Source organism: Nocardiopsis oceani (genome assembly GCF_054777395.1).
Window position 1 is genome coordinate 56066 of the sequence record NZ_BAAHAR010000028.1, and the last position, 54222, is coordinate 110287.

General features: G+C 69.9%; 55 protein-coding genes, 5 tRNA genes and 1 pseudogene. 31 read left to right on the forward strand and 30 right to left on the reverse strand.

Annotated elements, in window-relative coordinates; genetic code table 11:
- Nucleotides 1-100: 100 nt before the first annotated feature.
- Genes ACYVDG_RS17845 through ACYVDG_RS17855 form a run of 3 tightly spaced genes read left to right on the forward strand, consistent with a single transcriptional unit; the run spans nt 101 to nt 2074 of the window.
- Nucleotides 101-613: an ArsR family transcriptional regulator gene (locus tag ACYVDG_RS17845; protein ID WP_460753742.1), complete on the forward strand. Its 513-nt coding sequence runs from the start codon at nt 101-103 to the stop codon at nt 611-613.
- Between the two features lie 22 nt (nt 614-635).
- Nucleotides 636-1700 (forward strand): serine hydrolase domain-containing protein, encoded by a 1065-nt coding sequence (locus ACYVDG_RS17850; RefSeq protein ID WP_460753746.1) that lies wholly within the window; start codon nt 636-638, stop codon nt 1698-1700.
- Entirely contained in the window at nt 1697-2074 is a 378-nt protein-coding gene (locus tag ACYVDG_RS17855) for a hypothetical protein (protein ID WP_460753749.1), read from the forward strand. Before ACYVDG_RS17850 ends, ACYVDG_RS17855 begins: the two co-directional genes overlap by 4 nt.
- Before the next feature lie 18 nt (nt 2075-2092).
- On the opposite strand, the gene ACYVDG_RS17860 is transcribed toward ACYVDG_RS17855, so the two are convergent.
- The 4 genes from ACYVDG_RS17860 to ACYVDG_RS17875 all read right to left on the reverse strand — a co-directional run bounded on the left by ACYVDG_RS17860 (nt 2093) and on the right by ACYVDG_RS17875 (nt 7291).
- Nucleotides 2093-3004: a carbohydrate ABC transporter permease gene (locus tag ACYVDG_RS17860; protein ID WP_460753751.1), complete on the reverse strand. Its 912-nt coding sequence runs from the start codon at nt 3002-3004 to the stop codon at nt 2093-2095.
- A gap of 1 nt (nt 3005) precedes the next feature.
- The gene (locus ACYVDG_RS17865; RefSeq protein WP_460753753.1) at nt 3006-3953 is read right to left on the reverse strand and encodes a carbohydrate ABC transporter permease; all 948 of its coding nucleotides are present in this window, start codon (nt 3951-3953) and stop codon (nt 3006-3008) included.
- Nucleotides 3950-5302: an extracellular solute-binding protein gene (locus ACYVDG_RS17870; RefSeq protein ID WP_460753756.1), complete on the reverse strand. Its 1353-nt coding sequence runs from the start codon at nt 5300-5302 to the stop codon at nt 3950-3952. The genes ACYVDG_RS17865 and ACYVDG_RS17870 overlap by 4 nt, the downstream gene beginning before the upstream one ends.
- 135 nt (nt 5303-5437) lie before the next feature.
- Nucleotides 5438-7291, reverse strand: a complete 1854-nt coding sequence (locus ACYVDG_RS17875) for a glycoside hydrolase family 2 protein (RefSeq protein WP_460753759.1) — start codon at nt 7289-7291, stop codon at nt 5438-5440.
- A gap of 585 nt (nt 7292-7876) precedes the next feature.
- Between ACYVDG_RS17875 and ACYVDG_RS17880 the strand changes: the two genes are divergently transcribed.
- The 5 genes from ACYVDG_RS17880 to ACYVDG_RS17900 all read left to right on the forward strand — a co-directional run bounded on the left by ACYVDG_RS17880 (nt 7877) and on the right by ACYVDG_RS17900 (nt 12631).
- Entirely contained in the window at nt 7877-9757 is a 1881-nt protein-coding gene (locus tag ACYVDG_RS17880) for a sensor histidine kinase (RefSeq protein WP_460753762.1), read from the forward strand.
- Between the two features lie 100 nt (nt 9758-9857).
- Nucleotides 9858-10277, forward strand: a complete 420-nt coding sequence (locus ACYVDG_RS17885) for a roadblock/LC7 domain-containing protein (protein WP_460753767.1) — start codon at nt 9858-9860, stop codon at nt 10275-10277.
- Complete coding sequence (locus ACYVDG_RS17890) at nt 10274-10636, forward strand: DUF742 domain-containing protein (RefSeq protein WP_460753770.1); 363 nt, start codon at nt 10274-10276, stop codon at nt 10634-10636. Before ACYVDG_RS17885 ends, ACYVDG_RS17890 begins: the two co-directional genes overlap by 4 nt.
- A 13-nt stretch (nt 10637-10649) precedes the next feature.
- Nucleotides 10650-11336, forward strand: a complete 687-nt coding sequence (locus tag ACYVDG_RS17895; RefSeq protein WP_460753774.1) for a GTP-binding protein — start codon at nt 10650-10652, stop codon at nt 11334-11336.
- The gene (locus tag ACYVDG_RS17900) at nt 11333-12631 is read left to right on the forward strand and encodes a cytochrome P450 (protein ID WP_460753777.1); all 1299 of its coding nucleotides are present in this window, start codon (nt 11333-11335) and stop codon (nt 12629-12631) included. The genes ACYVDG_RS17895 and ACYVDG_RS17900 overlap by 4 nt, the downstream gene beginning before the upstream one ends.
- A gap of 54 nt (nt 12632-12685) precedes the next feature.
- On the opposite strand, the gene ACYVDG_RS17905 is transcribed toward ACYVDG_RS17900, so the two are convergent.
- Both ACYVDG_RS17905 and ACYVDG_RS17910 read right to left on the reverse strand, forming a co-directional pair.
- The gene (locus ACYVDG_RS17905; RefSeq protein ID WP_460753780.1) at nt 12686-13921 is read right to left on the reverse strand and encodes a cytochrome P450; all 1236 of its coding nucleotides are present in this window, start codon (nt 13919-13921) and stop codon (nt 12686-12688) included.
- 223 nt (nt 13922-14144) lie between these two features.
- Nucleotides 14145-14561, reverse strand: a complete 417-nt coding sequence (locus ACYVDG_RS17910) for a nuclear transport factor 2 family protein (protein WP_460753783.1) — start codon at nt 14559-14561, stop codon at nt 14145-14147.
- A gap of 381 nt (nt 14562-14942) precedes the next feature.
- Here ACYVDG_RS17910 and ACYVDG_RS17915 point away from each other — a divergent pair, with 381 nt between their 5' ends.
- Nucleotides 14943-15503, forward strand: coding sequence for a PadR family transcriptional regulator (locus tag ACYVDG_RS17915; protein WP_460753786.1), 561 nt, complete (start codon nt 14943-14945; stop codon nt 15501-15503).
- Here ACYVDG_RS17915 and ACYVDG_RS17920 read toward each other — a convergent pair.
- Both ACYVDG_RS17920 and ACYVDG_RS17925 read right to left on the reverse strand, forming a co-directional pair.
- Nucleotides 15492-16208: a cache domain-containing protein gene (locus ACYVDG_RS17920; protein ID WP_460753789.1), complete on the reverse strand. Its 717-nt coding sequence runs from the start codon at nt 16206-16208 to the stop codon at nt 15492-15494. The genes ACYVDG_RS17915 and ACYVDG_RS17920 overlap by 12 nt on opposite strands.
- A 76-nt stretch (nt 16209-16284) precedes the next feature.
- A complete protein-coding gene (locus tag ACYVDG_RS17925) occupies nt 16285-17037 on the reverse strand; it encodes a FadR/GntR family transcriptional regulator (RefSeq protein WP_460753792.1) in 753 nt (250 codons plus the stop codon).
- 125 nt (nt 17038-17162) lie between these two features.
- On the opposite strand from ACYVDG_RS17925, the gene ACYVDG_RS17930 reads away from it, so the two are divergent.
- From ACYVDG_RS17930 to ACYVDG_RS17955, 6 genes are all read left to right on the forward strand, one after another.
- Nucleotides 17163-18479: a (Fe-S)-binding protein gene (locus ACYVDG_RS17930; protein ID WP_460753795.1), complete on the forward strand. Its 1317-nt coding sequence runs from the start codon at nt 17163-17165 to the stop codon at nt 18477-18479.
- On the forward strand, nt 18476-19993 hold the full coding sequence (locus ACYVDG_RS17935) for an FAD-binding oxidoreductase (RefSeq protein ID WP_460753799.1): 1518 nt from the start codon (nt 18476-18478) through the stop codon (nt 19991-19993). The genes ACYVDG_RS17930 and ACYVDG_RS17935 overlap by 4 nt, the downstream gene beginning before the upstream one ends.
- Nucleotides 19990-20268 (forward strand): hypothetical protein, encoded by a 279-nt coding sequence (locus ACYVDG_RS17940; protein ID WP_460753803.1) that lies wholly within the window; start codon nt 19990-19992, stop codon nt 20266-20268. Before ACYVDG_RS17935 ends, ACYVDG_RS17940 begins: the two co-directional genes overlap by 4 nt.
- Before the next feature lie 36 nt (nt 20269-20304).
- Nucleotides 20305-21741: a gamma-aminobutyraldehyde dehydrogenase gene (locus ACYVDG_RS17945; protein WP_460753808.1), complete on the forward strand. Its 1437-nt coding sequence runs from the start codon at nt 20305-20307 to the stop codon at nt 21739-21741.
- 42 nt (nt 21742-21783) lie between these two features.
- Nucleotides 21784-22833 carry an LLM class flavin-dependent oxidoreductase gene (locus ACYVDG_RS17950; RefSeq protein WP_460753815.1) on the forward strand — a complete coding sequence of 350 codons (1050 nt, stop codon included), beginning with the start codon at nt 21784-21786 and terminating at the stop codon, nt 22831-22833.
- Between the two features lie 183 nt (nt 22834-23016).
- Nucleotides 23017-23784, forward strand: a complete 768-nt coding sequence (locus tag ACYVDG_RS17955; protein WP_460753818.1) for an enoyl-CoA hydratase/isomerase family protein — start codon at nt 23017-23019, stop codon at nt 23782-23784.
- Between the two features lie 99 nt (nt 23785-23883).
- On the opposite strand, the gene ACYVDG_RS17960 is transcribed toward ACYVDG_RS17955, so the two are convergent.
- A complete protein-coding gene (locus ACYVDG_RS17960; RefSeq protein ID WP_460753821.1) occupies nt 23884-24249 on the reverse strand; it encodes a hypothetical protein in 366 nt (121 codons plus the stop codon).
- Between the two features lie 195 nt (nt 24250-24444).
- On the opposite strand from ACYVDG_RS17960, the gene ACYVDG_RS17965 reads away from it, so the two are divergent.
- Genes ACYVDG_RS17965 through ACYVDG_RS17980 form a run of 4 tightly spaced genes read left to right on the forward strand, consistent with a single transcriptional unit; the run spans nt 24445 to nt 26362 of the window.
- Nucleotides 24445-24819: a hypothetical protein gene (locus ACYVDG_RS17965; protein ID WP_460753825.1), complete on the forward strand. Its 375-nt coding sequence runs from the start codon at nt 24445-24447 to the stop codon at nt 24817-24819.
- Nucleotides 24816-25712 carry a hypothetical protein gene (locus ACYVDG_RS17970; RefSeq protein ID WP_460753828.1) on the forward strand — a complete coding sequence of 299 codons (897 nt, stop codon included), beginning with the start codon at nt 24816-24818 and terminating at the stop codon, nt 25710-25712. The genes ACYVDG_RS17965 and ACYVDG_RS17970 overlap by 4 nt, the downstream gene beginning before the upstream one ends.
- On the forward strand, nt 25709-25966 hold the full coding sequence (locus ACYVDG_RS17975; RefSeq protein ID WP_460753831.1) for a hypothetical protein: 258 nt from the start codon (nt 25709-25711) through the stop codon (nt 25964-25966). The genes ACYVDG_RS17970 and ACYVDG_RS17975 overlap by 4 nt, the downstream gene beginning before the upstream one ends.
- 3 nt (nt 25967-25969) lie before the next feature.
- Entirely contained in the window at nt 25970-26362 is a 393-nt protein-coding gene (locus ACYVDG_RS17980) for a roadblock/LC7 domain-containing protein (RefSeq protein ID WP_460753834.1), read from the forward strand.
- Between the two features lie 17 nt (nt 26363-26379).
- On the opposite strand, the gene ACYVDG_RS17985 is transcribed toward ACYVDG_RS17980, so the two are convergent.
- The 4 genes from ACYVDG_RS17985 to ACYVDG_RS18000 form a co-directional block, all read right to left on the reverse strand.
- Entirely contained in the window at nt 26380-27168 is a 789-nt protein-coding gene (locus ACYVDG_RS17985; protein ID WP_460753837.1) for an SAM-dependent methyltransferase, read from the reverse strand.
- Nucleotides 27169-27249: 81 nt separating this feature from the next.
- Nucleotides 27250-27702, reverse strand: coding sequence for an SgcJ/EcaC family oxidoreductase (locus ACYVDG_RS17990; protein WP_460753842.1), 453 nt, complete (start codon nt 27700-27702; stop codon nt 27250-27252).
- 23 nt (nt 27703-27725) lie between these two features.
- Nucleotides 27726-28019, reverse strand: a complete 294-nt coding sequence (locus ACYVDG_RS17995) for an Rdx family protein (RefSeq protein WP_460753845.1) — start codon at nt 28017-28019, stop codon at nt 27726-27728.
- A gap of 50 nt (nt 28020-28069) precedes the next feature.
- The gene (locus tag ACYVDG_RS18000; protein ID WP_460753848.1) at nt 28070-28993 is read right to left on the reverse strand and encodes a universal stress protein; all 924 of its coding nucleotides are present in this window, start codon (nt 28991-28993) and stop codon (nt 28070-28072) included.
- A 122-nt stretch (nt 28994-29115) separates the two neighbouring features.
- On the opposite strand from ACYVDG_RS18000, the gene ACYVDG_RS18005 reads away from it, so the two are divergent.
- Both ACYVDG_RS18005 and ACYVDG_RS18010 read left to right on the forward strand, forming a co-directional pair.
- Nucleotides 29116-29253, forward strand: coding sequence for a hypothetical protein (locus ACYVDG_RS18005; RefSeq protein WP_460753851.1), 138 nt, complete (start codon nt 29116-29118; stop codon nt 29251-29253).
- A 102-nt stretch (nt 29254-29355) separates the two neighbouring features.
- Nucleotides 29356-30552 carry a cytochrome P450 family protein gene (locus tag ACYVDG_RS18010; RefSeq protein ID WP_460753854.1) on the forward strand — a complete coding sequence of 399 codons (1197 nt, stop codon included), beginning with the start codon at nt 29356-29358 and terminating at the stop codon, nt 30550-30552.
- A 56-nt stretch (nt 30553-30608) separates the two neighbouring features.
- On the opposite strand, the pseudogene ACYVDG_RS18015 reads toward ACYVDG_RS18010, so the two are convergent.
- From ACYVDG_RS18015 to ACYVDG_RS18025, 3 genes and pseudogenes are all read right to left on the reverse strand, one after another.
- Nucleotides 30609-30935, reverse strand: a pseudogene (locus tag ACYVDG_RS18015) (ATP-binding cassette domain-containing protein); the annotation flags it as partial.
- Nucleotides 30928-31920: a LacI family DNA-binding transcriptional regulator gene (locus tag ACYVDG_RS18020; RefSeq protein WP_460753930.1), complete on the reverse strand. Its 993-nt coding sequence runs from the start codon at nt 31918-31920 to the stop codon at nt 30928-30930. The pseudogene ACYVDG_RS18015 and the gene ACYVDG_RS18020, both read right to left, overlap by 8 nt.
- Before the next feature lie 51 nt (nt 31921-31971).
- Complete coding sequence (locus tag ACYVDG_RS18025; protein WP_460753858.1) at nt 31972-33531, reverse strand: BCCT family transporter; 1560 nt, start codon at nt 33529-33531, stop codon at nt 31972-31974.
- A 605-nt stretch (nt 33532-34136) separates the two neighbouring features.
- On the opposite strand from ACYVDG_RS18025, the gene ACYVDG_RS18030 reads away from it, so the two are divergent.
- On the forward strand, nt 34137-34892 hold the full coding sequence (locus ACYVDG_RS18030) for a class I SAM-dependent methyltransferase (RefSeq protein ID WP_460753863.1): 756 nt from the start codon (nt 34137-34139) through the stop codon (nt 34890-34892).
- On the opposite strand, the gene ACYVDG_RS18035 is transcribed toward ACYVDG_RS18030, so the two are convergent.
- The gene (locus ACYVDG_RS18035) at nt 34889-35809 is read right to left on the reverse strand and encodes an aminoglycoside phosphotransferase/kinase family protein (protein WP_460753867.1); all 921 of its coding nucleotides are present in this window, start codon (nt 35807-35809) and stop codon (nt 34889-34891) included. The two genes, ACYVDG_RS18030 and ACYVDG_RS18035, sit on opposite strands and share 4 nt — an antisense overlap.
- A gap of 49 nt (nt 35810-35858) precedes the next feature.
- On the opposite strand from ACYVDG_RS18035, the gene ACYVDG_RS18040 reads away from it, so the two are divergent.
- Nucleotides 35859-36617 carry a DUF4184 family protein gene (locus ACYVDG_RS18040; protein WP_460753870.1) on the forward strand — a complete coding sequence of 253 codons (759 nt, stop codon included), beginning with the start codon at nt 35859-35861 and terminating at the stop codon, nt 36615-36617.
- A gap of 20 nt (nt 36618-36637) precedes the next feature.
- Here the strand turns inward: ACYVDG_RS18040 and ACYVDG_RS18045 are convergent, their stop codons facing one another.
- The gene (locus ACYVDG_RS18045; protein ID WP_460753874.1) at nt 36638-37297 is read right to left on the reverse strand and encodes an AMP-binding enzyme; all 660 of its coding nucleotides are present in this window, start codon (nt 37295-37297) and stop codon (nt 36638-36640) included.
- A 157-nt stretch (nt 37298-37454) separates the two neighbouring features.
- On the opposite strand from ACYVDG_RS18045, the gene ACYVDG_RS18050 reads away from it, so the two are divergent.
- Nucleotides 37455-40151: a LuxR C-terminal-related transcriptional regulator gene (locus tag ACYVDG_RS18050; RefSeq protein ID WP_460753879.1), complete on the forward strand. Its 2697-nt coding sequence runs from the start codon at nt 37455-37457 to the stop codon at nt 40149-40151.
- Here the strand turns inward: ACYVDG_RS18050 and ACYVDG_RS18055 are convergent.
- Nucleotides 40137-40811: a hypothetical protein gene (locus ACYVDG_RS18055; protein WP_460753882.1), complete on the reverse strand. Its 675-nt coding sequence runs from the start codon at nt 40809-40811 to the stop codon at nt 40137-40139. The genes ACYVDG_RS18050 and ACYVDG_RS18055 overlap by 15 nt on opposite strands.
- Nucleotides 40812-41345: 534 nt before the next feature.
- On the opposite strand from ACYVDG_RS18055, the gene ACYVDG_RS18060 reads away from it, so the two are divergent.
- Complete coding sequence (locus ACYVDG_RS18060) at nt 41346-42629, forward strand: AI-2E family transporter (protein ID WP_460753886.1); 1284 nt, start codon at nt 41346-41348, stop codon at nt 42627-42629.
- Nucleotides 42630-42655: 26 nt separating this feature from the next.
- Here ACYVDG_RS18060 and ACYVDG_RS18065 read toward each other — a convergent pair whose 3' ends face one another.
- On the reverse strand, nt 42656-43264 hold the full coding sequence (locus ACYVDG_RS18065) for a TetR/AcrR family transcriptional regulator (protein WP_460753889.1): 609 nt from the start codon (nt 43262-43264) through the stop codon (nt 42656-42658).
- A gap of 86 nt (nt 43265-43350) precedes the next feature.
- On the opposite strand from ACYVDG_RS18065, the gene ACYVDG_RS18070 reads away from it, so the two are divergent.
- Together ACYVDG_RS18070 and ACYVDG_RS18075 are read left to right on the forward strand one after the other, a co-directional pair.
- Nucleotides 43351-43776 carry a nuclear transport factor 2 family protein gene (locus ACYVDG_RS18070; protein ID WP_460753892.1) on the forward strand — a complete coding sequence of 142 codons (426 nt, stop codon included), beginning with the start codon at nt 43351-43353 and terminating at the stop codon, nt 43774-43776.
- Nucleotides 43773-44612, forward strand: a complete 840-nt coding sequence (locus ACYVDG_RS18075) for an NmrA family NAD(P)-binding protein (protein WP_460753895.1) — start codon at nt 43773-43775, stop codon at nt 44610-44612. The genes ACYVDG_RS18070 and ACYVDG_RS18075 overlap by 4 nt, the downstream gene beginning before the upstream one ends.
- A 361-nt stretch (nt 44613-44973) precedes the next feature.
- Here ACYVDG_RS18075 and ACYVDG_RS18080 read toward each other — a convergent pair.
- From ACYVDG_RS18080 to ACYVDG_RS18100, 5 genes are all read right to left on the reverse strand, one after another.
- Nucleotides 44974-45047 (reverse strand) — tRNA-Val (locus ACYVDG_RS18080).
- Nucleotides 45048-45067: 20 nt separating this feature from the next.
- Nucleotides 45068-45142: transfer RNA gene (locus tag ACYVDG_RS18085), tRNA-Cys, on the reverse strand.
- Between the two features lie 44 nt (nt 45143-45186).
- Nucleotides 45187-45259 (reverse strand) — tRNA-Gly (locus ACYVDG_RS18090).
- Nucleotides 45260-45328: 69 nt separating this feature from the next.
- Nucleotides 45329-45401, reverse strand: a tRNA-Gly gene (locus ACYVDG_RS18095).
- A 153-nt stretch (nt 45402-45554) separates the two neighbouring features.
- Nucleotides 45555-45980 carry a roadblock/LC7 domain-containing protein gene (locus ACYVDG_RS18100; protein WP_460753898.1) on the reverse strand — a complete coding sequence of 142 codons (426 nt, stop codon included), beginning with the start codon at nt 45978-45980 and terminating at the stop codon, nt 45555-45557.
- Nucleotides 45981-46382: 402 nt separating this feature from the next.
- Between ACYVDG_RS18100 and ACYVDG_RS18105 the strand changes: the two genes are divergently transcribed.
- Nucleotides 46383-47225 carry an aminotransferase class IV gene (locus ACYVDG_RS18105; RefSeq protein ID WP_460753901.1) on the forward strand — a complete coding sequence of 281 codons (843 nt, stop codon included), beginning with the start codon at nt 46383-46385 and terminating at the stop codon, nt 47223-47225.
- A 178-nt stretch (nt 47226-47403) separates the two neighbouring features.
- On the opposite strand, the gene ACYVDG_RS18110 is transcribed toward ACYVDG_RS18105, so the two are convergent.
- Entirely contained in the window at nt 47404-47826 is a 423-nt protein-coding gene (locus ACYVDG_RS18110; protein WP_460753904.1) for an SsgA family sporulation/cell division regulator, read from the reverse strand.
- Nucleotides 47827-48304: 478 nt separating this feature from the next.
- Between ACYVDG_RS18110 and ACYVDG_RS18115 the strand changes: the two genes are divergently transcribed.
- Nucleotides 48305-48378: transfer RNA gene (locus ACYVDG_RS18115), tRNA-Val, on the forward strand.
- Nucleotides 48379-48537: 159 nt separating this feature from the next.
- Here the strand turns inward: ACYVDG_RS18115 and ACYVDG_RS18120 are convergent.
- On the reverse strand, nt 48538-48855 hold the full coding sequence (locus ACYVDG_RS18120; protein WP_460753907.1) for a PGPGW domain-containing protein: 318 nt from the start codon (nt 48853-48855) through the stop codon (nt 48538-48540).
- Between the two features lie 543 nt (nt 48856-49398).
- Between ACYVDG_RS18120 and thrS the strand changes: the two genes are divergently transcribed.
- A complete protein-coding gene (thrS, locus tag ACYVDG_RS18125; protein WP_460753910.1) occupies nt 49399-51372 on the forward strand; it encodes a threonine--tRNA ligase in 1974 nt (657 codons plus the stop codon).
- Nucleotides 51373-51462: 90 nt separating this feature from the next.
- Here thrS and ACYVDG_RS18130 read toward each other — a convergent pair whose 3' ends face one another.
- The 3 genes from ACYVDG_RS18130 to ACYVDG_RS18140 all read right to left on the reverse strand — a co-directional run bounded on the left by ACYVDG_RS18130 (nt 51463) and on the right by ACYVDG_RS18140 (nt 53722).
- A complete protein-coding gene (locus ACYVDG_RS18130; protein ID WP_460753913.1) occupies nt 51463-51621 on the reverse strand; it encodes a hypothetical protein in 159 nt (52 codons plus the stop codon).
- 110 nt (nt 51622-51731) lie between these two features.
- A complete protein-coding gene (locus ACYVDG_RS18135; protein ID WP_460753916.1) occupies nt 51732-52421 on the reverse strand; it encodes a hypothetical protein in 690 nt (229 codons plus the stop codon).
- 440 nt (nt 52422-52861) lie between these two features.
- Nucleotides 52862-53722 (reverse strand): serine/threonine-protein kinase, encoded by an 861-nt coding sequence (locus tag ACYVDG_RS18140; protein WP_460753920.1) that lies wholly within the window; start codon nt 53720-53722, stop codon nt 52862-52864.
- 238 nt (nt 53723-53960) lie between these two features.
- On the opposite strand from ACYVDG_RS18140, the gene ACYVDG_RS18145 reads away from it, so the two are divergent.
- On the forward strand, nt 53961-54222 hold a 262-nt coding region (locus ACYVDG_RS18145), incomplete at its 3' end, for a hypothetical protein (protein ID WP_460753923.1).

Here is a 54222-nt window from a genome sequence, read left to right on the forward strand (position 1 = left end):
CCTTGGGGTGCGGCAGCGAGCGCGGCCGCGACTTCCGTTGCGACGAAGAAGCCGGAAGAACGTATTTACGTAACAACGTATAGACCTGTACGCTGGTGCCGTGTCAGAACGAACCATGGAAGAACGCCTCGCCGCGCTGGAAGCCCGTGTCGCCGAGCTGGAGCAGCGTGCCGAGGAAGGTGGAACCGCGTCCGCCGAGGCGGCTTACACACAGCGCTTCTTCGCCCTGGAGGCGCTCAGGGAGCGAGCCCTCGAGGGCGGTGAGGTGGTCTACGCCGGGATCGCCCAGACCGGGGCCGGCCCGGTCGAGTGGCAGTACGGTGCGTCCGTCGCCGAGATGGGCGGCCAGGACTGGTCGCTGATGGCCGGAAACCTCGACGCGCTGGGCAACCCCGTCCGGCTCAGCATCCTCAGCGCGGTCTGGTCCGGGGTCGACACCGTCGCCCAGCTCAAGGAGCGCGCGGAGTTCGGCACCACCGGCCAGATCTACCACCACGTCAACCTGCTGGCCTCCGCGGGATGGCTCAACACCCGCAAGCGGGGGCACTACGTCATCCCCACGGAACGGGTGATCCCCCTGCTGGTGATCCTCACCGCCGCACGGGGTTCCTGACCACGGGAGAGAAGAGGACGCCGTGCGGACCAGAATCCGGTCCCGAATCATCGCCGCGACCACCGCCGCCGCAGTCCTGGCCACGGGGTTCGCGGTTCGACCGCAGCCCCCGACCCTGTCCGCGGAGACCACCGGCGACCCCGGACTGATCGAACGGGCCGCCCCGCTCCTCGAAGCGGACCCGCGGGCCACCGCCGCCGTCGTGGAGGTCGGCGGCGACCAGACCCGGGGCGCCTACTTCGGAGCGGACGGGGAGACCGCCTACGAGATCGGCTCGATCTCCAAGGCCATGACCGGTCTCCTCCTGGCTGACGCCGTTGAGCGCGGGGAGGTCACCGAGGACACCGAACTCGGTTCCCTCCTGGAGCTGGGGGACGCCCCCGCGGCCTCCGTCACCCTCGCCGAACTCTCCAGCCACCGCTCCGGCCTGCCCAACATGCCACCCGGCCTGCTGAGCACGGCCAGAACGCTCGTGGAGGGGATGCGCGGACACGACTACTTCACGGCCGACCTGGAAACCCTGCAGGAGCAGGCCGCGGAGGCCGACCTCACGGACCGGGGCGAGTACGAGTACTCGAACTTCGGTACCGCCCTGCTGGGGCAGGCCCTGGCCACCGCCGCCGGGACCGACTACGAGACCCTGCTCCGGGAACGGCTCCTCGAACCCCTGGGGTTGGCGGACACCGCGTTCGCCGCAACCGACGCCGACATCCCCGAGGCCGCCGCCACCGGGTACGGGCGGTTCGGGCGTCCGGTCCCCTCGGAAGCCGACCCCACCGAGGCCGGGATGAGCGGGGTGTACTCCACGGGCGGGGACATGGGCCGGTTCGCGCACGCGCTCCTGGACGGGGAGGCTCCCGGGACCGGTGCCATGGAACCGCGCTGGGAGACCGGGTCCGACGAGGTCGGGCTGGGATGGATGGTCACCGATCACGACGGGACCGAGGTGACCTGGCACAACGGCATGACCAACGGGTTCTCCGCCATGCTGGCCCTCGACCGGGAGGCCGACCGGGCGGTCATCGTCCTGGCGGACAGCCAGGTGTCGGTGGACCAGATCGCCTTGGACCTTCTGGAGGAAGCGTGATCGACATCTGGACCGGCCTGGCGATCTGGGCCGTCATGACCGTGATGCTCGTGGTCGCCGCCGGAGGCCTGGTGCGCGCCGCTCGGAGCGAGGGCGGAAAACACGCGCTCCTCGACCGCTGGGACGTCGTGGCCCGTTCCGCCAGCCTGCTCCTTGTCACGGCTGTCACTCTGTTGCTCATGGTGTGGACGGTCGTCCCGCCCGCCCTGTGGTTCGTCAACGCGGCCGCGAGCGCGGTGGGCCTGGCCGCCGTCGCCGCCCGCTGGCCGGACCTGCCCTGGCGGGCGGACGACGAAAAGGCACGCGCACGCGTCGGCTCCGCCCTGTTCAACTCGGCCCTGACCGTCGGCGCCGTCCTCTTCCTGACGGTCTGACCCGCGTGGCGGCGGCCTTCACTGGCCGGTGAGGCCTGTCGTGGCCACGCTGCGGACGATGTGCCGCTGGAACAGCAGGAACACGATGACCATCGGCGCCGCGGCGACCATCGACGAGGCCAGCTGTGCGGCGTAGAAGGTCCCGTAGGAGTCCAGGATGTTGGGGATGCCCACGGGCAGCGTCATCAGCGCCGGATCCGTCGTGACGATGAAGGGCCACAGGAAGTTGTTCCAGGCCGAGATGAACACGAAGATCGCCGAGGCCGCGAGGATGGGCCGGGACAGCGGCAGGATGACCGTCGTGAACAGCCGCCAGTACGAGGCCCCGTCGATCCGCGCCGCCTCGTCCAGTTCGCGCGGTACGGCGTCGAAGAAGCGCTTGAGGATGAACACGATGATCGGCATCACCAGCTGCGGCAGGATCACCGCAGCGTAGGTGTCGACCAGGTCCAGCGCCACCATCTGCTGGAACAGCGGCACGATGAGCAGCTGCGGCGGTACCACGATCGCGGCGACGGTGAAGAACATCAGCGCCGTGCGGCCGCGGAACGCCATGCGGGACATCGCGAAGGCCGCCGGTGCCGCCACCGCGAGGGTGAAGACCGTGACCAGCACGGCGATGAGCAGGCTGTTGAACATCCACACCTGGACGTTGCCCGCGGCGAAGAGGTCGCGGTACTGCTCGAGGGTGAACCCCGACTCGGGGAGCAGGGTCAGCGGGAGCGCGATCGCGTCCTGCTCGGACTGGAACGAGGTGATCAGCGACCACAGCATGGGCAGCAGCCACAGGGCCGCCAGGAGGACCAGCACGGTGATGGCGGCGATCCTCGGTCCGAGCCCGCCGCCCAGGACCAGGTCGCGCTGCCTGGCGCGTTCGCGGGAGCGCTCGGCCCGTCGGCCCGAACGGGTGGTGGGGGTTTCCACTGTCATGTCAGGCCTTTCTCCGCGTCGTGAGCCACAACTGGACGGCGGCGATGACGAGGACCAGCGCCAGGAAGAGGTAGGAGACGGCCGCGCTGTACCCGAACCGGTAGCCGGTGAACCCGACGTCGTAGATGTAGAGCAGCAGCGAACGGGTCGAGTCGCCCGGCCCGCCCATGGTCAGGAGGTAGATCTGGTCGAAGACCTTCAACGAGGCCAGGACCTGCAAGAGCAGTACGACCACGGTGATGTTGCGCAGCTGGGGGACGATGACGTACCGCAGCCGGGCCCACGCGCCGGCGCCGTCCAGCGCCGCGGCCTCGTACAGGTGGTCCGGGATCGACTGGAGCGCGGCCAGGTACAGCAGGAAGTTGAAGCCGACGGTCCACCACACCGTGGTGAGGGCCACCGACCACATGGCCACGCCGTCGTCGGTCAGCCAGCCCAGCCCCTCCGCCCCGAGGGCTCTGAGCGCCTCGTTGAACAGGCCGAAGTCCTCGATGAAAAGGAAGTCCCACACCAGGGCGACGGTGGCCACCGGCAGCAGGAACGGCATGAAGAACGACAGGCGCCACACCCACTGCCCGGGCAGCCCGGTGTGCACCAGGACCGCCATGGCCAAGGCGACCACGACCAAGGGGACCGTGGTGATCACGGTGAAGAAGACCGTGTTGCCCAGCGTCCGCCACACCATCGGATCGCCGAGCGCCTCGGCGTAGTTCTCCAGACCGACGAAGGCCCCTCCGGCACCGTTGAGCGCGATGTCGGTGAAGCTCATCCACAGGCCGCTGAGCAGCGGCCACACCAGGAAGGCCGCGTACACGGCGAGGAAGGGCAGCAGGAAGGTCAGACTTGAGTCCGAGGCGCGCTGCCAGACCCTGCGCAAGAGGCCGGGCGCGGGCTCCGGGGCGCTGCCGTCCGCACGGGGGCGGGTGGTGGTGTCGGCGGGCGCGCTCATGAGGGTCCCCCTTCCGAGGGATTGGTTCTCGCCACCCAGGAGTCCAGTGCATCGCCGAGCTGGTCGACGGCGGCTTCGGGCCCCGCACCGGTGAGCGCGGTGCGCAGCGCCTCGCTCGTGTCCGTCTGGAACTGGGAACCCGCACCCGCGAACCAGACCTCCGGGTCGAGGACCGGCGCTTCACCCGCGGCCGCGTAGTCGGACTGCGGGGTGAGCGCCTGGTACTCGGCAGACTCCGCGATCGGGGTGTAGGCGGGCACGTGTCCTGCCTCGCCCCAGGTCAGGCTGTTGCGCACCATGAGGGCCACGAACTCGTGGGCGGCGCGCACCCGCTCGGGGTCGGGGTCGCTCTGCCGGGGCAGCACGAAGGCGTGGGAGTCGGCGTAGCTGCCGGGCTGCTCGAAGAGGGTGGGGAACGGTGCGGCGCCCAAGTTCTCGACGCTGTCCATCAGGTAGGGCAGTTCCCACTCGCCCACGATGATCATGCCGGACCGTCCGGAGCTGAAGCCCGCGAGAGCGCTCTGGTACGACTGGGTCGCCTCCGAGGTCTCGCCGTCGAGGAGCTCGGCGAGGAAGGTGTACACCCGCAGCGCCGCGTCGCGGTCGAACTCCGCTGGCCCGCCCTCGGGCAGGCTCATCTCCGCCCCGGTCTGGTCGTACAGGCTCCAGAACAGCCGCCACCCCTGGGCGTCGTCGTTGACGTGGCCGAAGGAGACGCCGCTGCCGCCGCCCGCTTCGGCGAGCGCCCGCGAGGCCTCGATGAACTCCTCGGGGGAGGAGAGCTCGCGCAGTTTGCCCTCGGAGTCGAGTAGTCCCGCCTGGTCGGCCATCTCCGTGTCGTAGAAGAGGATCACGGGGTGGGTGTCCAGGGGGACCGCGTAGGCGGCGCCGTCGTGGATGCCGCGCTCCCACAGGTCGGGCACGAAGTCCTCGGGGGTGACGCCGAACTCGGCCAGCAGGTCCAGGTCGAAGGGGTCGAGCAGCCCGCCGGGGGCGTACCCGGGGAGCCGGGACAGGTGCATGATCGCGCTCTCGGGCGCGCGCCCGCCGACGGAGGCCACCGCCAGCTTGGTGTAGTAGGGCGGGCCCCAGGCCAGGGTGCTGGGGGTGACGCTCAAATGGGGTGCTTGTTCCCGCACGTCGGCGAGCATGCTCTCCAAACGGGCGCCGTCACCGCCTTGGAACAGGCTCCAGAAGCGCACTTCGGTGGAGTCGCCCGTGCTGCCGGGGGTACAGCCCAGGACCGAGCCGCTCAGGGCGGCCGCACCGGCCCCGAGGAGCACCTGGCGCCGGGTCAGGGGGGATACGGATCTGGTGGATTTCCTGGATCCTCCGGGTGAAGGGGACATCGACGACCTCCTCGGTCGACTCGGCGCGCTGGGGCGCCGTGGGGGGGTGACCGCTGGGGCGGCCGGGTGTTTCTCAGGGGCCCGCCGGGCCTCAGTAGCTTCAGGCGGGCCGGGGCCGACGGGGCGCCAACGGCCTCAGGCGGACCGGGGGCCGTCCTTCTCGAACGCGGCGGTCCGCCGCTGGGCAGCGGCGACACGAACCGTGTCGAGCTTCTCGCTCCGGTCGAACCGGTAGATGCCGTTGCGTTCCTGGAACACGTCGGTGAGCTGGGTGTAGCAGTAGCCGAACATGTTCGGGTCGTCGAGCAGCACGCCGGTCAGGCCTTCGAAACGGGTGTGGAACTCCTCCGGAGTGCCCGGGTCGCTGCCGTAGCCCCAGGAATCGGAGCCGGAGGCCGTGTCGGGGTCCCAGCGGATGCCGCCGAACTCGCTGCAGAAGTAGGGCTGCCCGCGGTAGGGCACCGACCAGGGGCCGCCGCCGTCGCCGAGGTTGACGTAGGGGGAGTCCTCGTCCAGGCCGCGCATCTGCTCCCGGAACGCCTCGGGGTCCTGCTCGTAGCTGTGCGAGTCGTAGACGTCGGTCTCGGGAACACGGTGGGAGTACCCGGAGGCGTCGACCACGGGGCGCGAGGGGTCGAGTGCCTTGGTGGCCAGGAACATCGCCCGGGTCACGTCGTCGAGCACGGTGACGCGGTCGTGCAGCTGCTGGAAGGTCTCGTTGAGGGGGCACCATCCGACGATGCTGGGGTGGGAGTAGTCGCGTTCCACGGCCTCCAGCCACTGCGTCACGTAGGAGGGACCGGGCCGCTGGTTGTCCTGTGCGGCCGGGCCCGCGTCACCGCAGCCCCAGTCGCCGAACTCGCCCCACACCAGGTAGCCGAGCCGGTCGGCGTGGTACAGGAAGCGCTCCTCGAAGACCTTCTGGTGCAGGCGTGCGCCGTTGAAACCGGCCCTCTGCCCCAGCTCGATGTCGCGCACGAGCGAAGCGTCGTCGGGCGCGGTCATCAGCCCGTCGGGGTAGTAGCCCTGGTCGAGGACGAGCCGCTGGAAGACGCGCTCACCGTTGATCAGTACGGCCTTGCCCTGGACGGATACCGAGCGCAGCCCCGCGTACGACTCCGCGCTGTCCACGATCGATCCGTCGGAGTCGAGAAGCTCCAGGCGCAGTGTGTACAGGTGGGGGTCCCGCGGCGACCACGCCCGGCGTCGGCTCTCCGGGACGGTGAGGATGGCGTGTGGTGCGGCGTCGAGGTCGGCTCGCGCTTCGGCCGCCGCGACCTCCCCGTCCCCGTCGCCGAGTACGGCGCGTACGCGCAGCCCTTCCCTCAGCCCGGACAGGGGCATCCGCACGTGGAAGACCCCGTTGGCCAGGTCGGGGGTGACGCGTGGGCGCCGCAGGTGCGTCTCGGGGACCGGTTCCATCCACACGGTCTGCCAGATCCCGGTGGTGCGCGTGTAGTGGCATCCGGAGTTGCCGTACCAGGTGGACTGCTTTCCCCGCGCCTGCGGGCCGTGGCGGGTGTCGCGTGCGCGCACCACCACGACGGCTTCCCCTCCGGGTTCGGCGACGCCGTGCAGGTCGGCGGTGAAGGGGGTGAATCCGCCGCGGTGGCGTGCGACCTCGACGCCGTTGACCCACACGGTGGTGTCGTGGTCGACGGCCTGGAAGTGCAGCAGGGTGCGTTGCCCGGCCCAGGAGCGGGGGATACGCACGGTGCGCCGGTACCAGACCGCTTCCATGAAGTCGGTGTCCCGCACGCCGGAGAGTTCCGATTCCGGGCAGAAGGGGACGGTGATGCTGCCGGACAGGTCCGCGTCGCGCAGCCCCCGTTCCAGACCGCTGTCGGCCCGGTCGATCTCGAACTGCCAGGTGCCGTTCAGGCACAGCCATTCGGTGCGGGTGAACTGCGGTCGGGGGTACTCGGGGCGCGGGGTCTCGGAGCGCTGGTTCGCGGTGGTCCCGTCGCCGGGCGTCATGGGCGTCTGCACGTGGTTTCCCCTCGTCGAAGGTGACAGCCGACGGTGTGAGCAGGGTCACTAGGGGCCCATATGAGCACATTCTTACATCGATGTAAATACCGTGGACCGCTGGCTGTGGTGCGAAGTGTGGGTGTCGCGGGGAGAGTGTTTTCCAACGTGAGTAACGACCCGGGTCAAGCTCGGGGGTGGGCCCGGGCAGGGCGGGGTGTGCTGCGCGCCGGGGTCAGGGTCCGGAAGCGGTCCGGGGGGTGTACGACGTGAAGTGCCGGGTCTTCGTGTACCACCGCGCCAGAAACTTCTCAAAAGACCGATTTCGTCCTTCAGGGTTCTGAGGTAATAAAACATGCCATGTCATTACATAGGATATTTTAAATAGTGCGCGAAAGCGGTTTTTGTGCTGGCGGGAGCGGGTGCGTGCCAAGAATGACCCCACTCTTCACGTGCGTGGGCTAACGTGAAATCCAACCGCCTTGGAAACCCCCTTCTCCGGGCTTCCGGGTTGATTTCCCCTGCCCGCGCCACGGGCCGGTGGGACGGCAACGGCTCCTCCAGCCGCACGCCTCCGTTCGCACGCACGCCGCGAGGAATCCAACCATGGCAGCACACCTGTCCGACCGGAAACGCAGCCGCCTGCGCCCCGGACAACAGGCTCTCGTCGCACTCCTGGTCGCCTCCGCGCTGACCGCCCCCGCCTGGTCCTGGACGGTGATCGAGAGCCCAGACGCGTCCCGCCCGGCCATCGCCGTGATCGGCGGCGTCTCCGGGATCCTGTTGTGCGCCGCACTGGCTCTGGCGGCCTACCACGCTGCCGCAGCACGCAACGCCCGAGACCACGGGACCCGGGTCAGCGGCGGCGCACGCACCCTGGAAGCTGAGGCGGGCTGGGTGGTGGACGTACTCCTGCCCGCCGTCGCCCACGCCACCCGGGAGGGGCGATCGGTCCAGGAGGTGCTCGACGAGCACCTCCGGCCCACCCACCCGACCGTCGACCGGCTCGCCCGCGCCGTCACCACCCAGGTCGCCAGCGCCGAACGCCGCGCCGCCGAAGACCGCGCCACCCGCGTGGAAATCGAGGAAGAGGTCACCGACCTGGCCGACGCGGGGCTGCCCCGGATCATCCACCGGATCCACGAGGACCGCCCCACCGCCGCCGAATCCCTGAACCGCGAGTTCCACGACATCCACGAACCCGTTGCCCACCTGCGCGGGCGCATCCTGGACGAGATCCTGGCCGCCGAACGCCGCACCGCCACCGCCCTGGTCTCGGCCGCCTCCTCAGGCGCACGGATCCAGGCACACCTGACCACCCTGCTCGCCCAACTACGCGAACTCCAGGACCGCTACGGCGACCGGTCCGACATCTTCAGCGATCTCCTGCTGGTCGACCACAACGTCTCCCGGACCGGCCGCCTCGCCGACGCGTTCGTCGTCTTGGCCCATGGCCGCTCCGGGCGGCGCTGGACCCGCCCCATCATCATGGAGAGCATCCTGCGCGGCGCGATGGGACGGATCACCGCCTACCGGCGTGTGCGCCTGCACTTCACCAGCCGGGTGGCGGTGGTCGGGTACGCGGCCGAGGGCGTCATGCAGGCACTGGCCGAGCTCATGGACAACGCCGCCAACTTCTCCGCGCACGGGACCGACGTCCACGTCTACGTCGAGGAGGAGGACACCGGGGTCGCCATCACCGTCGAGGACAGCGGTCTGGGCATGCGCCACCGTGAGCGCAGGGTCGCCGAGAGCGTGATCACCGAACCGCGCGACCTGTCCACCCTCCCCGGCAGTAAGACGGGCCTGGCCGTCGTGGGCTGTCTGGCCGACAAGTACGGCCTCACGGTGAGCTTCCGCCCCTCGGCCAGGGGAGGCATCGGTGTGGTCGTCCTCATCCCGCCCAACCTGCTCACCGAGCCCCGGATGCCCAAGCGCCGACCTCGAGCAGCCAGTGATTCCTCTGCCGTCGGGGTTTTTTCAGGGGCTGTCGCCGGGGTGCCCGCGTCGTCGGGGGAGGCTCTGGCCGTGACCGGTGAAACCGCGCCTCCTGCCGTGACCGGTGAGTCCGGGGTCCCGGCAGCGGCCGATGCGTCCGCGGCCGTGGCGCCGACCGACGATCACCGTCCGCCCCTGCCCCGGCGCGACGGAACCCGGACCGCCACGGGGCCCCATCAGAACCCCGGCCTTCCAGCTGACGCGGGCGTCCAAGTCACCTCAGGTGGCGGTACCCATGGCAACGACGGCGGTGACGAGACCGCCACCGGTGAGGGCAGCTCCAGCGGCACCGTCAAGAAGCCCGTCAACCTCCCCCGGCGCCGCCGCGGCCACACCCTGGCCGAGGCGGTCCGGGAGAACCCCGAACAGCTCTTCCCCACGAAGCGCACTCCCCTCGCATCCCGCGCGCGGGAGCAGGCCCCCACCCGGTTCGCCGCCTTCCGGGACCCCCGTGGGGAACCCGAGGAGAGCTCCGGGGAGAGCGATTGACGGATACGGCCTTGCCCGCGCACAGACGGACACCTGACCGAAGAGGAACGGAGGGAGGGGCACCAGGACGTTCCGAGTCCGGATTGCTGCCCCGAGATCGATGACCACAACGGACCCCAGCCTCGACTGGCTACTGGAGAACCTGCGACACAGGGCACCGGGTATCCGGCACGTCCTCGTGTTGTCCAGGGACGGACTCAAGATGTGCCACACCGCCGAACTGGGCGTGGACCGGGCCGACCAGCTCGCCGCGATCTGCGCCGGGGTCCAGAGCCTGTCGCTGAGCGCCTCCGCCGAGTTCGGCGACGGAACCGGCGCCGGACAGGCCATGCTCGAGTACGGCGGCGGACTCCTGCTCATCATCGGCGCCGGAGAAGGAGCCCACCTTGCCGTCGTCGCCGGATACGAGGCCGACGTCGGCCAGGTCGGCCACCGTATGAACGAGCTGGTCGACCAGATCGGGGGCCACCTGACGGCCGCTCCCCGACGCGGCGGCCCCGGGACGGACCAGTCTCGATGAGCGCGGATCCCCTGAACCGAGAGGAACCGGACCGGTTGTACACGGTCACCGGCGGCCGTGGCGGAACTGACGAGTCCTCCCTCGACTCGGTCGCCCTCGTCGTGGCCGAGTCCGATCCCGCGTCGAGCATGCAGTCCGAGCACGCCGACATCCTCCGGCAGTGCACCCGTCCGACGGCCGTGGTGGAGATCTCCGCCGAACTCGGGCTCCCGGTGAGCGTCGTGCGGATCCTCCTCGTCGACCTGCTGGACACCGGGGCGGTGAGCGCCCGGCATCCCGTGCCCTCCACCCCCGAGGAGGGGCCACGACACGACCCCGACACCCTGAAGCAGGTGCTCCTTGCCCTCCAACGCCTCTGAACAGACGACCCGGATGGCCGCGGCGACTGCGACGGCCGGGGCGGCCACGGGGCGGCCTCCCCTCGCCAGCACCGCGAGCAGCGCGCTCAAGATCGTCATCGTGGGCGGGTTCGGTGTGGGAAAGACGACCATGGTCGGTTCGGTCAGCGAAATGCGCCCGCTGAGCACCGAGGAGGTCATGACCCAAGCCAGCGCGGAGACCGACGACCTCACCGCGGTCCGGGACAAACGCACCACGACCGCCGCCTTCGACTTCGGTCGGATCACGGTGGACGCCACCCGTGTCCTCTACCTCTTCGGAGCACCCGGCCAGAAGCGCTTCTGGTTCCTGTGGGAGCAGCTCTTCACCGGAAGCCTCGGCGCGGTCGTCCTGGTCGACACCGACAGGGTGGAGGACTCCTGGTACGCCATCGACCGCCTTGAACACCACCGGACACCGTTCCTCGTGGCGGTCAACCGTTTCGGTCCCGGCCCCAGCCTGGAAGAGGTCCGGGGCGCCTTGGACCTGTCCAACGACGTCCCCCTGCTGGAGTGCGACGCGCGCCGCCGCGAGTCCAGCCGCGACATCCTCATCGCCCTCGTCCACCACTTGGCCAGGCGCCGTCCGCCGGGGTCTGCGGGTGGGGAACCGGCCGCGAGTGAGTCGGCCGCAGGCGAGTCGACGGCGGCCCAGCCCCTGCCCACGAAGGAGTCACCTTGAACAGCACCTCGGGAGCCCAGGGGCCGGTCGCGGCCGACGGGGCGCTCCGCCCGCACCGAGATTCGGGGCCCGCGCCCGCGCCCCTGTCGCCGGACCACCGGCAGGCCATGCGCTTCTACGGTCCCGACATCGCCAGGGACCCGGTGTCCCTGTACGAGGAGATGCGGCGCCTCTACGGCCCGGTCGCCCCCATCCTGCTCGACGGCGACATCCCCGCGTGGTTCGTGCTCGGCTACCGGGAACTGCACCACGTCACCGGCAGGCCGGAGTGGTTCGCCCGCGACTGCCGCCGCTGGAACATGTGGGACCACATCGACGACGCCTGGCCGCTGATGCCGTACGTCATGTGGACCCCTTCGGTGATGTTCGCCGAGGGTGCCGAGCACCAGAGGCGGGCCGGGGCGATCGGCGACGCCCTCGACGCCATCGACCGCGCAGACCTGCGGCTGCTGTGCCAGCAGGTCGCAGACGGGCTCATCGACCAGTTCGCCGGGGACGGACAGGCCGACCTGGTCAGCCAGTACGCCCACCAGATCCCGGCGGGCGTCATCGCCCGCCTCTACGGGTTGTCGGGGCAGGAGGTCCCCGGCATGGTCCGGGACAACCTCATATCGCTGGACGTCACGGCCGAAGCCGCCGCGGCCCACCAGCGGGTGCAGGCCACGATGCGGCGGATCGTCACCGAGCGCAGGGCCCACCCGCGCGACGACGTCCCCTCCCGGCTGCTCCTCCACCCGGCCGGGCTCACCGACGACGAGGTGGTCATCGACCTTCTCGTCATCATGTCGGCCGCCCAGGCACCGACCGGCAACTGGATCGGCAACACGCTCCGCCTCATGCTCCTCGACGACGGGTTCTCCCTCACCCTGCAGGGCGGGCGCAGCAGCTCCGGTGAAGCGCTCAACGAGGTCCTCTGGAAGAACACCCCCACCCAGAACTTCATCGGCCGGTGGGCGGTCCAGTCTTGTGAACTGGGTGGTCGGCTGATCCAGCAGGGCGACCTGTTGGTGCTGGGGCTGGCCGCGGCCAACTGCGACCCGAGGCTGAACACCGGGGACCTCGGTATCCACGCCACCAATCAGGCCCAGATGTCGTTCGGCCACGGCGAGCACGGATGCCCGTTCCCCGCCCCGGAGGTCGCGGAGCTGATCGCCCGCACGGCGGTGGAGTCGTTGTTGGACCGGTTGCCGGACGTACGGATGGGTGTGGAACCGGAGCAGTTGAGGTGGCGGCCGTCGGTCTGGATGCGCGGGTTGTTCGAGCTGCCCGCGCGGTTCAGCCCGATTGTCGTGTAGGGGTTGAGGTCCCAGGCGCCGGACCCCAAACCCCCAAGACCCCAGGCCTCCGAGTCAGGGTGCGCTGCGCGGTCGGGGGACCGGGGTGAACACCAATGGCAGCTCGCGCAGGCCCCGGGTGAACAGACCCTGCTCGATCAGCTCGGTGCCCTCGGCCAGTCGCATGTCCGGCATGGCGTCGAGCAGGTCGTCGACCGCCACCCGGACCTCGGCCTCGGCCAACAGAGCGCCGACGCAGAAGTGCCGGCCCAACGCGAAGGAGAGGTGTTCGGCCGCGGCGGAGAACGACGTGGTGCCGGAGAGCTCCTCGCGGAACAGGTCGAAGCTCTCGGGGTGCGAGAAGCGAGCGGGGTCCCGGTTGGCCGCCCCGATCAGGCAGGTGACCGTCGAACCGGCGGGAACCCGGCCGCCCGCGATCTCCACGTCGCGCACGGGCTGACGCATGATCATCTGCACGGGCGGAGTGAAGCGCAACGACTCGGCGAGGGCACGGGGCACGAGGGAGCGGTCGGCGCGCACCGCGTCGAGCTGCTCGGGGTGCGCGAGGAGGTTCGCGAACAGGCCGGCCAGGGCCTTGTCGGTGGTCTCCCCTCCGGCGGCCAGGAGGAGGCTGACGAACGCCTTGATCTCCTCGTCGGTCATCCGGGTACCGTCCACCTCCGCGAGGCAGAGGGTCGAGAGGAGGTCGTCGCCGGGGTTCTCGCGGCGCTCACGGATGATCGGGAGCATGTAGGCCGCGAGCTCCTCGCTCGTGCGCAGACCGGCGGCGTTGATCTCCGGGTCCTGCGTGAGGTTGCCGAGGAAGGCGATGATCGCGGTGTACCAGTCGTGGAAGCGGTCGTGGTCGGACTGGTCCAAACCGAGCATGTCCACGATGACGTTGATCGGGAACCGGGTCGCGTACTGGGAGACGAGGTCCACGCGGCCGTCGAGCCGGAAGGATTCCACCAACGCCCGGCTGTTCCGTTCGATCACGGGCTGGAAGCGTTCGCGCAGGTCCCGGCCTCGGAAGGCGGGAGCGACGAGGGCGCGGCGCACGGCGTGGTCGCGGCCGTCGAGTTGGAGGATGGTGCGCCCGTGGACCGGTTCCAGCTGCCAGCTGTAGTTGTCCGTGGAGAAGTCCCCGTCCTTGAAGGCGCGGCGTACGTCCGCGTACCTGGAGACGACGTAGCTTCCGGTGGGCTCGTGCCAGTGCAGCGGGTCGTGCTCGCGGAGGAGTTGGTAGGCGGGGTAGGGGTCGGCGAGGAACTCGGGTGAGAGCAGATCCGGGATGTCGTGGGCGGTGGTCACACGATCACGCTCCTGGTCGAGGGCCGCAGAGCGGGGGCCTTAACGCACGGTGCCCCCACTGAACGTCAGGAGGCCCACAGTAGGTAGGCGCCCCCTCACAATCCACCCCCAGGTCAAATATCCAGCAGAATCAAAGCGAAAAGGGTGATACGTCCGCTTTTTCTTGTCCGGAAGTCCGTGCCCGGGAAGGAATTCGGGCGTCCGTGGAGGTAGCCGCCGCGACTCAGGACCCTTGGCGGTTCCCGGCTTCCTCGGACTGGGCCTCCTCGGCGATGCGCTCGAACTGGGCTCCCATAGCCTCGGCGAGGGCGGTGGCGGCGGACAAAGGGCGGACCATGACCACGAAGTCATCGATCAGGCCCTCCTCGTTCGTGTGGAGGAAGTCGCAGCCGTTGATCTGTCTGTCGCCGACCCGGGCCTCGAAGACCAGGGCGTGGTCGCGGCCGTCGGCACTGGTGATTTCTCGGACGTAGCGGAAGTCGGTGAAGACCCGGCTGACCCCGCGGAGGATCGCTGCGGTGACGGCCCGGCCCGGGTAGGGCTTGAAGGCGACCGGGCTGGTGAACGCCACGTCCTCGGCGAGCAGGGCGTGGATGGCATTGTGATCGTCGGCCTCGACGGCCTTGCGGAAGGCGTGCACGGTGCCCCTTGTAGTCAATTTGTTGAATAGGTGTCTGGAAGAGTAGCACCGCTGCCGGGGCCCGTCCAGGCTTCGCCGAGCCCGGCTGTCGAGTGACTGTGACTGCCCGATGGCGGTGTGTTCCCTCGGCGCATGTGCCAGTGCTATCCGGAAACCAGTGCCAGAGCGCACAGGTTGAGGTTGTCGGGTTGCCTGGCACAATTCACAAACTCGATCGGAGCACTCACCTCAGCCACCAAGCATTGAAGTACAGCCCTGGGAACAGGACCACGGGACCTCACTGGACCGGGGCTCGTCCGCGCGTCCTTCGCCATTGCGGGAATAGTGGAATCCTTGACTAGTCGCGGCCGCGCTTAATCACCTGAGTGCTACGTTGGCTGGATGGCACTGAGAGAAGCGCTCCTGGCGGCACTTCTGGAGGGGGAAGCCTCCGGTTACGACCTGGCCAAACGGTTCGACGCCGGGGTGGCGAACTTCTGGTCCGCGACCCCGCAGCAGCTCTACCGGGAACTGGAGCGCTTGGAGGCCGAAGGGCTCCTCGACGCCCGGGTGGTGGAACAGCAGCGCAGGCCCAACAAGCGGCTGTTCCGGCTCACCGGTGCGGGGAAGGAGGCGCTGTGCGCTTTCGGCCGCGAACCTGCACGTCCCACGGCGATCCGTGACGATCTGCTGGTCAAGCTCCAGGCCGTTGACGAAACTGACGTGGGCGCGGTAATCAGCGCCATCGAGCAGCGCATGGAGTTGAGTCGGGTCAAGCTTGAACGTTATGACCGCATCGCTGCGCGCATGCTCGACGGCCTCGACGAGGAGCAGTACCTGCGGGAGGCTGAACGGGTCGGCCCCTACCTCACTCTCCAGCGCGGACGCTCCCACGAGCAGGAGAACCTGCGTTGGGGCGCCGCTACCCTCGCCATCTTGGAACGGCGCGTGCTACTGGACTGAGGTGGCCCCAGGAGCGGGGTGGCACAGCAGGCGCCAGGGTGAGTCGGGAAGGGTGTGCCCGGTGCCGGGCAGGGTGGTGCACAGGGTTCCGGAGGGGCGGTGCGGGGTGTTGGAGGTGATGACTCTGTGCTCGGCGTTCAGGAGGACGACTTCGTAGTCCAGGCTGATGAGTACGGGTAGCAGGCGGGATTCCAGGTGGGCGGCGAGTATGTCGGCTCCTACTACGCCGAGGAAGCTCTCTTGCGAGTACACGGGGAGGGTGAAGGTGAGGATGTAGCTGTCGGTGCCGCCGAAGTCCACGTGGGGGCCGGTGATGTGGCGGCGGCCCGTTGTGCGGGGTTCACGGAACCATTCGGCGCAGGCGTAGTCGTAGAAGTCGAGTCTCTCGGGGTTGAGGTCGACGTCGAGGAAGTCCGGGTCGGGTCGGCCGGACCACCATTCGAGCCTGCGGGGCTGGTCGGCGAGGAGGCCGGGGGCGATGATGGCGCCCGCGCCGATGACGAGATCTTGGCTGCTGAGCCAGCTGACCACTCTGGGGCGGATGCTGGCCAGGTCCTTGCAGGTCAGCTGTTGGTCGGCGGAGCGGTGGCACGTGACGAGGTCCTGCCGGAGGGACTCCAGCGGGGTGAAGACGTCCTCGATGATCTCGGCGATCCAGGTGACGATGTCAGCGGGATGGGAGTCGGCGGGCTGAGGCGCGGTCATCGGGCTCCCTCCCTCGGGCGTGGTCCACCTTCCTTTTTCATAGCTCCGGACCGGCGGAAACACCACCCCTTGTAGGTCAGCTTCTGGCTTTGACCAGGTTGAAGTGGATGGCGATGAGCCCTTGGGTGAGCGCTTCGACGTGTTGTTCGGTGAGTTCGCGGGCGCGTGTGCCGTCGTGGGCCTCGATGGCGTCGGTGACCGCTTGGTGGGTGTCCACAGTTTCCCGGTGGGTGCGGGCCGTGTGGTTCGGGACCCAGGCGAGCGCTCCGACTTCGGCTTGGACGTCGAATTCCTGGGTGGTCAGGCGCACGGACTGGGCTGTGGCGGCGACCTCGATGTGGAAGCGGCCGGCGAGCCGTTGCTGGGTGCCGGGGGCGCTGGCCTCGGCGAGGCGGCACGCGATGTCTCGGAGCCGTGAGACGTGGTCCGCGGAGGCACGTTCGGCTGCCAGGCGCGCGGCGGTCCCCGAGATGGCGGCGTGGTAGTCGCCGAGCTCGCGCAGGTCGGAGGTGGCCATCTCCAGGAGGCGGGCCAAGGCGCGGTCCGCGAGGATCTCGGCGGAGGCGCGGGCGAAGCTGCCGCCGCCGCGGCCCCTGCGGGTCTCGACGAGTCCTTGGCCGCGCAGGCTGGAGAGTGCGTCGCGCAGGGTCACGGTGGACACGTTGAGCGCGGTGGCCATGTCCGACTCTGAGGGCAGCTGCTCGCCGTCGGCGATCAAGCCCAGGGAGATCGCCTTGGCGAGCCTGCGGGCTACCGCCTCGCCGCGTCCCGTGCCGTCGTCGAGCGGGGCGAAGACTACTCGTCGGGCGGATGTGGAGAGTCGGCTCACCAGACCAGCTTTCTTCTCGTGGTGGAGATATCCAGTCTGCCTTGAAGGTCGTGTGATGCGGGACACACATGGGTAGTGAACCTGTGAAATATAAAGTCATAGGTTTTAACCAGCCGGGAGTCCCCATGGTTGACCCTCACTCTGGTCCGCACACACCCGGCGCCCAGCCGCTGCCGATGATCCCGGTTGAGGACGTCGTGGTGCCCGAGCCCCGTTCAGCCGAACGAGACGAGAGGACACGGGAGTTCGTCGAGGAGTGGCGCGACGCCTCCTACAACTGTTTCTCCTCCGGGCACAAATTCTGCCGGGAGGTCTGCCCGGTCATGCAGGTCACGCGCAACGAGTCGTGGACCCCGACCGCCTTCCACGCCAATGTCGTGGCGATGGAGAAGGGCGAGATGGACGTCGCCGACATCGCCTCGGACTACGTGAACTGCACCCAGTGCGGCGCTTGTGAGCTGCGCTGTCCCAACACCCTCTTCACCGGGGACTTCTACCGGTTCCGCACCCGGACCGTGGACGTGGTCAAGGCGGTGCGCGCTTTCGCGGTGGAGAGCGGTGTACACCAGCCCGCGTGGCGGACCTGGAACCAGCGCACCGACGAGCGCACACATGAACCCGTCCTCGGCGACAACGCCGTCAGCCAGGAGCGCGTACGCGACTGGGCCGACGGCCTCGACCTGCCGATCGGCGGCGAGACCATCCTCTTCGTCGACTGCGAGGCCGCTTTCTACCGGACCTCGGTGCCGCGGGCCGCCGCGCAGCTGCTGCAAGCGGCGGGCGTGGAGTTCGGGCTGATGGGGGAGCAGTGGTGCTGCGGCGGCCCCGCCGCTGAGATGGGTTACCGGGAGCAGGCCCAGCGCTTCGCCCGGCACAACCTGGACGACTGGCGCGCCCACGGGGTCAAGCGGGTGCTTGTCCTGGACCCGCACGACTACATCACCTTCACGGAGGACTACCCGGCCTACTTCGGCGAGGAGTACGACATCGAAGTCGTCCTGCTCGTGGAGCTGCTCGCCGAACTGCTCCGGAACGGCCGGTTGACGCCCACCGTGCCGATCGAGCGCAGCATCACGTACCACGACCCCTGCCGGCTCAACAAGCGCAAGGGCGTGTGGGCCGAGCCCCGCGAGATCCTTCGCTCCATCCCCGGTCTGGAGTTCAACGACGTCGACCGGGTGACCCAGTGGTCCTACTGCTCCGGAGGCGGGGGAGGACTCCCGGTGGAGAAACCCGAGCTGACCGCGGCGATCAGCGCCCGGAGGCTGGACCAGGCCGCCGAACTGGAGGTCGACACCCTCGTCAGCGCCTGCCCGTGGTCGGAGCGCCCGCTGGGCGAGGCCGGACGGGAGCGCGATATCGACGTGGTCGACATCCACGAGCTGCTCGCCGAATCCGTCGGTATCACCGTCGGCGGCAGCCGCGGGGGAGGCGACTCATGAGCATCATGACCGAGGAGACCCTCGCACCCGTCATCGAGGCCCTGCACCGGGTCCTACGCGACGACCAGGTCCTCACCGGCCGACCCGACCGGTTCAACCGGGCCAGGGTTCCGGCGCCCTTCCCGGTCCACCGCTGGGCCGAACGCCTGCCCGACCTCGCCGTCCTGCCGGAGAGCACCGAGGACGTCGCCGAGGTCGTCAAGATAGCCAACCACTTCCGCATCCCCGTCGTGCCGAGGGACGGCGGCACCGGGCTGACCGACGGCGCCGTGCCCGCGCGCGGGGGCATCGTCATCGACGTCAAGCGGATGAACGGCATCCACGAGATCGACCTGGAGAACCGCACCTGCACCGTGGGCACCGGCATCAGCATGCTCAAGCTCAACGAGGAGCTCGCCCAGTACGGACTGATCTACCCCGACGACCCCGCGTCCTACCCGTGCTCCCTGGTCGGCGGCCGGATCGGTACGAGCGGCTGGTCGCTGATCGGGTCGCGCTACGGACACACCCGCGACCTCGTGCTCAGCTTCGACCACGTGCTCCCCACGGGTGAGGTCATGCACGTGGGCGACGGGGTGGGCGGCAAGATCAGCAAGAGCTCCAGCGGCTACCACCTCAAACACCTGTTCATGGGCCACCAGGGCACACTCGGGGTCGCGACCAGGGCCACCTTGAAACTCCACCCGAAACCCGAGGCGGAGTTCTCGCCGTTCTTCGCCTTCAGCGACTACGACAGCGCCTACAAGTGTGTCGGCGCCCTGGCCCGTTCGGGGGTCGGCACCTTCGCTGGAGCGGTCCTGTTCGACGAGTGGAAGGTCGCCTACCTGCGCCGCGACGACGAGGCCTACATCCCGCAACCCGCCGACGTCCGTGCTTTGGCGTGCGGAGTGCTCTACGGGAACGAGGACGAGGTACGCGTCGGCGCACGCCGACTGATGCGCATCGCCCGCGACCACGGCGCCCGCTACCTCGGTGACGAGATCTCCGAGGGCGACTGGGCGGCCCGCCACGACCGCTACGCCACGCCCCTGCACGGGCGCACCCGCTCGGGCCAGGTCATCCCGATGAGCTGGCACTGCGAGGACGCCGCCGTCAACTACACGAATCTGCCCCAGGTCACGCGGGAGTGGCACGCCATCATCGCCGGGCTGCGTTCGCGCACCGACGTCTTCGACGACTGGGGCACCTTCTGCTACACCAGCGGCCCCACCGGCGTCGACTACCTCACCGAGATCGACGTGGGCATCTGGGAGCAGCAACTCAACGACCGGGCCTGGGAGATGTGGGTCAAGGCCAAGCGGGACATCGCCGCCGTCGCGCTCCGGTACGGCGGATCCATCAGCGCCTGCCACGGGTCCTGCCGCGAGGGCGAGGTCGACCTGGTCCCCGAAGAACTGGGGCGCGGGTTCGACGTGATGCTCGACGTCAAACGCTCCCTGGACCCCAACAACATCATGAACCCCGGCAAGTACCTGCTGGACCGGGCCTACACCGACCAGGGAGGTCACCGATGAGCGCGGAGAACGGGGCGGCCCGGCCGTTCCGGTACGCCGAACAGTTCACGCCGCCCGAGGCCGAGCGGGCCAGCGAGGTCGCCGTCACCCGGTTCGAGGACCTCTTCGAGGTCGCCCCGCGGCTGATGGACGAGTGGGTGGTGCAGCAGACCTTCCCCAACTGGGACACGCTGCGGATCATGCGGGCCCGCGGCGACCACTTGGAGTGGATGCACCGCCACTTCGCCGGAACCGTCGTGTCCGGCTCAGAGGTCCTGGCCGAGATCGACGAGTGACCGCGGGCCCAAAGAAGGGCAGACGAGGAGGAACCGATGCCGGGAGAACCCCAGATACTGGAGAACTTCGTCGGCGGGGCCCCGCGCCCCGCGGTGGGGGAGCGCACCTACGACCTGGTCGACCCGGTCACCGAGGAGGTCTTCGCACGCGCACCGCTGTCCGGGCCAGAGGATGTGGACGTGGCCGTGCGGATCGCGGCGGAGGCATTCGACCGGTGGCGGGACAGCACACCGGCCGAACGCCAGCTCGCCCTGTTCCGGATCGCGGAGGACATCGAGCGGCGCGCGGAGGAGTTCGTGCGCGCGGAGTCGCGCAACACCGGCAAACCCGTCGGCCTCACCCTTGAGGAAGAGATCCCGATGGTCCTGGACGCCGTCCGGTTCTTCGCCGGGGCCGCCCGCAACCTGGAGGGGCGCTCCGTCGGCGAGTACATGGCCGGATTCACGTCCTGGGTCCGCCGCGAGCCTGTGGGGGTATGCGCCCAGGTCACACCGTGGAACTACCCGATGCTGATGGCGGTGTGGAAGTGGGCCCCCGCGATCGCCGCGGGCAACACGGTGGTGCTCAAACCCTCCGACACCACACCCCTGTCCACCCTGCTCAGCGCCGAGGTCATGGCCGAGCACCTCCCGCCGGGCGTGTTCAACGTGGTCTGCGGAGACCGCGACACGGGCCGGGAGCTGGTGGCCCACCCCGTGCCGGAGATGGTGTCCATCACCGGCAGCGTCCGCGCGGGCCGGGAGGTCGCCCAGGCCGCGGGGGCCGACCTCAAACGCACCCACCTGGAACTGGGCGGCAAGGCGCCGGTGATCGTGTTCGACGACGCCGACCCGGCCGCGGCCGCGGAGGCGATCGCGGAGGCCGGTTTCTTCAACGCCGGGCAGGACTGCACCGCGGCCACCCGGATCCTGGCCGGGCCCGGTGTGCACGACGACTTCCTCGGTGAGCTCGCCGAACAGGCAAAGCAGACCCGGACCGGGCCGCCGGACCAGGACGTCGCGTACGGGCCGCTGAACAACGCCGCGCAGTTCCAGCGGGTCTCGGGGTTCGTGGACCGCCTGCCCGGTCACGCCGAGGTGCTGGCGGGCGGACGGCGGGCCCGCGACCCCGGCTACTTCTACGACCCCACCGTCGTGGGCGGACTGCTCCAGGACGACGAGATCATCCAGAACGAGGTGTTCGGGCCGGTCATCACGGTGCAGCGGTTCAGTGACGAGGACCAGGCGGTGGCCTGGGCCAACGGGGTCGACTACGGTCTCGCCTCCAGTGTCTGGACCCGGGACCACGGGCGCGCGCTGCGCGTCTCGCGCCGACTCGACTTCGGCTGTGTGTGGATCAACTGCCACATCCCGCTGATCGCCGAAATGCCGCACGGCGGCTTCAAGAACTCGGGGCACGGCAAGGACCTGTCCCAGTACGGATTCGAGGACTACACCCGCGTGAAGCACGTCATGAGCAGCCTGGACGGCTAGGAACGAGCTTCAGCGCCCGGATGCCCCGGGAGGGCGAACGCTATGAGATTCAGCTACGTGATGCTTCCCGACTACCCGCTGACCGACTCGTTGGAATCGATCCGGCTCGCCGACGAACTGGGCTTCTACGCCTGTTACGCGGCCGACGAGACCTGGCACAAGGACCTGTGGCTGCTGTTCGCCGCGGCCGCGGGCCAGACCGACAGCATCCGCTTCGGGCCGAGTGTGTCCTCGGTGGTGCTGCGCGAGCCCACCCTGATCGCGCAGGCCGTGGCGACGCTGGACGAACTCTCCGGCGGGCGCGCGGAGGCCGTGCTCTCCAGCGGAAACTTCGGGCTGCTCGCCCAGTACGGTATCGACTGGGCCCGCAACCGCCCGCTCTCCCGGGTCAAGGAAGGGCTGGGGGTGATGCGCACCTTCCTCGACGAAGGGACCATCACCTTCGACGGCGACTTCTTCACCTACAACGGGCTGTTCACCTTCGCGCGCCCGGTGCAGGACCGCGTGCCGCTCAAGCTGGGGGCCATGCGCGGGCCGAAGTCCTTCCAGGCCGCGGGGGAGCTGTCCGACGGCTGCCACCACGCCCTGAGCTACACCCGGGAAGCCTACGACTACGCGATCGAGAACATCAGGATCGGTGCCGAGCGCGCCGGAAAGGACTGGAAGGGCCTGGACATCGGCGCCTGGGTGGTCTTCGCGACCGGGCCGGACTCGGCGGCGGCCAAGGACGCGGCGCGCAGCATGGTGGGTATCTACGCCTCGTCGATGCCCGAGGAGCAACTGCGCCGCAACGGGGTCGAACCGGCCGAGGTCAAGCCCATCATCGACGCCATCGGTGCCGGAGACCTGGCCCGGGGGATCGAGCTGACCACACCCGACCTCGCAGAGCGCCTGTCGGTGGCCGGAACACCGGAGGAGTGCGCGGCCAAGCTCGCCGACGACATCGCCCCGAGCGGGGTCAACCACATGATCCTGGCCGTCACGGACCGGGCTCTGGTCAAGGCCTTCACCGGCCGCGACCTGGAGGGTGCTGCGGACGTCAACACCCAGCTGCGCCTGGTGCACGACCAGATCATGCCCCGGTTCGCCTGAGCCGGTCGCGTCGCGGCTTGACCGGTGCCCCGGCAGCCTTCCGCCGGGGCACCGCTGATGGGATGGGTGGTGCCCGCCGTTCCTCGGCGGCGGGCGCCCGGTAGCCTCGTCGCTGGTCAACCGTGGACTGAGCGGGAGTGATCTCGTGCGGCCGCGAGCCCCGAACAACTGGAAGGCAGCCCCATGAGCGAGGACCTGTCCGTGCACATCGACGGCCACGTCGGTGTCCTGGAGATCCGCCGCCCGCCACACAACCACTTCGACCTCGAGGTCCTCACGGAACTGGCCGACACGGCCGAGGAACTCGCGGGTTCGAAGGGTTGCCGGGCCTTGGTCCTGTGTTCGGAGGGCAAGAACTTCTGCGCCGGGGTGGACTTCGCCGCAGGCGGGGTCGGCGAGCAGCCGGTTCGGACCCTCAGCGCCATCTATGGGCAAGGGCTGCGCCTGTTCTCCCTGCCGGTACCCGTGGTCGCCGCGGTGCAGGGCGCGGCCGTGGGCGGAGGACTCGGACTGGCGTGCGCGGCGGACTTCCGGGTCGCTGCGCCCTCCTCGCGGTTCCACGCCAACTTCGGGCTCCTGGGCCTGCACCAGGGGTTCGGTCTGACCGCCTCCCTGCCCCGTATCGTCGGCCAGCAGAAGGCCGCCGACATGCTCTACACCGCTCGGAGGGTCACCGGAGCCGAAGCCCACGCGGCGGGCCTGGCCGACCTGCTGGTGGGGGAGGACCACATCCGCGCGGAAGCCGTGGGCTACGCACGCGAGATCGCCGCCTCCGCCCCGCTGGCGGTGCGTTCGATGAAGGGGACGATGCGCGCCGACCTGCTGGCGGCCCTCCCCGCGGCTCTGGAGCGGGAGGTCGTCGAACAGACCAAGCTGCTCGGCACCAAGGACAACGAGGCCGGGGTCACCTCCTCCCTCGACCGCACCAAGCCGACCTTCACGGGGGAGTGACCCGGGCGCGGGGGACGATGTCGGCCCCGACCTGGGCCTGGACGGGGGCCGACACGGCGACCACTGACCGCCGTGCTGGGGCGACCGCGGCGCGGCTGCTCAGACGTTGAGTTCGCCGTCGATCTTGCGGAGCTTGTGGCGGGCCAGCGCCAGGTTGCCGCGCTGGCGGTCCAGGGCCATGTACAGGAAGAGCGAACCGCTGCTCTGCTCCAGCAGGCGGATGATGTGGTACTGCTCGCCCAGGGTGATGAGGATGTCCTCGACCCGGTCGTCCAGGCCGATCATCCCCAGGGCTCGGACCTTGGCGCGGACCACTTCGGTGTTGGCGGCGGCCGCGACCTCGAGGTCGAACCCCTGCCCACCGCCGGAGGCATCCAGGCACATGCCGCTCTCGTAGTCGACGAGGGCGGCACCGATGGCCCCCTCGACGCTCAGGGCTTCCTTGACGGCGGTTTCGGTGTTCATGCAAGGCTTCCTATCGGTGCCGGGGGTTCGGGTGCTTTGATGACCTAAGTCCACAAAAAGTACCTAACGCAATAGATCAACCGTAAGTGCAAGCTTGATGCTCCCGGTGATTGTTATGCGGGGGTTTGCCGCTAGACGGCTTTTGCCCTATATATTGCGATCCGGGAATTTGCGGGCTGTGCCTCGGGGAGGACTGTGTCAAGGCTTGTGGAGGCGGTGGAGAACGTCCTGGAATGTGCGGGCTCACGTGAGGTGATGCTGGTGGACCGGGCCACGGGGCACGTATTCGCGGGGGCTGGGGAACGGTCGCTCCTGCTTCCCGCGGGGAGCGTTAGTGAGGCCTACCAAATGGCGCAGGAGGCACAACTGGCCGGAAGTGGCCACGGCCATGCGGAGGCCGAGAGCATCGTGGTGACCACCGCAGAACACCACTATGTCGTCCGTCCGGTACCCGTTCCCGGTGGCGGCACGGACGGGCCGCTGTTGAGCGTGGTCTTCGACCGGTCCCGCACCAACCTGGTCCTGGTCCGGCGCGAACTCGACCGGCGGGCGGGGGCCCTGCTGGTATGAATTCCCACCAAGCCGGACCGGCCCTGTTCGGGGGACTGGCTGCGGACATGCGCGGACTCCACCAAGAGTCCTTCACCGGTGCGCTGCTCGTGTTCGGCCCGCCCGACACCACGCTCCACTTCCGCGACGGCCTACTGGTCGCGGCCCAGACCCCGGGCGCCCCCGGTCCCGACACGCTCCTGATCCGCTCAGGGTCCGTGCCCGGCCGGACCTGGGCGCCGGTCCGCGAACACGCGCTCACCACGGGCGACCTCGGAGCCGAACTCCTCAACGCCGGACACGTCAGCGGTGCGCTGCTGGAACTCACCCTGGTCCGGGCCCTCCTCGACGGCGTCTTCGCGCTCGGCCTGAGCCCGTCCAACCGCGGCGGCGAGGTCCGGCCCGGCGCCCCACCGCCCCCACTGTTCCTCGCCGAGGGCAGGGAACCCGGCTGGGCCGTGCAGGAGGCCGCGCGGCGCCACGGCGCCATCGACCGGCTGTGGGGGCCACCCGCCGACCTGGCCCGGCTGCGCCCGGTGGCGGCCGCGCCCCCGGAGAAGGCGTCCTCCGCCGCCCACCGGGACCTCTTGGCCCGTGCCGACGGGCGCCGGACCCCGCGCGACCTCGCCTTCGTGCAGGGGCGCGATGTGAGCGGGGTGATGACCGACCTGGCCCGGCTGGCCGCCAGGGGCCTGGTGGACACCGGGACGCGCCGGTCCGAAGGGGTCCTCACCCGCCGCCTGCCCGAGAGGAAGCGGACCGCCCCGGAAACCGGGCCGCTCACCAAACGGCGGCCCGGTACCAGCGGTATGCGTCCCGCGCCCCGGGCGGACAGCGCTCTGTCCCCGAAGCTGGCCGCCCGCCTGAGCGCGTCACTGAGAAACCCCGGCGGCGGTGGAGGAGGGGAAGGATGACGCGCGAAGAGGAGCCCGAGGGCCGCGGGCAGGAGCGACCCGCCCTGCCCAAGCGCGCCCCAGCCCCGGTTCGGCGGGGGCCGCGCTCCCGGCCGGGGCGGCTCGGTCCGGACCCGGCCGAACCCGGGCCGATCGCCGCGGTGCGCCGGATGCGGCACCGCAAGGCCCCGTTGGAACGGGTGCGGCGCGCGCTCGAGGAACTGGACGAAGAGGGAGAGCCGCCGCCCCGGGGCGACGGCACAGGAGGGGATTGAGCGATGGTCCAGGACGAGATCGTCCGGGAACTGGCCGACCTGCGCGAGCGCGTGACCGGGGTGACCGGGGGCGTGGTCGCGGCCTCTGACGGCCTGGTCGTGGCCTCCGACAGCCCGGAGGTACGCGACCAGGCGCTGGCCGCGCTGGCCGCGACCACCCTGGGACTGGGCAAGCGCACCGCCGGTGAGGTCGACTTGGGGCCCCTGAACGAGGTGGAGATCCGCTGTCAGGGCGGGCACGCCGTGGTGTACACCGTGGGCGCCGAGGCCCTGCTGGCGGTCATGGGAGACGAGGGTATGGACGGGCAGAGCCTGGCCCGGGAGGCCCGGCGCACCATCGAACGCGTCGGGGAGCTCCTCGAGGTCACCGGGGCCTCCAACCCAGGTCCGCCGTAACCGGGGACGGCCAGGGCTCAGGGCTTGAGGGCGACCGCGCCGAACTCGTCCACGAACCCCGGTTCGCCGATCTCGGCGGGGTCGGGGCGCCACCTCGGGATCGACACCAGGCCGGGCTCCACGAGTTCCAGCCCGTCGAAGAACCGCTCGATCTGCGCGGGGGTGCGCAGGGTGATGGGGTTGGAGGAGGCCGCGTTCCACTGGCGCACCGCCTCCACCATGGCCTCGCCGGTGGCGGCGTCGGTGGCGTGCGTGATGACCACGTGGCTACCGGACGGGAGTGCCGCCACCAGGTCCTCGACGATGCCGTAGACGGAGTCGTCAGGGATGTGGAAGAGCAGGCCGAGCAGGGTGAGGGCCACCGGCTGGGCCAGGTCGAGGTGTTCGGCGGCCTCTCGCAGGATGGCGGCAGGGTCGCGCAGGTCCGCATCGACGTAGGCGGTGTGGCCCTCGGGGGAGCTGGTCAGCAGTGCCCGGGCGTGCGCCAGGACCAGGGGGTCGTGGTCGACGTAGACGATCCGGGAATCGGGCGCCACCGCCTGTGCCACTTCGTGGGTGTTGTTCGCGGTGGGCAGTCCGGTGCCGATGTCCAGGAACTGGCGGATGCCCCGGTCCGCGGCCAGGTACCGCACCGTGCGCCGCAGGAAGGCGCGGTTCTGCACCGCCATGTCGCCGATCATCGGGAGGACGGACAGGATCTGGTCGCCCATCGCCCGGTCCGCGGGATAGTGGTCCTTGCCGCCCAGCCAGTAGTTGTAGATCCGGGCGGAGTGCGGTTCCTCGGTGTTCAACGCGTCGTGGGGCACGTGGGGGGGGTGTGCGGCATGGGGGCCTCTCGTCGGTGTCCGAGCACAGCATAGAGCGCGGCCCATGCTCGGTCCCGCGGCTCAGATGCGGTAGTCGACGGGGGAGAGGTCGCCGCCCTGTCCGGCCAGGCTCTCCGCGCCCGACACGCGGTCGGTGTTGTGCGCGGCGACCGCCGTCCAGCCCTCGGGGGCCGCGCGCACGACGAAGGTGAACACCCCGCGCCTGCGGTCCGCGGACGAGCCGTCGGGCATCACCTGGCCGTCGACACTCCACCGGCAGTGCACGACCGCCGCGTCGTCGCCGAGCATGCGGACCCGGATCCCGGAGACCCGCATGGTCGTGCCGGGGAAGATGACCCGAAGACCGTGCTCGTGGGCCCGGCGGATCGCCTCGCGGTCGCGCCACCACAGCCCGACGACGTTGACGAAGTCGGCGTCCGGCGCGAACAGCGCGGCGATTCCGTCGGCGTCACCTTCGTTCCATGCCTGCGCGAACCGCTGTGGAACACTCTCCGGCCCCTCGTCCGGTGCCATGCCGCCTCCGTGAGCGCCGGTTCTCAGGACTGCTTCTCGGAGTGCCCGAGCGGCCGGTCCGGGGCGACGCGGTCGCGGACGAGGCGCTTGATGTCGGCGGCGTCGGTGAAGGCCGCGTCGGTCTTGCGGGACCACACGGGCTCCCCGTCCACGCGTACCTCGAACACGCCACCGGTCCCGGGTACGAGGGCCACCTCACCGAGTTCGTTCTCGAAGGTGGTGAGCAGCTCCTGCGCCATCCACGTCGCCCGCGGCAGCCATCGGCAGCGCGTGCAGTACTCGATCTCCAGCCTGGGGTTTCTCGTCTCGTCAGCCACGGTCCCCAGTATGCGCACAGCCCGCTGGGACCGCGCGACCGCCCCGGGGTTCAACGCGCGATGTTCGTCTTGCGGGGCAGCACCGTGACCGGAACGGTGGAGCCGTGCAGCACACCCTGGCTCACCGAACCCAGGAGGAGGCCCCGCACGCTGCCCCGGCCCCGCGAACCGACCACGACCATGTCCGCGGTGGCACCCGTCTCGATCAGGGCCTCGGCTGGATCCTGCGAGCTGCGCACGACGGCCACGCCCACCCCCTCGGTGTCGGCGTCCACGACCTTGCTGAGCATGTCGGACACCATCTCCTGCGACCGCTGGTCCAGCAGGTCGTCCGGGGGTGCCCAACCGCCTTCGGCCAGGGACTGGGCGTCGAAGGGCAGCGGCATCTGCCAGCTGTGCACCACGACCACCGAACCCCCGTCCACTCGCGCGGCCTCGCGCAGCGCGAAGTCGAGGGCGCTGCGGGAGTAGTCGGAACCGTCCACCCCCACCACGATCCGCCGCGGCGCCTCAGTCGCCGCGTCAGCGCCAAAGGGCACCACGACCACCGGGCAGACAGCACGCGCGGCCAGGCGGACACTGGCCGACGACTCCAGGGCAGAGCGCGCCGCTCCCAGGCCGCGCGACCCCGCGACCACCAAGTCATGCGGGTCGGCACGGAGTAGAAGGGCCTTCGCGGGCTCCTCCAAGGCCAGCACCGTCTCTACCGGGAGTTCGGGCTGGAGCTCGCGGGCCCGTTCGGAGGCCTGCCGGAGCAGCCGGTTGCCTTGGTCCCTGATCTCCTCCGAGGGCGGGAACCTATTGCTTCCCGCGTAGGCGGACATCACCAGCGGCATGGACAGTGCGTGGACCACGTGGAGTGCGCACCCGCGGCGCGCGGCCTCGGCCGCGGCCCAGCCCAGCGCCCGATCACCCGTAGCCGACCCGTCGATACCCACCATCACCCGGGGCGTTCCCGACTCGTTCTCCGCCATTTCCTACCTCCCTGCCCGAGGCCGCACTGCGCGCCTCTTGCGCACAGTATGGTCCCCACCGGAAAGGGTGCCCGAAGTACCCCCGTCTGTGCGGCGGGACTCTCCGGGAGGAAAGGAGAGCGATGCGGGACAACTGGGACCTGGCCCTCGCACACCGGCTGGCCGATCTGGCCGGGGACATCGCCATGCGGTACGCCGCGGAGGGGACGGCCGGGCCACAACCGGCCGGGGGCGTTGTCAGCGCCCGCGCGGCGACGTAGAACGAGTGGGAGCATCACCGGATCCGCCCCAGCCCCCTCGGCCTTCAGGAGGCTGCCATCTCCCCGCCCGCCAACTCCGAGACCTCAGGCTGCCCCTACCGCTTGCGCACGGACGGGACGGGTTTCCACGAAGAGACCACCCGGCTGCGTGCGGGAGGGCCCGCGCACCGCGTCGAACTCCCCGGGGGCGTGGTCGCCTGGGCCGTCACCCGGCACGAACTGGTCAAAGACTTACTGGCCGACCCACGGGTCTCCCGGGACTTCAGGGCGCACTGGCCCGATCACGACAAGGTCGGGGAGGACTGGTCGCTCGCCCGGCTCGTCCTCCTGGACGGCTTCATCAACCGTTACGGGGACGAGCAACGGCGCCTGCGCCGACTGGTCACCCCCGCGTTCACCCCGAGCCGGGTGCGCCGCATGGAGGACACCGTCCGTGAGCGGGCACGGGGGCTCGTCGCCGACCTAGCCCGCGTCGAACCGGGTCAGGAGGTCGACCTGCGGGCCGCGCTGTCCCGTCCGCTGACGATGGGGGTGATCAGCGAACTCTTCGGTGTCCCCGAGGACCTTCGGGAGCGTCTCGGCGCCGCCGTGGACACCGGTGTGGACACCACAGCCGGACCCGAGGAGGTCCTGGCCGGTCAGCGGGAACTGATGGCCTGCTTGGACATCCTGGTAGAGAACCGGCGAGCCCGTCCCGGCGCGGACCTCACCAGCGACCTGCTCGCCCCGGAGAGCGGCGAACCCCTGTCCTACGGCGAGCTGGTCGGCATGCTGACCCTCGTGATCGGGGCCGGTTTCGAGACCGCGGTCAACCTCATCACCAGCGCGGTGCACGCTCTGCTCACCCACCCCGAGTACCGGGAGCGCCTGGCCGCCGGGGAACTGGCGGTTGAGGAGGTGGTGGAGGAGTCCCTGCGCCGCGATCCGCCCACCAAGTACGTGCCGCTGCGGTACGCGGTGGAGGACATCGACCTCGGCGGGGGAGTGGTCATCGCCCAAGGCGAGCCCATCCTGGTCGCCTTCGGCTCCTCCGGCCGGGACCCGCGCCTGCACCCCGACTCCCCTGAGGCCTTCGACCCGGACCGCCCCTCCAAGGAGCATCTGGCCTTCGGCCACGGCGCGCACTTCTGCGTGGGGGCGCACCTGGCCCGGATGGAGGCCCGCGTCGCCTTGGAGGAGCTGTTCGCGGCTCTGCCCGCCATCACGCTCGCCCCGGCGGGCCGGGACCCGGCGAAGGTCCCCTCGCTACTGGTCAACGGATACGCGGAGCTCCCCGCCGTCCCGCACCCGATCTCCTGACCGGGCGGGAACCGGGCGAAGCCCGCCGTGGCCCGCGTCCGGAAAGAGGCGGAGCGGATGGTGGAGCGAAAACACGTGTGGTCGGCCACCGTCACGTCGGGGACGAGGTTGAACTCCTGGTAGATGGTGGCGATGCCCTGGCGTTCGGCGTCCTGGGCGTCCCGGATGACGGTCTCCCGTCCCTCGACGAGGACGCGCCCCCGGTCGGGCAGGTGCGCGCCGGAGAGGACCTTGATGAGCGTGCTCTTTCCGGCCCCGTTCTCACCCAGCAGGACGTGGACCTCGCCGCGGCGCAGGTCGAAGTCGACGTTGTCGAGCGCGACCACGCCCGGGAAGGCCTTGCGTACGCCCTCGATGCGCAGCAGTTCTTCCGGACTACTCACGTGTGGCTCCTCCGGTCGGGGCTGGCGGTTCGGGCTCGCCGCAGGATCGGCTTACGACGAGGCGGGCGGGCAGGACGGTCGACCGTGCTGGTTCGCCGCCGATGAGATCGACCAGGGCCTTGACCGCCACCCGGCCCAGCTCTGCCGTGGGCTGGGCGATCGCCGTGATCGGCGGGTCGGTGTGCGGGAACCAGGGGATGTCGTCGAACGCGGCCAGGCCGATGTCGTCGGGCACGCGCAGACCGCGGCCCCGGATCGCGTCGAGTGCCCCCCGGGCCATCAGGTTGTCGGTGGCGAAGACGGCATCCGGGGGCTCGGGCAGGTCGAGGAAGCGTTCGGTGGCCACGCGTCCGCTCTCGGCCTGGAAGTCGCCCCGGCCGATGTAGGAGTCCGGGAGCGGGATCCCGTGGGCGGACAGGGCTTCGCGGAAGGCGTCCACGCGTTCGCGTCCGGTGGTCGTGGCCGCGGGCCCGGCGATGATGGCGAGTTTGCGCTGGCCCAGGGAGTGCAGGTGGGCGACCAGGTCCAGGATCGCCTTGCGCCCGTCGGCGCGCACTACGGGGGCGTCGGTGTCGGAGATCCAGCGGTCCACGAAGACCACCGGTGTCGGTCCGGCGGCCGCGGCGACGGTGCTGGGGGAGTGGCCGTCGGCGGGGGAGACGAGGAGCCCGTCGATGCGCCGCTCCAGCAGGACGCGGACGTGGTCGTCCTCGAGTTCGGCCCGCTCGTCGGCGTTGCCGATGATGACGCTGTACCCGAGGGCCCGGGCCTCCTCCTCCACGGATCGGGCGAGTTCGGTGAAGTGCGGGTTGAGGACGTCGCTGATAACCAGGCCGATGGTCCTGGTCCGGTCGGTGCGCAGTGAGCGCGCCACGACGTTGGGCCGGTACCCGAGGGTTGCGGCGGCAGCGAGGACCTTCGCTCTGGCCGCGTCGCTGACCGAGGTCTGCCCGTTGAGTGCCCGGGAGACCGTCGCGACGGACAGGCCCGGAGGGTGCGGCCGGCGCTCCGACGGTGGGAGCGCCGACCGCCGTGGTCACACGGTGGCTTCCGATTCCGCCTGTGCCGGTTGCCGCGGTGGGGCGGCCGCTTCCACCGTCCCTTCGGTCCTCAGGTCGCGCAGGAAGCACACGACCACGCCCACGATGACGACGAGGAAGGGCGCTGAGGTGACGATGACCGTCTGCTGCAGGGCGTCGAGTCCTCCCGAGTACAGGAGGATGATCGCCAGGGCCCCCGTCATCGCGCCCCACAGCAGCAGGATCGGCGTCCGGGGCGCGAGGGAGCCGTGCGTGGTGAGCATGCTCAGCACGTAGGTGTTCGCGTCGGCGCCCGAGACGAAGAAGAGCACCGCCAGGATCACCACCAGCGCCGCCGTGACCGTGGGGAGGGGGAACTCGGCCAGGGTCGCGAAGAAGGCGCTGTTGATCTCCTGCGCGGTGGCGCCCGCGATGTCCGTGCCGTGGTTCATGTCCAGCTCGATCGCCGAACCGCCGAACACCGAGAACCAGGTGAAGAAGGCCAGGCTGGGCATGCCCAGGACGACCAGGATGAACTGCCGGATGGTGCGCCCGCGCGAGATGCGCGCCAGGAACACGCCGACGAAGGCGCCCCAGGACACCCACCAGGCCATCATGAAGTAGGTCCAGCCCTGCATCCACTCGGTGTCACCGAAAGCGGGGCCGCGCAGGCTCATCAGGAGGAACTCGTTGCCGTACTGGCCGAGGGACTCCAGGAACAGCGAGACCAGGAAGGCCGTCGGGCCGAGGAAGAGCACGAACACGAAGAGCAGGGAGGCGACGGAGAGGTTGATCTCGCTGGTGTAGCGGATGCCCCGCTTGACGCCCGACGCGGCCGAGAGGCTGAAAAGGACCGTGACCACGACCACGATGACGGCCTGGGTGGTGGTCCCGGTGGGGGTGCCCAGGAGGCGGTTCAGGCCGTTGTCGATCTGCAGGGCTCCCAGACCGAGCGAGGTCGTGGTCCCGAACAGGGTGGCGAAGACCGTGAAGACGTCGATGGCCTTGCCGACCGGGCCGTCGGCGTGCCGGCCCAGCAGTGGTCGGAACAGGGCACTGACCAACCCGGGGCGCTTCTTGCGGTACATCGAGTAGCCCAGTGCCAGGCCGAAGACCGCGAAGATCGCCCACGCGTGCAGCCCCCAGTCGTAGAAGGAGTACTGGAGTGCGAGGACCGCCGCCTGGGGTGTTCCCGGCTCGGCCAGGCCGTGGGGCGGCGTGGCGAAGTGCGAGATCGGTTCGGCAACGCCGTAGGAGACCAGGCCGATGCCCATCACGGCGCACAGGATCATGGCGATCCAAGTATGTGTGGCGAACTCGGGCCGGTCGTCGTCGGAGCCCAGCCGGACGCGTCCGTAGCGGCTGCAGGCCAGCCCGACCAGGAGCGCCAGGAGCAGGAGGGGGAGGAGCAGGTACGCCCAGCCGAACCTGCCGGTGACCCAGTTCAGGGCGGTGCTCATGGACGCCATCTGGTGGTCCGGGGCCGCGACTCCCCAGGCCACGAACAGTGCCGCGATGGAGAGGGAGGCCCAGAAGACCACCCCGACGGTTCTACGGGCGGTCGTGGCGTCATTCATGGGTCGACTCTTCTCTCGCGACGCGGAGTGCACGGAGTGGTGTCACATCGCGCGATGTCTTGTACGGCAGGGAACCGAGGTCTTCGGCTGTCCAAGCGCCGGGGACGGATTTCAAGGGCGCGAACTTCCTGTTCGAAAGGATGGGGCGCAAGGATTTCGGGAGGTCTCTCAGACGTGCGTGTCCGGTGACTCGCCTTTCGTGCCGTGTGCGGGCCGTGCAGCAGAACGCGACGGTCGTCACCGAGACGACCGTCGCCGGGCCCAGGGAAGTGTGGAAAGCACCGCGGAGTGACTCCGCGACGCGAACGTTGTCGGCGCTCAACCGGGAGCGGCCGCGTTAGACACCTTCGTGGCCCCTCGTGCGCTGCGAGACCGTCGAGAAGTCCCAGGTGAAGGAGGGTCCGGAGTCTCCGGGCGAGAATACTTGCAACCGGAGGGCAGATGCGCCCACCCGGGGTGTGGGAGAGGACACCCGTTCTGCCGGAGGGGAGAGGTCGCTGCGGTGAGGGGACGGGGCAGGTGAGGTGCTGGAAGCGAGGCTTCTCGCGGGGCGGCGGATGTGGTTGAGTCGCTGCAATTCAACCGCCTGAACGGGGGCACCCAGGATGAGTGCGCGGTACGACGCGATCGGTCACGGTTACGCTGAACACCGGCGTGAGGATCCGGACATCCGCGAACGGATCCACCGGGCTCTCGGAGATGCCCGCACCGTGATCAACGTCGGGGCGGGGACCGGATCCTATGAACCGGACGACCGCTACGTGGTTCCCGTCGAACCCAGCGATGTGATGGCCGAACAGCGGCCGACCGGCCGCGCACCGGCGGTGCGCTCCACTGCCGGATCCCTCCCGTTCCGGGACGATAGTTTCGACGCTGCGATGGCGGTTCTGACCCTGCACCACTGGGACGACGAGCTGGAGCGCGGCGTGCGCGAGATGCGCCGTGTCGCCAGGGGCCCGGTGGCCGTTCTGACGCTGGACGCGTCCGTCTCGACCGGTTGGTGGCTGTTCCGGGACTACTTCCCGGGCATCGCCGAACTGGACCGGACGAACTTCCCCGACCTCGGGCTCGTCGAACAGTGGCTGGGCGGCGACACCCGGGTGGAGACCGTCCCGCTGAGCAGGGATACGCCCGACGGCATGCTGGTCGCGTTCTGGGCGCACCCCGAACGCGTGCTCGACCCTGCTGCCCGTGCCGCCACGTCCGGCTTCGCGAGGATGCCCGACCACGTACTCCGTAACGGGCTCGACGCGCTTTCTCGAGACCTCACCGACGGAACCTGGGACGCTTCGCACGGCGAGCTCCGTGACCTCGCTGCCTACGATGTCGGCCTGCGGCTGGTCACCTCGACCGCGGATTAGGCGTTCGCCCGGCGGAGGCGTTCGGTCGCCTGTGCCCGGAGCGGGGCGCCGGACATCGGTGCGTCGCCGTGCAGCGCCTCCCACCGGGCGTTGTGCGCCGCCGCCCACAGGCTGGCCGCCCACGCGACCTCCTGCTCTGCGGCCGTGAACGGGCGACCCCGGACGTCCTGGTAGGCGGCCAGGAACGCCTCGGAACTCTCGACCGGCGCCAGCGTGGACGGCCCGGTGCTGGGGAACGCCCCGCTCGCCGCCCCCGCCAGCGCCGCCTCCGGTTGCCAGGCCAGGCTGTCCCAGTCGTGCACCGCCCACACATCGCTGCCGTGCCACCGCAGGTTCTGCGCCTCGAAATCGGCGTGGCCGAGAACGCACGGCAGGTCGGCGGCCAGGAGCCGCCCGCGGACCCGCTCGGCCGTGTCGACGACATACGCGGGTACGGTGCCCTGGTCCTGCCCGTCGAGGAACCCGACCGTCGGCCACACCCCGGGATCCGTGTGGTCCCAGCGCGCCCAGCGCGGGTTCGGTAGGGGCGGTGCGACGGCCACGTCGGCCAGTGCGGCCATCAGCTGACCGAACACCTCCGCGTAGCGCACGGCCGCGTCCGGCGAGTCCCCGCGCAGCACGTCGCCGCCGGGGCGGTACTCCTCGGCGTGCACGGCCAGCGAACCGACCCCGGTCACCGGTGTGCGCGGCCGGGCGCACGGAAGCCCGCGCGCGGCCAACCGCGCCTGGGCCGCGACGCACGACACGGCCCGACCGTCGACCTCGCGCGCCTTGACCACGGCCTCCGTGCCGTCGGCCAACCGGAGGCCGAACACCGTTGAGATGCTCCGCGTCCGGAACAGCGCATCGGTGGGTGCCGCACCCAGGTGCTCCAGGCACCACTCCGGCAACCACTCCGGCAGATCGTCCTCGGCCATGATGGGGACTATGCCATGCCCGCCGGGCCCGACGCCCTAGAATTCCTGCATGCCGGTGACAGTTCCCGCGCACCAAGCGGTGGCGGTAGTGAAGCTGCGCTGGCCGCGCGGTTTCGACGGGGTGGCCCTGGTGGTCGGCTCCGTCTCCCCCGACCTGGCCTACGCCTTCATCGCCTGGATCGAGATCCCCTCGCACACCCCGGCTGCGCTGCTGTACTGGTGCCTGCCGGTCACGCTGGCCGTGTCCTGGCTGCTGCGGCGCTTCGCCCTCCGTGGCGCCGCCTACCTGCCGGACCTGGGCGTACTGCGCATCCGCGACTACGCGGGCTGTGCCCAGGTCCGCCACCGCTGGTGGGTGACGCTCTCCTCGGCGCTGCTGGGCGCCGCCTCGCACATCCTGTGGGACTTCTTCACCCACGACACCGGGGCGCCGCGCCTGTGGCCCGGAATGGCGGAGGAGGCCGTGGCCGGCCTGCCCTGGTACCAGCTGGCCCAGTACGCCTCCGGGGTGGTGGGCACGCTCGCCGTCGCCGCGATGGCCGTGGCCGTCGGCTCCCGGCGCCTGCTGCCGCGCTGGCACGGTCGCCCGCCCACTGACCCGCCGACGCCGCCGCACGCGGGGCTGTGGTGGGCGGTGGTTCTCGGCGTGGCGACCGCCGCGCTGGTCCCGGCCCTCCTGCTTCCCTGGCTGGGTGGCCTGCACATCCTGGCGGCTCGACTGCTGTGGGCGGCCCTGATCGCCACGTCGATCGCGGGAGCGGTGGTGGCGGCCCGGTCGGAAGGCCGCTTGACCGCTCGGGTGCCCTGATCCGTTGCTCTCAGTCTCCGTTACAGCCGTTGCCTGACCTCGTCGCGCAGGCGGTACTTCTGGATCTTGCCGCTCGCGGTGCGGGGCAGGGCTGGGGCGATGTCCAGGTGTTCGGGCCAGTAGGGCTTGGCCACACCCTTCTGGGCGAGGAAGGCCTGCATGTCCTCGAAGTCGAGACCCGTGGCACCGGGCTTGAGCACGACCACCGCGCAGGCGCGTTCCTGCAGGCGCGGGTCGGGTACGCCCACGACGGCCACCGTGTCGATCCGGGGGTGTTCGGTCAGGACGTTCTCGACGTAGGAGACGGGGATGTTCTCACCGCCGCGGATGATGACGTCCTTGGTGCGGCCGGAGATGCTCAGGTACCCGTCGGCGTCGATGACGGCCAGGTCTCCGCTGTCGAACCAGCCGTCCTCGAAGGAAGCCTCGGTCATGCGGGGCCGATCCGCGTAGCCCACGAACAAGAACGGCCCCCGTACCTGGAGGCGGCCTTCGTGGCCGGCGGGCATCGGAGTTCCGGTCTCGTCCACGACGCGGATGTCCATCCCCGGCCAGGGGTAGCCGTCGCGTTCGACCAGCTTGTCCTCCGTGTCGCCGGGGATGCCCAGGGTGACCAGGGGCAGACCGCGCTGCTGCTGAACGCCGCCGCCACCCCCGAAACCCGCGACGCCCGCCCCCACCTGTTGGAAGTCTGGCGCCAACCGGCCCCGTGATTCCGGTCTGAGAGAGTGTCGACGCGGCCGCCAGAGGGTTGCGTGCCTGGTCCTGTGTCGGACGAGCGCCCTGACGGGGTAACCGCGGACAGCCACGGCCTGAAGGGCTCGATATCATGCCGCCATGCTGCACGGCCGCCACGAGGAAGCAGGGACCCTCGACGCAATCCTCGCCGCCGCCGTGCGCGGGGACGGTGCCGCACTGGTGATTCGGGGGCCGGCCGGGATCGGCAAGTCGGCGCTGCTCGACCACGCCGAGCGCAGCGCGTCCGGCATGCGGGTGCTGCGTACCGCGGGTATCGAGACGGAGAGCGAGCTTCCCCACGCCGGAGTGCACGCCCTGCTGGGCCGACAGGTCGAACGCGTCGCCGCGCTCCTCGCACCGCAGGCACGCGCGCTCGGAACGGCCATGGGGATGGGCGAGGTAGCGGGGACGCCGGAGACCGAGATGGCCGGGGGGCCGGAGATTTCGGAGCGGTCATTCCTCGTGGGTCTGGCCGTGCTCACGCTACTGTCGGAGGCTGCGGAGGAACAGCCGCTGCTGTGCCTGGTAGACGACGCCCAGTTCCTGGACAGTGCATCCGTCGACGCCCTGCTGTTCACGGCGCGTCGGCTCTCAGCGGAGCGAGTGGCGTTCCTCTTCGCGGTCCGCGAACCACACGCGCCGGTCTCCGCCACCCCCGGACTGCGGGAGATGCGATTGACGGGACTGAACCCCGTCGCCGCATCGGCGGTGCTCGACGGCGCCGCCCCCAACCTCTCGGGTGCCGACCGGGCCAGCGTCCTTGACGAAGCCGAGGGCAACCCGCTGGCACTGCACGTGCTGTCGAGGTATCGCAGCGGCACGGACCACGCCCCAGAACTGCTGGATCAGCGGTTGCAGAAGACCTTCACGCGGGCCGTCGCCTCGCTTCCGGAGCGGACACGGCGGCTGCTCACCGTGGCGGCGGCGGAGCAGACCGGCCGCCTGTACACGGTTCTGGGCGCGGCCGAAAGCCTGGGACTCGATGCCGCGGACCTGCGCCCCGCCGAGGAACAGGACCTGGTGCTCGCCAGTGACGGCCGGATCGCGTTCCGCCACCCGCTCATCCGTTCCGCCGCGCGGTGGGCGGCGCCCCTGGGCGACTGGGTGGCCGCGCACCGAGCCATCGCCGAAGCCCTCCCCGCATCGGAGCCTGACCGGCGCGCCTGGCACCTGGCCGCAGCCGCCAGCGGCCCGGACGAGGACGTGGCCCGACTGCTGGACCGTACGGCCGAGCGTGCACGCGGGAGCGGTGGGGTCTCGGCGGCCGCGCCCGCCTATCTCAGGGCCGCGGAACTCAGCGCGGACGGGGCGCGGCGCCTCCGGCGCACGGTCCTCGCCGCACGGGCTGAAGCGGACTCCGGCGGGCTTGGCCGGGCCGCGGGACTCGTCGACAGGCTCGGCCCGGTCGAGGACCCGAAGGTCGCCGTGGAGGTCGCCTGGATCCGGGCACTGATCAACAACGGGCTGGGGCGGCCGGAGGTGGCGGCCGACCTCCTCCTGGACGCCGCCGACACCGCACCCGTTTCCAGGGTCGCCGAGCTGCTGCGGTTCGCCCTGCGGATGGCCTGGTCCGACAGCGACTTCGCCCGCGTCCGACTCATCGGGGACAAGGCAATGGGACTCGCCGAAGCGGAACACATCCAGTGGCTGGCGCACGCCGTCCTAGCGGTGAGCCGAACCCGGGAAGGGGCGGTAGCGCGGATCCCTCCGGAGGTCGAGGCCGGGCTGGTCGGCGCTCAGGATCCCCGCGACCGCCTACTCCTCGCCCGGCTGAGGCTGGCCCTGGGTGACTTCCGCGCGGCGCGCCGCCTCGCCCTGCGTCTGGAACGGGAGTGCCGGGAGCACGGGGCCGTCTCGATCCTTCCCGAGGTCCTGATGGTCCTGGCTCGGTGCCTGCACGCCCGAGGGCGCTACGCCGACGCGGAATCGACGGCTCACGAAGGTATCACCGCTGCGGAGGGGACCGGCCAGTGGCAGCCGCGCTTGGAGTTGTCCGCCCTCCTCGCGGAGATCGCGGCCATGAAGGGGGACGCGGAACGGTGCGCGCGGCTCGCGAAGGAACCGCTCGAACACGCGGTTGTGCCCAGCCAGGGTCAGGCCGTTGGCGCCCTGGCCCTGCTGGACCTGGGACTCGGACATTATGAAGCGGCCCTGGGGCGGATGGAACGGCTGCTGTGGGTCCAGGGGACCGAAGGGGGAGCGCTGGGCAGCGTCCCCCTCATGGTCGAAGCCGCCGTCCGGCTGGGCGAACGGGAGCGCGGTGAGAGGGCCGCCGCGCTGCTGGAGCCCTGGCTGCGCTCCGAGGGGCATGGCCTGCGGGCGATGGCCCTGCAATGCCGTGCCCTCCTCCGGGACGACGAAGACCTGTACCGAGCCGCCCAGGCCGAGGGTCCGGCCGGTTTCCTCAACGCCCATGCCACCCTGCTTTACGGGGAGTGGCTCCGACGCTCGCGCAGGCACGCCGACGCCCGGACACAGCTACGCACCGCCCTGGAGGGCTTCGACCGGATCGGGGCCGCACCCTGGGTGGAACGGGCCCGGGGAGAACTGCGCGCCTCGGGGGAGACCCGCGGGGCCGACGTACACGCGCCGGCCCCCGCCGCGCGGCTCACTCCGCAAGAACTCCAGGTGGTGCGGCTCGCGGCGGCAGGCCTGACCAACCGGGAAATCGGCGCGCGCCTGTTCCTGAGCCCGCGCACCGTCGGCCACCACCTTTACGGGGCCTACCCGAAGCTCGGTGTGTCCTCGCGCCGCGAGCTCGCGGCACACGTCACTCCGGGGTCAACCCTTTGGTAGCAGTGTCGCGTGGAGACGGAACGTCCCCACCCCGGGCGGAAGCTGGTCTCCGCTGCCCAGCCCCATACCTTTCCGGTAGGCCACGTCATCGGTCCACTGGGCGTAGTTGAGGAGTCCGGTGCCGTCGAGGCTCACGTGGAAGTGGGCCGACACTAGGCCGTCGGAACCGGTGGGTTCGTCGTCCGGGGTGTCGGAGTCGAGCATGCCGTCGATGAAGGCCTTGATCTCCGTGCTGTTGGCGAAGGTGCCGGTCACGATGACGACGGTCCCGGGGCTCACGGTCGGTTCTGATACTTGGGTGCCGCGGTACGGCCGGTAGCGCTGGAGCCCTTGGCGGACGATGCCGGGGACGCTCTCGTCGACGGGGGCGACCCTTTCGTCCCGCTGTCGCGCCTGGAAGTCTGCGAACGCCCGTTCACCCTCCCACCGGGAGTAGTGGTGCAGCGTGGACCCGTCGGTCCCGATGAGGATGCTGTAGGAGTGCAGGCACGGCGGCCAGTCGCTGGAGCGCCAGGACTCCACCAAGGCGTCCGCGGCGGCGCGCTGACGCTCCGGAGTCCTCAGGACCCATGCGCTGGATACCACCAGGTCGGTGTTCGGAGCCTGGAAGTTCGGAGGCCGGTCCGTGGCGCGGGCGCCCGCGTGGGAGTTCTCGCTCATGCCCGTACGTTAGGCGGCGTCTCCGCACGCGGACATCGGTCAGGTGACTGGCGTTCACCGCTGCGCCGTGCCAACTCCCGGCGGCGGCCGCGGACCGGGACAGCATCCTTGCCGGCATCCGCACCGCAGGGGACCGCCGCGGATTCGACGGTGGCGGGGCAGGTCGCGGTGCCGTACGGCGACACGCCGGTCTCGGGCTTCGAGTCCGACCTCCCGGCCCGGACACACAGGTCCGGGCAGACTCTGTACCACCCGGCGTCGGCCGACGCTGTCGGCACGGTGGCCGACCCCGGGTGGCGTGTATTCGACCTGGCGGGCCTGAGGGCCGTGGAGGCCTCGGCGCTCCTGACAGGGCCACGGGGCCAGCGCGCTCGCGACCCATGGTCGGGGAGAGGGCCGTCGACCTCTTCAGCACGGGCCAGGGCCTCGAAGGAGGCACGCAATGACCACACACCGCGCGGATGACGACTGAGCGGCCCGAACCCCACGAGCCTCTCCCGGACGTTCCCGCACCGCTCAGAGAACGGAGCCCATGTGCGACCCCAGTTGCCGGGAGCAGGGAAACTGAAGAGCAAGTGGAACGCCGCCCGCCGGGCCCGTGCCGAGCAGGACGAGCCCGAGGCCGCCGACGGGGTCCCGGAGACCGAGGACGACGCGCGGGCCGGCGACCTCCTGCGGACCGTGAGCGATGCGGCCTGGCGGTTGCTGGTCATCGGCGTGGTGGCAGGCCTGCTGGTCTACGCGCTCACCTACCTGTCGGTGGTCACGCTCCCGGTGATCATTGCGGTATTCCTCACGGCGCTGCTGATGCCGCTGGCCAACTGGCTGCGCCGTCCCAACCTGATCAAGCCCCGCGGGTTCGGCCGGGGCCCGTCCACGGCGATCACCCTGCTGGTCGCTCTTGCGGTGTACACCCTTGCCGTCACCTTGATCGTGACCCCGGCCGTCGCGAGTTTCGAGGACCTGGTGGACAGCGTCAACCAGGCGGTCGCGCAACTCCAGGACCTGGACCTGCCCTTCGGGCTCGACCCCGCTCTGCTCACGGCCGCGATCGAGAACGCCTGGGACCAGATCCGGTCCCAGGTCACGGACAACACCGACCAGATCCTCACCGGTGCTTGGACCGCGACGACCGCAGTGACCCGAGTCGTGCTCGGCATCGTGCTGATCATCGTCCTGACCATCTACTTCGTGCATTCGGGCGACAAGCTCATGGACTGGGTCTCCGCACTCCTGCCGCCCCGCTCCCGACCGGCCTTCCGCCACACCTCGCGGGTCTCATACGGGGTGATGGGCCGCTACGTGCGGGGCGTGGCGCTGGTGGGCCTCTTCGACGCCCTCGGCATCGGCATCGTGCTTCTGATCTTCCTCGACACCGGCCTGGCGGTTCCGCTGATCGTGCTCACCTTCGTGGGCGCCTTCCTCCCGGTCATCGGCGCGTTCCTGAGCGGTCTCATCTCCGTTCTCGTCGCCTTGGTCACCGAGAACTGGATCGTGGCGCTGGTCGTGCTCGCAGCCGTGATCCTCGTGCAGCAGTTGGAAAGCAACGTCTTCGCCCCGCGGATCTACGGCCAGGCCCTGGAGTTGCCGTCGGCCGTAGTCCTGATCGCCCTCACCACGGGCGGGATCCTCGGCGGTGTCGCGGGCCTGTTCCTGGCCACCCCCGTCGCCGCGGTGCTCGCCGCGCTGCTGCGCAACAGGCCGACAGCACACTCGGAGACCGCACCCCAGGGATCGTCGGACGAGAGGAAGCCGGGGAAGGAGGGTTCCGCACATCGTTCCTCCCCGACAGACGCACCGGACGGAGGCAACACGTGATCGGTTGTCGGCTCCCCGGACCTTGATCAGCTCTCGTTCGCCAGGCCCCGCACCGGGTCGGAGTCCAGGACTCTGGCAGTGAAGTTCGCCAATTGCGCCCGCATCCTCTCGCGCGGCAGACCCTCATGCCCGGCCAGATGCTCGACAAGATCGGCTCGGGTGGCTGCGAGCAGGGCGTGAGCGGTGAAGCCGCTGTCGGTCAGGCCGGGGATCTGCCCCAGCATGGTGTCCAGCAGGCCGTGCCAACGCTCGTAGTGATCCGCCTGGTAGGGGCTGCTGCTCCCGCCTTCCTCCAAGACCAGCATGAGGGGGCGGTTGTCGAGTTTGAAGCACAGAAGGGTGTCGAGCAGGGCAGGTACGCGCTGCTGCGGCGGAGTCCCTGGCCCCAAGGGCGGAGGTCCGGTTTCAACGGCCTCCCTGACCGGTTCCAACCGCGCTCGGTAGAGCGCGCGCACCAGTCCGGTGCGGTCGCCGAAGGCCCGGAAGAGCGTGCCCTTACCGACGCCGGCCTCCGCTGCGATGGAGGCCAAGGTGACGCCTTCCGGGCTCTCGCAGCGGGAGAAGAGAGCGTCGGCGGCCGCGAGGACGGCCTGCCGGTTACGGGCGGCATCCTTGCGGGGTTTGCGCTCGGGCATGCTGCACCTCCGTTTGCAAAGCGGACCCATGGTCCGTATCGTTAAAGCGGACCCAAGGTCCGTATTCTATGAGATGGAGGATACCCATGTCTGCGTCGACTTCTCCGGCGGACCTCTACCGCCAAAGCCTGCGCCTATTGCTGGACAAGGACATTCCCGCGTGGGTCGCCCTGTGGGCCGAGGACGGCCTCATGGAGTTTCCCTTCGCCCCTGACGGCTGGCCGAAGCGCCTGGAGGGCAGGGAGGCCATCGCCGAGTACATGCGCCACTACCCGGACCACATCGACCTCCATGACTTCCCCGAACTGCGGATCCACCAGAACACCGATCCCGAGACCATCGTGGTCGAGATGCGCGGCGTCGGCCGCCTGGTGGAGTCCGACCGCCCCTTCGACATGACCTACATCGCCGTCGTCACAGTCCGGGACGGGCACTTCACCTCCTACCGCGACTACTGGAACCCCCTCGCCGTCCTCGAACCCGGTACCGATTTCACCAGGAGCAACCGATGACCACCACCGGAACCACTTTGGTCATCGGCGCCACCGGCACCACCGGCAGCCGCACCGCGGCGCAGCTGTCAGCCGCTGGCCACCGCGCCAAGGCCGCCAGCCGTCGCGCCACCAGCGTCCCCGGCGCGGAGCCGGTCGCCTTCGACTGGTACGAACCCGCCACCCACGCCGCCGCCCTCGACGGAGCCGACCGTGTCTACCTGATACCGCCCGTAGGCGACGCCGACCCGGCTGCGGTCATGTTGCCGTTTCTCCGGCAGGCCCACACCGCCGGCGTGCACCGTGCGGTACTCCTCAGTTCCTCGGCCATCCCCGAAGGCGGCCCGGCGGTGGGAACAGTGCACCAGGCCCTGCCCGATCTGTTCGAACAGTGGGCGGTGCTGCGGCCCTCGTGGTTCATGCAGAACTTCACCGGCACGCACGCGCATGCCGTGAGCATCCGTGAAGAAGGCGCCATCTGGACCGCGGCCGGGAGCGGCCGGGTCGGATTCGTCGACGGTGAGGACATCGCGGCCGTCGCTGTCCACGCTCTGACCGATGAACACGCCCCCAACACCGATCTCGTCCTCACCGGGCCGGAGGCGCTCAGCTACGACGACATTGCCACCACCATCACCCAGGTCACCGGCCGACCCGTGGACCACCACCGCCTGTCCTACGATCAGATGCGCGATCGCCTCACAGCGCAGGTGCCGCTGGAGTTCGCCTCGATGCTGGCTGGCATGGACCGTGCCATCGCCGAGGGGGCGGAGGACCGCATCACCGATACCGTTCAGCGCCTCACGGGTCGACCCGCGCGCAGTTTCCGCGTTCACCTCGAACGAGAGATGGACTGAAGCAGCTCGGCCCCGGCTCCATTGCCCGCTCGCCGCTCGTGATCAGGACGTACCCGGGCTCGGAAGGCACTGAGCCCACGGACGAATCCCGGTCAGCGCCTTGCTGAGGGGACGCCGTCGCCTTCGTCGTGCTCCTGCTCGCCCTGGCGGCGGTCGGCCGCCGCCAGCGCCCGGGCGTCGAACACGCTTCGACGTCGATCTTCCAGATATCTCCCAAGGCGGGATGGTCATCTTCGCCGCTACAGGCAGATCACTCTCCGGCCTGTGGTGCTGCCTGATCGGAGGTTTGGAGGTCGTCCCCCAGAAAGCAGTGCGGCCCGTGAGGTCGGTCGCTTTGCGACCGACCGCACGGGCCCGCTTGTGGGCGATACAGGACTCGAACCTGTGACCCCTACCGTGTCGAGGTAGTGCTCTAGCCAACTGAGCTAATCGCCCTTATGGAATTATGGTGCGCGTGGAGCCGGAGACGGGAATCGAACCCGTGTGCAGGGATTTGCAGTCCCTTGCCTCAACCACTCGGCCACTCCGGCAGGAGCACGGGGAGCCGAGCGGCACCCATGCGTGCCATTCTCCGAGCGGACGACGGGATTCGAACCCGCGACCCTCACCTTGGCAAGGTGATGCTCTACCAGCTGAGCTACGTCCGCGTGGTCTGGGAGGTGCTCCCAGGCCCGATCCGATTGTGCCACCTGAGGCGGCGCGATGCGAATCGTTCGAGCGGACGACGGGATTCGAACCCGCGACCCTCACCTTGGCAAGGTGATGCTCTACCAGCTGAGCTACGTCCGCGCGGCGAATGTGGGGCGGGCCCCGGTCTTCCCGGTGCCGCGTCCCTCGCTGCGTTAAGAACTCTAGCGGATGTTGGGGGAAGTGCGAAATCGGTCTTCCCAGCGGTCAGCGTGCTGCCTTGGCAGGCCTGGTGGCCCGCCGTGGCAGCGGCGCCTACTCCAGGTGGGGAGAGGAGGGCATGTCGGGCCGGGGCGGTGCGGAGAGGTACTGCCCGACCCTCTCGATCACCTTGTTCATCTCGTAGGCGATCAGCCCCACGTCGCTGTCGGCGTCCGACATGAGTGCCATGCAGGCACCCTCACCGGCGGCGGCCACGAAGAGGAAGGCGCGGTCCATCTCGATGATGCTCTGCCGGATGTTGCCGGCGGAGAACTGCTTGCTCGCGCCTCCCGCGAGGCTGTGGAGCCCTGAGGCGATCGCGGAGAGGTGCTCGGCGGCCGGGCGGTCGAGTTCGCTGGAGGTGGCCATGAGGAGGCCGTCGGTGGACAGGACGATGGCGTGCTGCGTGCCGGTGGCCCGCGTCAGGAGGTCGTCCAGCAGCCAGCTGAGTTCGCCGCGGGCGGTGCTCGATGGGGTCATGTCTCTCTTTGCTCTGTCTGAGGTGGGACGTGCGCGACTGGCACACGCGCGTTGCGGGACACGTCGCGTGCACCGGCCGGGGGAGGCGGCTCGGGGCGGCTATCACCGGCCCCGCGTAAGCGTTGCCCAGATGATAGCCATTCGTAACTTATCTGTCCGCTCGCCATCGTGTCTTCCGGGTGGGCCACTCTCGGAGGCCGCGCGCTGTGACCAGTGGTGACGCAAGGGTGACGGGAACGGACCGACCGGACCAGCGGCCGGTGCTGGACAGGGGACTTGCCAAGGCGGGGCGCTGCGGGTACGGCGGAGGTGGCGGATCACCGGGCGAGAAGGCGGCCGACAGTGGGAGGATTCGCGGAAGTACCGGCCCCACCAGGGGCCTTCGAGAATGTGGGGGTTGGAATGAGGGTGTGGATCGCCGGCGCCGGCTATGGCCGCGGAGCCGTGCTGGAACAGGAGGACGCGCGCATCCCGGTGGCCGACCACGGCATCACCGTTGGAGACGGGGTCTTCGAGACGGTGCGCGCGCAGAACGGGAGGCCGTTCGCGCTCACCCGGCACCTGAAGCGCCTGGCCCGCTCGGCGCGCGGCCTGGGCATGGACGAGCCCGACCTGGACCTGGTCGCGGACGGCGTCGCCCAGGCCGTGGCGGCCAACCCGGAGCTGACCGACGCCCGGGTGCGGATCACCGTCACGGACGGTACCGGACCGCTCGGTTCGGACCGCGCCGAGGGTGAACAGACCGTGATCGTGGCGCTGGGTCCCTTCCCCGCGATCGCGCCGGTCACGGACGTGGCCGTGGCCCCTTGGCCGCGCAACGAATTCGGTGCGCTGGCTGGGCTGAAGACCACTTCCTACGCCGACAACGTGCGCGCCCTGGCCTACGCGCGCGAGCGGGGCGGATCCGAGGCGATCTTCCGCAACATCAGCGGCAACCTGTGCGAGGGCACGGGCAGCAACATCTTCGTGGTGCTCGACGGCAGGCTCGTCACCCCCTCGCTGTCAGCGGGTCCGCTGGCGGGCATCACCCGGGAGCTCGTGCTGGAGTGGTTCGGCGGTGAGGAAGAGGACGTTCCGATGGAGCGGCTCCCGGACATCACCGAGGCGTTCCTGACCTCGACCGGCCGTGACGTGCAGCCGATCCTGCACATCGACGAGCTGCGGGTGTCGGCGGAGCCGGGGCCGGTGACGGCGAAGGCCATGGCGGTGTTCGCGGAACGCTCCGCGGCGGACCTGGATCCGTGACCGCTTTCGCTCCGTGAGCGGTGCCTCTCCTGCTCGGGAACGCGGAGGATCAGGGTGCCACGCGGAGAACCGGCGGCACTCGGAGAACAGGAAACGGGGGACGGCGCCCAGGCGCCGTCCCCCTATGGCGTCCATGCCGCCCCCTGGGTGTGAGCGCGGAATGCTCCAAGAGCAGGCCCTAGGAGTGGAGGTGCTGCTGGATCTCCTCGTCGAGGTCCACGAACTGGGCTTCCTGCCCGGCCGGGACGATCTCGTAGGTGCGGTGGAGGAACTCGGCCAGGGGCGAGACCTGGGTGTCGAACTCGGCCTGGCCGAAGGGCGAGGAGAGCGCGATGCTGACGGAGCGGTCTCCGCTCTCGTCCTTGGAGGGCCACACGCGGACGTCGCCTTCGCCGACCGGGCGCACGATGCCCACGGTGAGGAGCTCGCGCGCGAAGATCCACTCGACGGGGTTGTCCTCGCCGGTGTGGAAGGCGACGCGGATCGCGTAAGGGTCGTCAGAGCTGTAGTCGAGTTGTGCGACCAGGGGAACCGAGGTGCGCTCCGGGACCACGAGTCGCAGGCCCAGCTCGGCGGTGGCAGTGGTGTCGCTACTGTTCATGTTCGCCAAACCTTTTCTCGTCCGGCCCAGTAGTCCTGGGTCACGGGCCGGTTGCCGTCTCACTCGCTCCAACGCGGTTACCCGCGGACTATGACGTGAGTACGGAGACTTTCTTGGTCGGTGGGACCGGAGGTCTCGCTGCCCGCCCAGCGGGGCCAGCGCGCCGCGGGGCGGCACCACGATCCTTCGTCACTGTAATGACCAGGAGAAACCAAAGATTTCCCCATGATGGGTGTCCCGTGTCACGCGCAGGTCAATCCGCGGTCGTCTCGGGAGGGTTCACGAGGGCGGGAACTCCTACTCATTGCGGGGATCGCGGGCGGCAAAGAAATCCTGTGGGGCCCGACTGATCGCGTTGTGTGACCTCCGTCACGTGCCTGTGGTGCTGCTGGGCGGGTTCGGGTGCGTTGACCACTCCCGAACATGCGCTAGAGTTTTTCTTGTCCGGCCGAGAGGGCGGACAGGGCAGCAGCCCAAGGGGCGATTAGCTCAGTTGGCTAGAGCGCATCGTTCACACCGATGAGGTCACTGGTTCGAGTCCAGTATCGCCCACAGAAAGCAAGGGCCGTCTCCGTATCGTACGGAGACGGCCCCTCTTTTTTGGTTTTGGTCCGGTCAAGCCCGAGCAACGTGCGCCACTGCGCGGAGGAGCGGGTTTCGGAGGCTGGTCGGGAAGGGAAACGTCCGTGCCTTATCGGCGGTCTCCTCGGCCTACTCGGCGGCCGGGTCGGGGGGAGTGTTCCGTCCTCGGCGCTCGGCCTTGGCGGCCTTTTGCTCGCGGCGGCGCTCCAGGTACTCGTTCTTGGTGCGTAGGAACCACCTCTCGCCCTTGCGGGCCCACACCCGCACGGGACGCAGCAGCCGGTGGGCCCAGCGGAACTCGGTGCTGAGGATGACCAGCCCGAGCAGGATCGAGGCGATGCCGGGGCCGGGGATCACCAGCATGACGACGCCAGCGAGGGCGATGACGGTGCCCACGGTGCCGACCAGGATGCGCCACGGCAGGTGCAGAGCCGGATGGGTGTGCATGCGTCTGCGGAACAGGCGGAGCCGGGCGCGCAGCCGCCTCCACCGGCGTCTGCGGGCATGGTGAGAGGGGGATGTCTCCGGGGCCGGAGGGCCGTTCGGTGGGCTCGGTGACATGCGCTCACAGTATTCGGTCGATGCGACTGGCTGCATTCGGGTCGAACTCGGGGGCGTGGTCGGATGTCTGCTGATTGTCACCGATCGAGAGGGCTCGATCAATGGTTGGCACATCACCTGTGGAAAAACCCACGGATACGTGATGTTCCATGACAGAACCTTCTGTTCTTGGCCGGTGTGTCCGCTCTGCAGTGCTTCGGTGCCGACCCGTGGAGCACGGGGGACCCGCTGGCGCGTCAGGCCGAATTCCCTGGCCGAATCAGGCGGTCCCGTCCCACGTGGCCTTGCTCCGCCCGCTCCCGCCCGGCCTGTGGACAACCAGAAGCGACCCCGCGGCTGAGCCGATAGCATCGGGGGTGCGAAAGGCCTCGCCGCGGTTGGCGGCGGCCGGTTCGTATCCACGACATCGACGTATCCCTAGGAGTCACCGTGTCCGCCGCGTCTGAGCTGCACATCACCCTCGCCGGAACCCCGCGTGCGGTGGCGGCCACGACTACCGCCGGGCAGGCGCTGGAGGCGGACGGCCGGACGGTCATCGCCGCCATGGTCAACGGTGAGCCCAGAGACCTGGCCCTCGAGCTCTCCGACGGCGACGCCGTCGAGCCGATCGCGGTCGACTCCGACGAGGGGCGGGCGATCCTGCGCCACTCCACCGCGCACGTCCTCGCCCAGGCCGTCCAGGAGCTCTTCCCCGAGGCCAAGCTGGGCATCGGCCCGCCCGTCGAGAACGGCTTCTACTACGACTTCGACGTGGCCGAGCCCTTCACCCCGGCCGATCTCAAGAGCATCGAGAAGAAGATGCAGCAGATCGTCAAGCAGGGGCAGCGCTTCGACCGCCGTGCGGTCTCGGACGAGGCCGCGCACGCCGAGCTGGCCACCGAGCCCTACAAGCTGGAGCTCATCGGCCTCAAGGGCGGTGCCGCCGAGGCAGCCGAAGGCGCCTCCGCCGAGGTCGGCGCCGGCGAGCTCACCATCTACGACAACGTCCACCCGCGCACCGGCGAGCTGTGCTGGAAGGACCTGTGCCGCGGGCCGCACGTGCCCACCACCAAGGCGATCCCGGCGTTCAAGCTCATGCGCACCGCCGCCGCCTACTGGCGCGGCAAGGAGACCAACCCGCAGCTGCAGCGCGTGTACGGCACCGCGTGGGAGAACAAGGACCGGCTCAAGGAGTACCTGACCTTCCTGGAGGAGGCCGAGAAGCGCGACCACCGCAGGCTCGGCTCGGAACTCGACCTGTTCTCCATCCCGGACGAGATCGGCTCCGGCCTGGCGGTCTTCCACCCCAAGGGCGGCATCATCCGCCGGGTGATGGAGGACTACTCGCGCAAGCGCCACGAGGAGGCCGGCTACGAGTTCGTCTATTCCCCGCACGCGACCAAGAGCGCCCTGTTCGAGAAGTCGGGCCACCTCGACTGGTACGCGGACGGCATGTACCCGCCCATGCAGCTCGACGGCGGCCAGGACTACTACCTGAAGCCGATGAACTGCCCGATGCACAACCTGATCTTCGACGCGCGCGGCCGCTCCTACCGCGAGCTGCCGCTGCGCATGTTCGAGTTCGGCACCGTGTACCGGTACGAGAAGTCGGGCGTGGTGCACGGCCTCACCCGTGCCCGCGGGTTCACCCAGGACGACGCGCACATCTACTGCACCAAGGAGCAGATGGCGGACGAGCTCGACTCGCTGCTCACCTTCGTGCTGGACCTGCTGCGCGACTACGGGTTGGAGGACTTCTACCTGGAGCTGTCCACCAAGGACCCGGAGAAGTACATCGGGGACGACGCCAACTGGGAGGAGTCCACCGACGCGCTGCGCCGGGCAGCCGAGAAGCAGGGCCTGGAGCTGGTCCTGGACCCGGGCGGCGCGGCCTTCTACGGTCCGAAGGTCTCCGTCCAGGCCAAGGACGCCATCGGCCGGACCTGGCAGATGTCCACGATCCAGGTGGACTTCAACCTGCCCGAGCGCTTCGACCTGGAGTACACCGCCGCCGACGGCACCCGTCAGCGCCCGGTGATGATCCACCGCGCCCTCTTCGGTTCCATCGAGCGGTTCTTCGCCGTCCTGCTGGAGCACTACGCGGGCGCCTTCCCGGCGTGGCTGGCCCCGGTCCAGGCGGTGGGCATCCCCATCGCCGACGAGCACGTCCCCTACCTCCAGGAGGTCGCCGCCAAGCTGCGCGCGGAGGGGATCCGGATCGAGGTCGACGCCAGCGACGACCGGATGCAGAAGAAGATCCGCAACGCCCAGAAGCAGAAGATCCCCTTCATGCTGTTGGCCGGTGACGAGGACATCAGCAAGAACGCCGTGTCCTTCCGCTACCGCGACGGTTCGCAGAACAACGGTGTCCCGGTGGACGAGGCGGTGGCCGAGATCATCGCTGCCGTCCGCGACCGCACGTAGGCGGGACCGGTCGGCCGAGGGCCCCGGAACGCCGAGAGCGCCCGTCCCCATGTCGGGGCGGGCGCTCCGCAGTATCCGGGAGGGACTTGATCAGTCCTGCTCACGCAGGCTCTTGGGGGCCTTGTCCTCCTTGAAGAGGTCCTCCCGGGAGATCTTCGCGGTGGCGTTGGGGTCGTTTGCGGTCTCCTCTTCGTCGTCGCGGAAGAGGTCCTCCCGGGAGATCTTCGCGGTGGCGTTGGGGTCGCTCATTCGGTCGTACTCCTTGTGCGTTGGGGCAAGCCGGATTTTATCCGCCCCGCCCGCACCGGCCGCATTTTCGGGTTCGTGTACACGGAGTTGTGATCTGAATGCGCTGTGCCTCACGGGCCGGTGGCGTTGCGCTCCCACGCGTGGGTGGGGATCCGGTCCAACAGGTCGATCAGGTAGTCGGCCGCGGTCATGGCACGGTCCGGGTCTAGTCCCATGGATGCCCAGGTCAGGACGTGTCCGCCGCTGAAACGCACCGGGAAGGCGCGCGACCGGGGGTCCGACAGCATCCATAAGGCGGTGTCGTGGCCCAGAATGGCCCGGGTGAAGTGGTCGTCGTCACTGACGGTGTGGAAGGCATCGGCGAAGGCCCGGTCGGTCTCCTCCGGGCTGCCCGGGTTTCCGGAGGACACCGTGTGCGCCAGGTTGCGTCGGCGTAATTCGAGGTCGGCTCCGGGAGCCGGGGTGCGGACGGCGACGATGCGGTAAGTGTGGCGGACCTGCCCGGTGGCGCGGCGCGCGGCCTGGGCCGTGGTGTGGGTGGCTTCGAAAGCGGTGACCTGGTGCGGGCCGCGGTGGCCGGTGATGACGTGCTGGGCCCGCGGATTCCGGCCCTGCACGGCCCGGGGCAGGGTGGTGTCTTCCAGGGGACGCGGGTGGTGCTCGGTGTAGTCCCACCCGTGTTCGCGGGCCCACCCGCGCAGTTCGGCGGCCCGCTCCTTGCGAAAGTGCGCGGATACCGTGATCGCACCGGCCGACACCACCACGGCGATCAGGGCGATCACTGACAGGGCGCCTTCCATCCGGTGCTCCTCCGGTGGGGAATGTGAGGCGGCCAGGGACCCGAAACGGCCTCGCCGGGGCGGGCCGGGTCGCGGCGAACCCGGACATCAGGGGGCCCGCACTGGCCTTGTGCGTCCATTCTGTGCTGAATGTGGGTGCTTGTCACCCCTTGGTGTCGACCTCAGATAACCCTTCGGAACAGGTTGGCAACCTGGGTGTTTACCAGCCACTTCCGCCCCACAGTCGCTGGTGGATCGCCGTGACCGAACTGCGGTGCCCCTGCCAGCGGGGATGCGGGAATCTGCCGTGACCAGCGCAGACCCTGCCGGTATCCGCTGCCGGGGCGTGCGTGGTTCTGCTCGGAGGGTCGCGCATCGCGTGCAGAGGGCAATGTGTGGCCGGAAGTGGCCAGGGGCGGCGGGGGTGCGGAGGAGCCGCGCCGTCGCGGAACCCTCCGTGACTACCGGGAGCGGTTCCGGGCGCCGCGGGCGCCGCTCAGGACCCGCAGGATCCGTTCCGGTGCGGGGCGGTGCGCCGGGGTCGGGCTGAGGGCCGCGCGCACCAAGGAGAGTAGTTCCTCGGAGACTCCGGTGAGGGTGACGTCACCGCGCAGGACCCGCTGGGTGACGGTGTCCGCGTTCCCGGCCCCGAAGGGGTTGCGGCCGGTCGCGGCGAAGGCGGCGAGCTGGCCCCAGGAGAACACGTCGGAGGCGGCGGTGGCGGGTGCGCCCCGGAGGCGCTCGGGCGCGATCCAGCCGGGGGTGCCCGTCCCCCCGCTGCGCTGAGCTCGGGCGGAGCCGTCCAGCGTGAGGGCGAGGCCGAAGTCCAGGACCCGGGGTCCGTCGGGGGAGAGGATGACGTTGCTCGGTTTGAGGTCGCGGTGCACCAGCCCGGCCCCGTGGATGTCGGCCAGGGCCGCGGCCACCCCGGAGGCGAGCCCGGTCAGGGCACCTCCCCGCAGCGGGCCGGCCCCTTCCACCTGTCGGCGAAGGGTCGGTCCGGATACGTAGGCGGTGGCCAGCCAGGGGATGTCCGCCTGGGGATCGGCGCCGTAGAAGCGGGGGACGTACGGCGTGCGGAGCCGGTGCAGAGCGCCGATCTCCCGGGCGAACCGGGCTCGGAACTCCGGTTCGTCGGCCAGTTCCGGGTGCACGGCCTTGACCGCGACGCGGCGGCCGAAGCGGGTTCGGGCGAGGTAGACGGTTCCCATGCCGCCGGAGGCGAGCCGCCCGACGAGGCGGTGCGGGCCCAGACGGACGGGGTCGTGCGCGCCGAGGGGCGTGGCGGGCCCGGGAGAGGGGGTGGTGGGGGGAGGAGGCACTGAGGTGGACCTCGCTGGGGTAGGGCGTGCGGGGGTTGATCATCTTTTCAGTGGCGGAACCGTCACGCACACGGAGATCACGGCACGATGGATGCGCCGGGGCCCGGAGTGTTCGGTGTGAGGGGAGTTCCCGTGCCCAACGGGTGGAGGTGTGCAGGGGGGCCGCCCACTCCGAGGAGGGAAAGGAGAGTGCTCCGCGCCGGTGTTTGGGTCGACCTTGACCAGCTGCGGTGCTTCCATGAAATTCATACAGTGCGGCCCCAAAAATATTTCGAAGAATGGTGTTGTGGATGGGGGTCTTCTTGGCTGGGATCCTCTGTTGGCTGGGCTTTTTCTGTCGGTTGACGGTTCCCTCCTTTCCCGCCGCCCGATTGTGGCCGTCTCCGCTGCGCGCGTCAAGGTCGTCGCCGTCGAAGCGCTGGCGCGCTGTCGAGGGCGCTCCACCTTGACCCGCTTCGCTGCGACGGCGGGTCGGCGGCTATCAGGAAACGTTGTGTCCT

Bases quoted from the DNA above. Each gene is read 5' to 3' on its own strand.
- ACYVDG_RS17960 (WP_460753821.1), bottom strand. From the start codon at position 24,249: ATGAACACCGAAACCGCCGTCAAGGAAGCCCTGAGCGTCGAGGGGGCC.
- ACYVDG_RS17920 (WP_460753789.1), bottom strand. From the start codon at position 16,208: ATGACCGCGCCTCAGCCCGCCGACTCCCATCCCGCTGACATCGTCACC.
- ACYVDG_RS18035 (WP_460753867.1), bottom strand. From the start codon at position 35,809: ATGGCCGAGGACGATCTGCCGGAGTGGTTGCCGGAGTGGTGCCTGGAG.
- ACYVDG_RS18070 (WP_460753892.1), top strand. From the start codon at position 43,351: ATGTCTGCGTCGACTTCTCCGGCGGACCTCTACCGCCAAAGCCTGCGC.
- ACYVDG_RS18100 (WP_460753898.1), bottom strand. From the start codon at position 45,980: ATGACCCCATCGAGCACCGCCCGCGGCGAACTCAGCTGGCTGCTGGAC.
- ACYVDG_RS18135 (WP_460753916.1), bottom strand. From the start codon at position 52,421: ATGGAAGGCGCCCTGTCAGTGATCGCCCTGATCGCCGTGGTGGTGTCG.
- ACYVDG_RS17915 (WP_460753786.1), top strand. From the start codon at position 14,943: ATGGCACTGAGAGAAGCGCTCCTGGCGGCACTTCTGGAGGGGGAAGCC.
- ACYVDG_RS17870 (WP_460753756.1), bottom strand. From the start codon at position 5,302: ATGTCCCCTTCACCCGGAGGATCCAGGAAATCCACCAGATCCGTATCC.
- ACYVDG_RS17885 (WP_460753767.1), top strand. From the start codon at position 9,858: ATGACCACAACGGACCCCAGCCTCGACTGGCTACTGGAGAACCTGCGA.
- ACYVDG_RS18120 (WP_460753907.1), bottom strand. From the start codon at position 48,855: ATGCACACCCATCCGGCTCTGCACCTGCCGTGGCGCATCCTGGTCGGC.
- ACYVDG_RS18040 (WP_460753870.1), top strand. From the start codon at position 35,859: ATGCCGGTGACAGTTCCCGCGCACCAAGCGGTGGCGGTAGTGAAGCTG.
- ACYVDG_RS17930 (WP_460753795.1), top strand. From the start codon at position 17,163: ATGGTTGACCCTCACTCTGGTCCGCACACACCCGGCGCCCAGCCGCTG.
- ACYVDG_RS18000 (WP_460753848.1), bottom strand. From the start codon at position 28,993: ATGGCGGAGAACGAGTCGGGAACGCCCCGGGTGATGGTGGGTATCGAC.
- ACYVDG_RS18005 (WP_460753851.1), top strand. From the start codon at position 29,116: ATGCGGGACAACTGGGACCTGGCCCTCGCACACCGGCTGGCCGATCTG.
- ACYVDG_RS18055 (WP_460753882.1), bottom strand. From the start codon at position 40,811: ATGAGCGAGAACTCCCACGCGGGCGCCCGCGCCACGGACCGGCCTCCG.
- ACYVDG_RS17990 (WP_460753842.1), bottom strand. From the start codon at position 27,702: ATGGCACCGGACGAGGGGCCGGAGAGTGTTCCACAGCGGTTCGCGCAG.
- ACYVDG_RS18065 (WP_460753889.1), bottom strand. From the start codon at position 43,264: ATGCCCGAGCGCAAACCCCGCAAGGATGCCGCCCGTAACCGGCAGGCC.
- ACYVDG_RS18105 (WP_460753901.1), top strand. From the start codon at position 46,383: ATGAGGGTGTGGATCGCCGGCGCCGGCTATGGCCGCGGAGCCGTGCTG.
- ACYVDG_RS18075 (WP_460753895.1), top strand. From the start codon at position 43,773: ATGACCACCACCGGAACCACTTTGGTCATCGGCGCCACCGGCACCACC.
- ACYVDG_RS17865 (WP_460753753.1), bottom strand. From the start codon at position 3,953: ATGAGCGCGCCCGCCGACACCACCACCCGCCCCCGTGCGGACGGCAGC.
- ACYVDG_RS18050 (WP_460753879.1), top strand. From the start codon at position 37,455: ATGCTGCACGGCCGCCACGAGGAAGCAGGGACCCTCGACGCAATCCTC.
- ACYVDG_RS17945 (WP_460753808.1), top strand. From the start codon at position 20,305: ATGCCGGGAGAACCCCAGATACTGGAGAACTTCGTCGGCGGGGCCCCG.
- ACYVDG_RS18130 (WP_460753913.1), bottom strand. From the start codon at position 51,621: ATGAGCGACCCCAACGCCACCGCGAAGATCTCCCGGGAGGACCTCTTC.
- ACYVDG_RS17975 (WP_460753831.1), top strand. From the start codon at position 25,709: ATGACGCGCGAAGAGGAGCCCGAGGGCCGCGGGCAGGAGCGACCCGCC.
- ACYVDG_RS17980 (WP_460753834.1), top strand. From the start codon at position 25,970: ATGGTCCAGGACGAGATCGTCCGGGAACTGGCCGACCTGCGCGAGCGC.
- ACYVDG_RS17935 (WP_460753799.1), top strand. From the start codon at position 18,476: ATGAGCATCATGACCGAGGAGACCCTCGCACCCGTCATCGAGGCCCTG.
- ACYVDG_RS17940 (WP_460753803.1), top strand. From the start codon at position 19,990: ATGAGCGCGGAGAACGGGGCGGCCCGGCCGTTCCGGTACGCCGAACAG.
- ACYVDG_RS17950 (WP_460753815.1), top strand. From the start codon at position 21,784: ATGAGATTCAGCTACGTGATGCTTCCCGACTACCCGCTGACCGACTCG.
- ACYVDG_RS17880 (WP_460753762.1), top strand. From the start codon at position 7,877: ATGGCAGCACACCTGTCCGACCGGAAACGCAGCCGCCTGCGCCCCGGA.
- ACYVDG_RS17890 (WP_460753770.1), top strand. From the start codon at position 10,274: ATGAGCGCGGATCCCCTGAACCGAGAGGAACCGGACCGGTTGTACACG.
- ACYVDG_RS18025 (WP_460753858.1), bottom strand. From the start codon at position 33,531: ATGAATGACGCCACGACCGCCCGTAGAACCGTCGGGGTGGTCTTCTGG.
- ACYVDG_RS18110 (WP_460753904.1), bottom strand. From the start codon at position 47,826: ATGAACAGTAGCGACACCACTGCCACCGCCGAGCTGGGCCTGCGACTC.
- ACYVDG_RS17955 (WP_460753818.1), top strand. From the start codon at position 23,017: ATGAGCGAGGACCTGTCCGTGCACATCGACGGCCACGTCGGTGTCCTG.
- ACYVDG_RS17860 (WP_460753751.1), bottom strand. From the start codon at position 3,004: ATGACAGTGGAAACCCCCACCACCCGTTCGGGCCGACGGGCCGAGCGC.
- ACYVDG_RS17970 (WP_460753828.1), top strand. From the start codon at position 24,816: ATGAATTCCCACCAAGCCGGACCGGCCCTGTTCGGGGGACTGGCTGCG.
- ACYVDG_RS17895 (WP_460753774.1), top strand. From the start codon at position 10,650: ATGGCCGCGGCGACTGCGACGGCCGGGGCGGCCACGGGGCGGCCTCCC.
- ACYVDG_RS18030 (WP_460753863.1), top strand. From the start codon at position 34,137: ATGAGTGCGCGGTACGACGCGATCGGTCACGGTTACGCTGAACACCGG.